Source organism: Sphingomonas sp. GW821-FHT12D09, assembly GCF_058807215.1.
In genome coordinates, this window is record NZ_JBXAQL010000001.1 from 1,119,478 (window position 1) to 1,174,610 (window position 55,133).

The window sequence follows — 55,133 nt, forward strand, 5'->3', positions numbered from 1 at the left end:
CCCACCGACGCCGCGGCTGACGGTGGAGATCGACGGTATTTATTGAGCGCGCGTTGACATCGATTGTGCTTATCCGCGCAGTTTCAGCCGGACTTCGGCAAATCCCTCAAGCTCTGCGGTTACCGAGATGAGCACATCGTCGCGGAACACGAAATTGGCTTCCAGCCGGCGCCGATTGGCACTGTCGACAAGCTCGAGCCGCAGCGATTGCCCGCAGACATTCAGCGGCCCGTCCGCATATCCCTGGGCAGCGGATAGCGATAGCTGTCCGCGTCGATCTCCTCGGCGAACGCGCGTGCACCCGCGACACCGGAAGCCGAGTGGACGACGTCGCCGGTCACAAGCGTGAATTCCGCGCTTGGATCGACCAGCGCGCGCAATCGCGGGTCCGACTGCCATCCGGACGCACGGGCGCGCTCGAAAATCTCGGCGGCGCGCCTGGCCAGCTTAGCCCTGACCTCGGCTGCATCGCCGGCCATGGGATGCGCGCAATTCGGGGGAGGGGCGGACTGCGCATGCGCATGCGGCACGAGAGCGCAGAGCAATAGCGGCAAGAGCATCTGCTTCATCGTCACCCCGTCGACGTGCATGCTGGAAATGCGGTTGCTCCTGCATAGGGCGAATCGCCGTTCCCGCCACTTCCACCGAGCAGGCCCGCTAGCCGCCCGGCGGCGCCGGCTCCGCCCCAGTCGGCTCGATCGGCAACGGCACGCGGACGCGTTCGGTACCGCGGGTGAAGAAGGCCGCGTCGATCGCCAGGCTGGCGAGGCTCCAGCCATCGGCGCTCTCCCCTACCCTGAGCGTACGCGTGGAGCCGTCGCTGCCCTTTACCAGCGCCACGGCATCGACGTTGAGCCGGCCGACGATGCCGACCAGTTGCGGGGCGTCGGACGGGCTCTCGGCGGGCTCGGCGGTACCGAACAGGGGACGCTCATAGGCGCGGGCGAGGATCGGCATCGTGCCGGCGCCGATCGGTGCGGGTTGCGGCGCAGGCGGCGGGGCCTTGTCCGCCTTGCCGGGGAGCAGCAGCGTGACCGGAAGGATCACTGCGATGGCGCCGGCCACCGCCAGCGCGGTCCATTCGGGGCGGAGCTTCATTGCCATGCCGCGACCACCTCGCCGGTCAGCCGCACGCCGCCGCCGGGGATCGGCTCGATCCGCCAGCTGCGCATGCGCATGAGCGGCTTGCCGCGCTCGAGCGCATCGGCGAGCGCCACCACCGCTTTCTCCGCTCCCGAGACGCGAATGCGCAGCGCGACGACGCCGGCGGGCGCCTGGGCGTAGCGCATCTCCTCGACGAGCACGCCGCCGGCCTGGGCAAGGGCGCGGGTGCGCAGCATGATCGCCGCCCTGCCCGCTGCCTCGTCCGCCACCCCGAGCGCGAGGCCGGGGGCGAGCATGGGTGGCAGCGCGGCGGGCCTGGCCGCCTGGGCCGCGAGCCGGGCATGGTCGGCACGGGCGGCCGCCAGGTCGCCGAGCGCGGTGCCGGTGGCGGGCGCGAGCAGCAGCGCGAGGACGAGGCCGGCGATGCCGCCGATCGCGAGGGGCGGCAGCTTCATCGCGCATCCTCGCGCATCGAGACGATCATCGCCGTTTCGGTGTGCCGCTGGCTGGTATTGCGCATGCCGGCGAATTCGGGGGCGCGGCGGACGGCGGCGCGCAGGCCGTCTGGATCGCCCCCGGTGACGTCGAGCTCGAGCCCGCCATCGGGGGTACGCTCGATCCGGGTCAGCGACGCTTCGGATGGCAGTACGCCTGCGAGTATCTCGAGCACTTCGCCCGGCGTGGCACGACCGGCTGCATTGGCGAGCGCGGTGCGGGCAGTACGCGCCGCCGCCTCCGCCTGGAGGCGCGGTGCGAGCTGGTCCTGTAACATCGCCGACGCGCGCCTTTCCTGTGCCGCGAGCAGATTGGCGCCGACCAGGCTAAGCAATGGCGCTGCGGCGATCAGCGCGCCGAACGCCGCGGCGACACCCCAGCTAGTATGTGGCAAGCGCGTGCCGCCCAGCGCGGCGGATAAGCGCTCCGACAGGCTCTCGGCCGGTTCGGGCGGCATGTCGGGATCGGGTTTGCCGGCATCCATCGCGGGCCTGCTTAAGCACTGCGGCGCCTTCAAGCAAAGCGTCATCGCGCAGACACATAAAAGTCACGGCTCCGAAACGGCAATCGCATGGCCACGTCATCTCGGCCTTCCAAGGACCGGGCAACCGGGTCGCCAGTGACTCGGGTGCTTGGGGGTTTCCATGACCAATCTCACCGAAACCGGCTTCGGCTATACCGATGGCGACGTCGATACGAATATCCACAATACGGGCCCGACGCTCGGCAGCCTGATCGAGCAGCGCTATTCGCGCCGTACCACGCTGCAGCGCGGTGGCGCAGCGATCGTCGCCGCGACCATGGGCGGCTCGGTCCTCGCCGCCTGCGACAGCAAGGTGGACGATCTGGGCACCGGCCCGACCGTCAGCGCAGGTGCGGACGCAGCGACCAATTCGGGCCGCGTCATCACCCTCACCGGCACTGCGACCGGCGGCAATGGCCTGACCACCGCCTGGAGCCAGGTCAGCGGCCCGACCGTAACGCTGACCGGCACCGGCAACACCGTCACCTTCCTCGCGCCGAGCGTGAGCGCCGCCACCGCGCTGGTGTTCCAGTTCGCTGCCGCCGACACCACCAACCCGACCGCGAAGCTGGCAACGACCACGATCACGGTCAGCCCCGCCGCGCTGGGCTTCACCGCCGTCGCCAAGAACAAGCTCGACGTGGTGAGCGTGCCGACCGGCTACACGGTGGGCGTGATCAACCGCACCGGCGATCCCATCCTTGCGGGCGTCCCCGCCTACAAGAATGACGGCACCGACACCAACTTCGCCGGCCGCATCGGCGACCATGGCGACGCGCTCTACTGGTATGGCCTGAGCGCCACCGGCACCCGCGACGCGACCAGCTCGACCCGCGGCCTGCTCGTGCAGAACCACGAGAACATCAACCAGCAGTATCTCCATGTCGCCGGCGCCACGACCGTCGGCGGCGCGCGCCCCGAGAGCGAAGCGCTGAAGGAGATCGAGTGCCACGGCGTTTCGGTGACCGAAGTCAGCGAGGGCGCCGGCCGCGTCTGGACCGTCAACCAGAACTCGACCTTCAACCGCCGCCTGACCCCGAGCACGCCGATGGTGTTCAACGGGCCGGTCAAGGGCTCGGACTTCCTCAAGACCGCCTTCTCGGCGGACGGCACCCAGGGCCGCGGCACGATCAACAACTGCGCCAACGGCACGACGCCCTGGGGCACCGCGCTGACCTGCGAAGAGAATTGGGCCGGCTATTTCCGCCGCGCCAGCACCGATGTCGCGGGCCGCACCGCCAAGGAGCTGACCGCGCTCAGCCGCTACGGCGTGACCAGCGGTTCGGGCAGCTACAGCTGGTCGAGCGTGGTCGCTTCCGATCCGACCAACACGCTGTTCCGCCGCTGGGACGCCCGCGCCTCGGGTGCGACCGCGACCGACGACTTCCGCAACGAGCCGAACCAGTTCGGCTGGGTGGTCGAGATCGATCCGTACGACAAGAGCAAGGCGCCGCGTAAGCGCACGGCGCTGGGCCGCATGGGCCATGAGGGCTGCTGGCCGGGCGCGTTCGTCGCGGGCCGCAAGCCGGCCTGGTACATGGGCGACGACGCGACGAACGAGTATCTCTACAAGTTCGTCTCGAACACCGCCTGGGTCGCCGCCGACGCGGATGCGACCGACCGCCTGTCGATCGGCGACAAGTACATGGACGCCGGCACGGTCTATGTCGCGGTGTTCAACGCCGACGGCACCGGCAGCTGGAAGGCGCTGACCTTCGGCGCGAACGGCATCGACGCGAGCTATGCGCCCTATGCCTTTGCCAGCCAGGTGGACGTGCTGGTCAACCCGCGCCTCGCCGCCGACGCGGCCGGCGCGACTCCGATGGACCGGCCGGAATGGACCGCGGTGAACCCGGTGACCGGCGACGTCTATCTGACGCTGACCAATAACTCGAACCGCGTCACCACCGCCGACACGCCCAGTGCGAGCCAGCGCCGCACCGATGCGGCCAATCCGCGCGTCTATGTCGATCTGCCCAGCACCTCGCGCGGCAACCGCAACGGCCACATCATCCGTCTCAAGGAAACCGGCAACACGACCGAGGCGACGACCTTCACCTGGGACATCTACCTCTTCGGCGCCGGCTCGGATCTCGATGCGACCAACGTCAATGTCTCGGGCCTGACTGCGGACCAGGACTTCTCCAGCCCGGACGGCCTGTACTTCAGCCGCGCGAGCAACGCGGCGGGCCAGGTCAAGCCGCTGCTGTGGTTCCAGACCGATGACGGCGCCTATACCGACGTCACCAACTGCATGATGCTGGCTGCGATGCCGGGCACCGTCGGCGATGGCGGTGCGCGCACGATCACCAACACCAATGCCGCCAGCGTCACCTCGACCCAGGCGACTCGCGTGGGCGCGGCACCGACTGCGGCAACGCTGAAGCGCTTCCTGGTCGGCCCGGTCGAGTGCGAGATCACCGGCGTGGACTCGACTCCGGACGGCCGCACGTTGTTCGTCGGCATCCAGCACCCGGGCGAAGGCGGCACCGCCGCGACCCCGACCAGCCACTGGCCGGACAGCCAGAGCGGAACGGCCGCCGCGAGCGTGCGTCCGCGTTCGGCTGTGGTGGTGATCACCAAGAACGACGGCGGCCTGGTCGGCCTCTGATCGCTTTGGTTGGTTGAAATGATGGGGAGGCTCACCGGGTGGTGGGCCTCCCTTTTCATTTGACCGGAAACACCGTCGTCCAGTCACGCTGCATGCTGACGACGCGGATGCCGTATTCGTCCGCGCGGTCGAGCGCCTCGGCGAGCGGGCTAAGGCGGAATTCGCGGTCATAGGCGAACTCGCGGGTCGCATCGTCGTGGTGGAGCAGCAGCGAGAGGCGCGGGCCGGGGCCGGTGTTCGTATAGCGCAGCATGGCCAGGTCGCCGTCCGAATTGCCGAAGGCGAAGATCGGGCGCCGGCCGATGTGCAGCGCGATGTTCTGCGGCTTCACGTCGCGATCGTCGAAGCTGCCGAGCTCGGCGAGCTTCAACAGATCGACGCGGCCATGCTCCTCGGAAAGCTGGGTGCGGACGCTCGATCCGACGACCTGGTTGCGCGCCACGCCGTATACTTCCTCGGAAAAGGCGCGGATCAGGTCGATGCCGCCGCCCGAGACGATGAAGGTCTTGAAGCCGTTCTCGCGCAGATAGGCGAGCAGCTCGAGCTGGGGCTGGTAGACGAGATCGGTGAACAGGCGCCCGAGCTTGGGGTTCTTGGCCGTCGCCAGCCAGTGGCGCGCATAGGCGTCGAACGTGTCTTCGGTCATGCCGGCATGCGTTGCCGCGGCGACTTCGAAGAAGCCGCGCTTCCCGAGATCCTTGATCGCGGTCATGTCTTGCTCGAGAAAGGCCTTGAAGGGCTGACGCTCCTGCAGGGACGGGTCCTGCTGCGCGAGCGCCTCGAGCCGCTCGCGGCCGAAGAAGAACTGGGTCTGCAGCGGCTGCTCGCACCATAGCGTGCCGTCATTGTCGAAGGTCGCGATCCGGTCCGCCGGAGCAACGAAATCCGACCCGCCGGTGCGTGTTACCTTGCCGACGAACGCGACGATCGCCGCCTTGGTATCGCCGTCATGCCATGAGGGAAGCCGATCGCCCATCCGCCGTTCTCCGAAAAGACCGGCGGCAAGGCTATGCAATCAGCTCCGTCACGCCATCGGGGTTTACCCCGGCGGAAAGCGCGGCGCCTCCCGGGTTCAGCGATCCGTCCGGCTGAGGATCTTCGCGATCCCGTTGGGCGGGATGCCGATCATGTAGTTCGTCCCGCCCTTGCAGGTGACGCGCCAGGTCGGCACGCCGTCCTGGTCGGCGATCCGGGTCGAGGCATCGACATGGTCGCAGGGGAGCGGCGCGTCCTGGAGGGCGCGGATGAAGGTGGCGCCGCGCTGGGCTTCGTTCTGGGCGAGCACCGCGGCACTGTAGTTCGTGGTGTCCGCCGCATTGGCACCGGAATCCGCCGCGTTGAGGGGCTCGGCCTGGACCGCGTCCTTGGCGGTGAGGTTGGTCTCGCTCGGGCTCCCGCAGCCCGCGAGCGCAAGCGCTGCGAGCGCCGGCACGATGATGCTCTTCATGTCGCGTCCCCTCTAATTGGTCCCGCACCTTAATGCGGGACCCTAGCCTAGGTTCCTAGCGCTGATATGCCTTGGGCAGCGCGCCTTCCTTGGGATCGAGATAGCGCTGCCTGAGGCGCGTCCAGCGGCTGTCGAGCGGCTGCTCGACGCCGTCGATGAAGACGCTGGTCGCCGAAGTGCCGATCTCGAGCGGATCGCCGTCCCAGATCACCACGTCGCCGTGGCGGCCGGGCTTGAGCGAGCCGAACTCCGCGCCAAGCCCGAGCGCCTCTGCAGGCTTGGAGCTGATCGCGGCAAAGGCCGCAGCCCAATCGAGGCCGGTGGCGCCGGGCACCTTGGTGAGCGCCACCAGATTGCCGGCGTACTGCTTTTCCCAGCGCGCCTGGCGGGCCTCGTCCTGGTTGATCGTGCCGAGCGCGACGGTGACGCCTGCTGCGGCCATACGGCCGACATTGGACTGGCTGGAGGCGAGCTGCTCGAAGCTCTCGGGCAGGTCGGTGAGTGCGGTGGCGATCACCGGCACGCCTGCGGCCGCGATCTGCGGAGCGACGGTCCAGCCTTCGGCCGCACCGACAAAGACCATCTTCAGGCCGGGCATTTCCTTCTTGAGCTGGAGCAGCACCAGCATGTCCGACGCACGCTCGACATGGACGAGTAGCGGCGTGCGGCCCTGGACCACCGGCACCAGCGCCTCGGCATCGGCGCGGGTGAGGAAGGCGTCCTTGCCGCGATCGGTGTAGCTGGCGGGTGCGCGGATATAGTCGCGGACCTCGAACAGGACGTTCTTGAGCGTGGCATAGGCCGCCGAGCGGCTGCCGCCCGCGGCACGCGCGCCGCTCTCGCCCCATTCCATGAACTGGAAGGCGCGCGGCTTGCTGACCGCATCCATATCGGAGCCAAGGTCGATGATCGCGCCCTGGCCCGCGAAGATCGAACCGCGGTTATCGGGCGCGACGACGGCGCGGGTGATGCCCTCGGCACGGTTGATCGCGATCGGGCTCGACTTGGGATTCACTGCCGGGGCGACGTCGATCGCGGCGTGGAAGGGCGCGCTGCTGGCGCCGCTGTCATTGGTCTCGTCGACGCCGTCTACTTCGATGATGCCCATCCGGGTGAAGCCGGCGAAGATGCCGGGCGAGACCCATTTGCCGCCCGCATCTATCACGCGGACACCGGCAGGCACGGCGACGCCCGGGCCGGCGGCGACGACCTTGCCGTCGCGGATCACGACGGTGCCGCCCTCGACCGGCTGCGAACCGTCGCCGATGACGAGCTTGGCGTTGGTGATTGCCACGGTCTGGGCCATGGCGGGAGCGGTGAAGGTGAGCGCGGCGGCGGCGCCAAGGAGGAGCTTCTTCGTCATCACTTCACATCCCCCTCGCCCGGCTGACCGAGCTCGAAATCGGAAACCGGGCGGCGCTTGGGATCCTTGGCATCGTACATCAGCGCGCCATCGACCCAGACCATCTGGGGCCGCGTGTAGACGCTGAACGGATTGCCGTTCCACAGCACTACGTCCGCCATCTTGCCGGGCTTGAGGCTACCGGTCTTGTCGGCGATGCCCAGCGCCTTGGCCGGGTTGATCGCCAGCCAGGTCCAGGCATGTTCCTCGCTGATGTTCATGCCCGCCTTGATGCCCGAGGCACGGGCCTTGGCGACTTCCTGGTTGAGGCGCTGGATGCCATTGGCGTCGTCCGAATGGATCATCACGCAGGCGCCTTCCTTGTCGAGGATGGCGAGGTTCTCGGGCACCGCGTCATAGGCTTCCATCTTGAAGCCGTACCAGTCCGCCCAGACGGCGGCGCAGGTGTTGTTGGCCTTGAGCAGGTCGGCGATCTTGTAGGCCTCGACCGCGTGGTGGAAGGCCGAGACGTGGTAGCCGAACTCCTTGGCCATATCCATGACGATGGCCATCTCGTCGGCGCGGTAGCAATGGTTCTGGACAAGGATCTCGCCCTCGAGCACACCGCGAAGCGTATCCATGGCAAGGTCGCGCGACGGCGGCTCGCCGCCCTTGTCCTCATAGCGATCCCAGCGGCGCTTATACTCGACCGCACGCGCCCAGGTGGCGCGATCGACCGCTATATTGCCCATGCGCGTGGAGGGCATCCGGCCCTTCGAGCCATAGACGCGCTTGGGATTCTCGCCGCACGCCATCTTGAGACCATAGGGAGCGCCGGGGAACTTCATCGCCTGCATCGTGCGGGCATAGACGTTCTTCACGACGACCGAGCGGCCGCCCATCAGGTTCGCCGAGCCGGGAAGGATCTGGAGCGTGGTGACGCCGCCATTCACGAGCGCGCGGCCGAAGCCGGGGTCCTGCGGCCAGACGCTGTGTTCGGCCCAGACATCGGCGGTGACCGGGCCGGTCATCTCGTTGCCGTCCGAATTGGCCTGGACGCCGGGCGAGGGATAATCGCCGAGATGGCTGTGGATGTCGATCACACCGGGGGTGACGTACTTGCCCTGCCCGTCGATCACTGTCGCGCCGTCGGCGGCGAGGTTCTGGCCCACCGCGACGATCTTGCCGTCGCGGAAAAGCACCTGTCCATTGTCGATTCGCCCGCCTTCGCCGTCGAACACGGTGACGTTGGTCAGCAGCGTCGGGGCGCCGGGATAGGCGTGATAGGTGGAAGGGTAAGGATCGTGGCTATAGCCCTTCCCCTTGCCCGGGCCGCTCGCGGCGGGTGCCGGATCGGAGGAGGCGCTCTGCGCGCGGCTGCCGCTCGCATCGCAGGCGGTGAGCCCGGCAAGGGCTCCCAGCATCATCAACGTCCGGATCAAATGAGTCACTCCCACTGCGTAACAATCCTGATCGCGCAGGAGCGGTTATGTTGGCAAGATGGTGAACTTCGAAAAAAGACTGAACCACTCTGGACTGTCCCCGTTTTCTCCGGTGGTTGATTGGTGTTATTGACAGTTCCCGGAAGGGGAAGGTGCATAGTTGCGCGTAGCCATTGACCCTGCCAGCCCGTCCCGCGCGACGGCGCCGGTCAATCGACGAGTTGCCGTAGCACTCGCCGGTTTTGGCTTTGCATGCAGTCTGGCCGCATTTCTGGGGTGGCTGCTCGGCCCCCCGGCGCTCCGCGGCTTCGGCTTTGCCGAATACCCGATCTGGCCCTGGACCGCCGTCGGCTATCTCGGCCTGTCGCTCGGCTTCCTCGCATCGTTCACCGGGCGGCGGCAGCTCGCGATCGGCGCGCTGGCGGTGCCTTTCACGATCGCGCTGGTCTCGCTGTTCGAGCGCTGGTCCGGCACCGATCTCGGTATCGACATGCTGCTCTTCCCGCGCGCGCTTTCGGAATATTCCTTCGCTACGCTGGGCCGCACTGGCGTTAACCCCGCCGCGGTGTTCCTGGTGCTGGGGCTGGCCGGACTCAGCCAGAGCGTACACGACCTGCTGGCCAAGGAGATGCGCAGCCTGGTCGCAACCCTGGCACTGGGGCTGGCCGCGGCGGCGGCGATCGTCATCCTGTTCTCGCGCCCCGGCGGCAACCCAGCCGCACCGCTGCTCACCACCTCGCTGCCCGGCGCGCTGATCTCGATCTCGCTCGCACTGGCGGCGATCGCCTGGAACAGCGGGTTCAGCTGGATGCAACAAATACTGCGCGACTCCGGCAGCCGCCGCGTGCTGCGCGTGCTGTTGCCCGCCGCGCTGATCCTGCCGGTGCTGCCGGCGGTGCTGGAGCTCGTGCTGGCGCGCAGGCTGCTCTTCTCCGCCCTGCCGGTGCAGTTGCTCACCGTGCTCGCCAATGTGCTGGTGGTGGGAGCGATCGCCTATTGGGCAGTCACGCGTGTCGCGCGCGAGCAATCGGCGCAAATCGAGCTGAGCGAGGCGATCGACGTCACAACCATGGCGCTCACCGCGCCGGACGGGACGATCGTCCACTGGTCCGACGGCGCCGCCACGCTGTTCGGCTGGAGCTCTGCCGAGGCGTGCGGGCAGAACAAGTACCAGCTGCTGCGCTCCCGCTGCGAAAGCGCCGAGACCAGCCTGCCCCGCCGCCCCGAGGGCGAGACGCTGGAGCTGGTGGAGACCGCACGCGATGGGCGGGAAATCGCAATCCTCGAGCGCACCCACCGCGTGCAGATCGACGGTCGCGATCCCGTGACCATCCACAAGATGACGGACGTGTCCGACCAAGCCCGTGCCGTGACGGCACTGCGCGAGAGCCAGGAGCGCTTCGCCATCGCCACGGCAACGCACGAAGTGGGCGTGTTCGAATGGGACGTTGCCTCAGGGCGGATCGAATGGGCGCCGGGCGCCGAGGAGCGGCTCGGCCTGATCCCGGGCACGATCACCGACTTCGACAGCTGGCGCGCGCAGATCCAACCCGAAGACGTGGACGCAGTGATCGATGCGATCGAGCAGGCGGTGGCCGACCGCGCGCCGCGTTTCAGCTTCCGCTATCATTTCATCGAGCCCAACGGGATGGTGCGCGCCGTGGAAGGCTCGGCGCGCGCCATCTATGATTCCGAGGGCAATTTGATCCGCACGGTGGGGGCGATGCTCGACATCACTGACCGGGAGGAACGCGAGGCCGCGCTGCGCCGACGCGAGGCGCAGCTGCGCTCGATCATTGAGACAGTGCCCGAGGCGATGCTGGTGGTGGACGAGGAAGGCACGATCCGCGTGTTCAGCGCCGCCGCGGAAGTGCTGTGGGACTATCGCGCGCACGAAGTGCTGGGGCACCATGTCTCGATGCTCACCCCCTACCCCCAAGACGAGGAAGCCGAAACGCGGCTTGCGAGCTTCCTGAGGGCCGGCGAACCGCTGGAGCGTGGCGAGACCATCGCCGCCACCGGCCTGACCCGCAATGGCGCGCGCTTCCCGATGGAGGTGCGCGCTGGCGTTGCCCAGGTGGACGGGCATTCGCTGTTCACCCTCTTCGCCCGCGATCTGACCGAGCAGTTCGAGGCCGACGAACGGCTGAGCGAGCTCAACGCCGAGATCGCCCATGTCGGCCGCCAATCGGCGATGAGCGAGCTTGCCGCGGACATGGCGCACGAACTCAACCAGCCGCTTGCCGCCACATCGAACTTCCTCGCCGCGGCACGGATGCTGCTCGACAAGGGTGAGGACTTCGAGCGGGTCGCCGAGATGCTGCGCATGGCCAATGAACAGACCCTGCGCGCGGGCGAAATCATCCGTCGGCTGCGCAGTTTTACCATGCGCGGCGATGTAGACATGCGCGTGACGCCGCTTGGACCGACTATTCGAGATGCCGCCGATCTGGTGCTTATAGGAACCAGTCAGTTCAATATACGGCTGACCTACGATCTGGACCCTGAGATCCCTTGCGTATTCGCAGATCGTGTGCAGGTGCAGCAAGTTGTAGTCAATCTTCTGCGCAATTCTATAGATGTTCTTCGTCAGCAAGGCGGCATTGATCGCCGCATCACCGTAAGTTCGTGCAAGTCCAGCGATGACATGGTTGCAATAGAAATTGCAGATAGCGGACCGGGGATTCCGGAACCAATGCTCGACCAACTCTTTTCCCGCTTCACCACAACGAAGAAGCAAGGTGGTGGAATGGGTATTGGACTTTCCATCAGCAAGCGTATCATTGACGCGCATGGTGGAATGCTGAGCGCGGAAAACCGCCCGGAGGGTGGTGCGGTCTTCCGGTTCACGCTACCCACCAGCGAACAGGGTGGAGAGTAGATGACAAAAACGATCTATATCGTGGACGACGACGACGCCGTCCGCGCATCGCTGCACAGCCTGCTGTCCTTACGTTCCGATTTGGTGATCCGGGCCTTCCGATCCGGTGATATGTTCCTGGAATCGCTGTCAGACCTCGATCCAGGTGTGCTACTGCTCGATTTCCACATGCCGGGATCGACCGGCCTGGATGTGCTCACATCCGTCGCCAACGATCCGCGTTTCGTGTCGATCATCCTCACCGGCCAGGGCAATGTCGGCCTGGCCGTCCAGGCGATGAAGGCAGGCGCGCTCGATTTCATCGAAAAGCCCTATGAAGCCGAGTTCCTGATGACGGCGATCGACCTCGCCTTCTCACGGCTCGAAGAGGGCAGCGAGGCGGCGACACGGGTCAATGCGGCCGAGAGCAAGATCGGAAAGCTGTCGCCCCGAGAAAGAGACGTGCTCAAAGGCCTGATCGAGGGGCGCTCGAACAAGATTATCGCCTATGAGCTGGATATCAGCCCGCGCACGGTGGAGATCTATCGCGCGAACCTGATGGAGAAGCTGGAAGTGCGCAGCCTGTCCGAGGCACTGCGCATTGCCTTTGCGGCCGGCATGTTCCCGAAGAACTAGCGTTCGGGATAGCCCCAGGCGGGCAGCATCGCCTCGAGGATCGCGGCCGCATCGGTGGGCGCGATCCGAGGTTCGGCGCCATCGGCCGACTGCCCGCCGATCACGGCCACAGCCCGCCAGCGCGGATCCCCGCGCAGCGCGGCCTCGCCGCCGTCGCGCGCCGCGAGAGCGCCGTCGTCGATGACCAGCACGGGAGCGTGCTCCAGCCAGCGCTCGACCCGCGGATCATCGAGATTGTCGACCGTGACGATATCGCAGCCCGCCATAGACAGGCGGGCGACCAGCGAGGTGCGAAGCCCCGCGTCTCTTGCCACGAGCACCAGCATTGGAACCGTCGGGCCCATGAGCCCTCCTGCAGTTTGCGACCCGGAGCTTATCGCTCCTTGGATGACGCCGTTTATGCGCAATCCCGCATATATCGCCATCCGGGGCTAATACCTAAGGCCCAAACTGCACGCGGAATCAGAAGGCGAACGACAGATCGGCGTGCCCGAACTTGGTGTCGGCGGTGTGCGGCGCATTGGGTGCTTCCTGCAGGAAGCGGCCCTTGGCGAGATAAGCTGCGCCAAGCTCGAGCTTCAGCTTCTGCGGCACCAGCCAGCGGCGCGCGCGCAGCTCGAACTGGGCACCGCCGAAGCTGCCCGACTTGCCGCTCTTGTCGGTAACGCTGGTGGAGGCGAAGCTGTCGATCGCCGAGGCGAGCCACGCACCGCGCACCGACGCCATCAGGTCGAGCCGCTTGGAGGGCTTGGCTTCAAAGCGCACGCCCGGCGAGACGATGTTGGCGCGGCCCAGCGGACCATAGAGCGAAAGCGGGCCGAAATCGGCGCGGCGGGCGCCGTAGAGCGTGTCGAAGCGAGTATAGGTGCCGGGGTTCGCCGTCTCGCCGCTCGCATAGTCGAACATGGCGGCGACGCGCGGCGTCCACTTGCTCTTGAAGGTGCGTCCCGCCTCGGCATGGACGAAGCCGGCGCGGACCTTGAGATCGCGCTTGTCGCTGGCCGAGGTGGTCGCACGGGCCAGTCCGCGCTGCACTGCCGCTTCGACCTCATAGTCGAAATTGCCCTTGGCCGGCGCCCGGCGCAGGCGCGCGCCGAAGGTGACCAGGCGGCGGTTGCGCGTCGGGTGGGTGGTGCGGTCATGCTCGATCAGGCGGTACCCATAGGTCTCCAGCGAGGTCTTGCCGAACAGCTTTGCGAGCGTGGCGTTGCCGCCGAAGAACTCGATATTCTCGGTCGCGCGGTCGAGCTGGACCTTGTTGTCATAGATGTCGGCCGGCGTATCGGGCAGCGCCGTGAAGGGGCGCGTCCAGAACAGGATCAGCGCGTTCTTGTTCTTGGCGACCGCTTCCAGCTTGGCGCCGAGATAGGTGGGCACGCCGTTGGGGAAATCGGTGCGGCCGACGAGGCGGCTGGCGCCGATGTCCATCGAGAACTTGCCTGCGGTAAGCTGCACGCCCTTGACCGGTCGAACCGCCAGATAGACCTGGGCCGGCTCGATATCGTTGATCTCGTTGGTGCGCACCGAGCTCTTGTCGCTCTCGCCATAGCCGCGCGCATCGACGATCTCGCCGCCCAGCGTAATCGGACCGATATCGACCTTCGCCGCCACCATCGTGCGGAACGACAGGAAACTGTCGCTCTCGGGGGTGTTCGGGCGGAACTGGCCGGTGATCGTCTCGGCACGGGCACGAACGCTGCCGGTGACGCTCAGCTTGACCTTGTCCTGCGCAAAGGCGGGGCTGGCGACGACGAAAGGCAGGATCGCCGCACAGGCGAGATTGATACGAGCAGAGGCCACGGAACACTCCGGATAATGGTTACCATGGCAATTATAGGATGTTCTGCGATTTGCAGATGTCGCTCGGCGAAATGAGGTCAAGCGCCTCCCTAAACGCCTCCAAGCAGACCGGTGATTTACGTAATTCGACAGGTAAGCAGCGCGTTAGTCCTATAATGGAGGGAATTCGTGCCCGCTCGGGCTCCCTCTCAATCGCGGTGCCGGGCTGGCGCCGGAAGCTAGTGGAAATAGAAGCATGCTCAGGACGATAAACAGCTGGCCGCTGGCCAAGAAGCTCCTCATCGCGTTTGCCCTGCTGGGCACGCTGGTGCTTGGCCTGGGCATCAATGGCTATGCTTCGAACAAGACCCTGAGCGGTGTCGCGACGCGCCATGTGGAGAATGGCATCACCGGGCTTTCGGGCCTGACCGACATCCTCGCGGACATCCGCGAGCTGCGCATCATCGTCTACAGCTACTATAACGCAGCCAGCGAGAAGGACACGACCAGCCTGGTCGAGCGCCGTGCCAAGGGCGAGGCGAAACTGCTCCAGGATATCGACGCGTATCGCAAGGTGGCAGGCGCCGATTTCAGCGGCGGCGTGGACGAGCTGCGCGCCAAGGCGACGTCGCTGATCGAAGCCAACAAGACGATCTTCGACCTGCACGACAAGGCCGATCAGGCTGGTGCATTCGCCGCGATCAAGGGCGTGGGCAAGGAAAAGTCGCACGATGCCATCGAAGCCGCCGACGACCTGCTGGCCAAGACGCGCGAGCGCTCGGCCAAGGACAATGAATATGGCCAGAGCCAGTCGACCTTCGCCTTCGTGATGACGATGCTGCTCTCGCTGATCGCCTTTGCCGGCCTGGGCGCGATCTGGCTGATCATCAACCGCACCGTCGCCCAGCCGATGGCCAAGCTCACGGAAGCCACCACCGTGCTCGCCCAGGGCGGCGAAGCCGAAGTGCCGAGCCGTGACCGTGCCGACGAGCTGGGCCAGATCGCCAACGCCGTCGAGCAGTTCCGCCTGGGCACCAAGATGCGCGCCGAGGCCGATGCCCGCTCGTCCGCAGAGCTGCAGGCCGTGATGGCGACGCTGCGCGAGACGCTGCAGGCGCTGAGCAATGGCGACCTGACCGCCGAGATCACCGCCGCCTATCCGGCAGCCTATGCCGAGCTGAAGACCAACTTCAACGAAGCCGTCACCAGCCTGCGCACGCTGATCAGCTCGGTTATGGAATCGACCCAGGCGATCCACACCGGCTCGAACGAAATCGCGTCGGCATCGGAAGACCTGGCGCGCCGCACCGAAGCCAATGCCGCGAGCCTGGAGGAGACCTCCGCCGCCGTCGCGCAGATGGACGAGCGCCTGCGTGCGATGGCCGCCTCGGCTGGCCGCACCGTGGAGCGTGCCGATGGCGCGATCTCTACCGTCTCGGGCGGCCGTGCAGTTGCCGACGAAGCCGTTCAGGCGATGACTCGCGTGAGTGACAGCGCCAAGGGCATCGATTCGGTTATCGAGGGCCTCGACAAGATCGCCTTCCAGACGCGTGTTCTCGCGATGAACGCAGCGGTGGAAGCCGGTCGCGCCGGCGAGGCGGGCCGTGGCTTCGCAGTCGTCGCCGACCTGGTCAGCGCGCTCGCGATGCGCGCCGAGGAAGAAGCCGGCCGCGCCCGCGACCAGCTGACCGCTACCCAGACCGACATCGTCGCGGCGGTGGAAATGGTCGAGAAGGTCGATGGCGCGCTCGCCAACATCTCGAGCGACGTGAGCGAAGTGCACACGCTGCTCGCCGAGATGGCGACCGACAATGCCGCCCAGTCGACGGCGATCACGCAGATCAGCACCGCGATCGGCACGATGGACCAGTCGACCCAGCAGAACGCCGCGATGGTCGAAGAGACGTCGGCCGCCGCCCGCAACCTGAGCACCGAAGTGAGCTCGCTGTCCGACCAGGCCGGCCGCTTCACCGTCGGCAATGCGACGGCTCGCCCGGCAATCCGCCAGGCCGCCCCGACGCACACCCCCTCGCGACCCGCCAAGCCGGTCGCGAAGAAGAGCGCGGGCTATGTTTCGCCGGTTAAGGCCCTGCCCCTCACCAAGCCGGTGGCGAGTGTCGCCGGAGACGACGACTGGACCTCCTTCTGAGGTCCTGGACTTTCGACCTAGTAATCGAGGAAGCGCACTCCCCCGGGGAGTGCCGCTTCTTCGCAGGAGTATCAGCATGAACCTGCTTGCGAAATTCAAGATTCCAACGAAGATCCTCGCGCTTGTGATCATGGTCGCGGCTGTGGGGCTTTCGGTGTCGCTGTTCGGTACCAATGCGCTCAACACCACGGCTTCGCAATATTCGGAGCTCGTCGAGCAGCGCATGCCCGTGGCCACCGCGATGGCGCGCGCCAATCGCCGCGGCACGGATATCGCCTATTCCGGCTATCGCGCGCTAGCTTATGACGGCGCCTCGAAGCAGGCACGCGACGCGAGCGCCATCGAGCAGAAGAATTTCGAGTCCGCCAACAAGCTCTTCGACGAGGCGGAGAAGCTGCAGCCGCAGCTGAAGCCGCAGATCGAGGAGTTCCGCGGCCGCATCATCAAGGTGCACGAACTCGCCGCGCACGCGATCCAGCTCGGCCAGCGCAACGACAATGACGGTGCACGCGCGACCCTCGCCGAGATGGATCCGCTGGTCGAGTCGCTCGCGACCGACATGATGAAGTTCAACGACGACCTGATCGCCGATGGCAAGACCCAGTCGGACGCGCTTTCCGCGACGGCTGACCGGACCTCGACCACAATGCTGGTGGTGAGCTTCGTCTCGGTCCTGCTGGCGCTCGGCATCGCTTATGTTGTTTCGCGCTCGGGTATCACCCAGCCGCTCGCCCGCCTGCAGGACGCGATGCGTGCGCTGGCCGGCGGCGACAACCGCGTCGACGTGCCCGGCACCGATCGCGGCGACGAGCTGGGCTCGATGGCGAAGACGGTGCTTGTCTTCCGCGATACCGCCCAGGCGCAGGAAAGCGCCGCGGCCGCCAAGGCAATTGCGGATGCCGAACAGAAGATGGTCGTCGATACGCTTGGCCAGAATCTGGGCGAAGTCGCCAAGGGTGACCTGACGGCCACGATCGACCGGGAATTCCCGGCCGATTATGCCGCGCTCAAGGCCAATTACAACGAAGCGCTGACCAGCCTGCGCACGCTGATCGGGTCGGTGATGGAATCGACCTCGACGATCCACACCGGATCGACCGAGATCGCCCAGGCATCGGAAGACCTGGCCCGCCGCACCGAAGCGAATGCCGCGAGCCTGGAGGAAACCTCCGCCGCCGTGGCCCAGATGGACGGTCGCCTCCGGGCGATGGCCGTCTCGGCGGGCCGCACCGTGGAGCGCGCGGACGGAGCGATCAGCACCGTCTCAGGCGGCCGTGCGATCGCCGATGAGGCCGTGCAGGCGATGACCCGCGTGGCCGACAGTGCCAAGGGTATCGACAGCGTGATCGAAGGCCTCGACAAGATCGCCTTCCAGACGCGCGTCCTCGCGATGAACGCGGCGGTGGAAGCCGGCCGTGCCGGCGAGGCGGGCCGCGGCTTCGCAGTCGTCGCCGACCTGGTCAGCGCGCTCGCGATGCGGGCGGAAGAGGAAGCCGGCCGCGCCCGCGACCAGCTGACCGCCACCCAGACCGACATCGTTGCGGCGGTGGAGATGGTCGAGAAGGTCGACGGGGCACTTGCCAACATCTCGAGCGACGTGGGCGAAGTGCACACGCTGCTCGGCGAGATGGCGACCGACAATGCCGCCCAGTCGACGGCGATCACGCAGATCAGCACCGCGATCGGCTCGATGGACCAGTCCACCCAGCAGAATGCCGCGATGGTCGAGGAAACCTCGGCCGCCGCGCGCAACCTGAACACCGAAGTGAGCGCGCTTTCGGACCAGGCTGGCCGCTTCAACGTGGGTAACACCACGATGCGCCCGGCGATGCGCGCAGCCGCGCCGCGGGCCGCCAAGCCCGCGCCGAAGGCCGGGGGCTATGTCTCGCCGGTCAAGGCACTGCCGCTTGCAGCGGTCGGCGCCGGCGGCGACGACTGGGCTTCGTTCTGAGGCCTTGTTCCGCGTGAGAACAAGGGCGTCCCGGCTTCGGCCGGGGCGCCCTTTTTTGCTAGTGCAGCCGCACGACCCGGGACAGCAAGGTCTCGGTGATTCTCACGAAGCGTGCCGGATCGTCAAAGGCACGGGCGGACAACATGGCGCCGTATATTGCCGACATGAAGGCGTCCGCCTCTTCCTCAGGCGATTCAAGGAGCGACACGCTCCCCTGCCGCACGCCCAAGGCAAGTATCCGGGCAAGCCAGCCGGTCAATTCGGCGAAATGGGCGCGGACCGTGACGGCGAGATCACCTGGCAGGCTCGGCAGCTCGGCGGCGAGCATCGCAGCGACGCAGAAGGGCGCAGAATTGTCGAGAATGCAGCGCTCCCAATAGCCCGCATAGGCACGAAGCTGTGTCGCGGCATCCGGTTCTGCCTCTGCCAGCTGCGCCACCTGCGCATGGATGATAGCGCGCGATTGCTCGACCACCGCCTTCGCAAGATCGCTCTTGGCGGCGAAATGGTGGTGGATGCTCGCCTTCCGGATGCCGACCGCGTCGGCGACGTCCGCATAGCTGAAGCCGTTATAGCCCCGGGTCATGATGAGGTGCCACGCGGTATCGACGATCTGCCCGGCCGTATTCTGAGTCATATTCCTACCTTCCAATAGGTAGATATTTGCTTGCAGCGGGATCGGCAAGTCACTACGGGCATAATCTACCTACTGATAGGTAGATTGGAGTGATGACGATGGAAGCGATGGAGCATGGCGCTAAGAGCGCAGCGCAACCGGCCGCGGCGGAGGGGGTTCGCCGGCTGAGGAACTATTATTTCCTGCGCGCCGCGGTCGCGGCCGGCTGGGTCGCCGCCGCTTTCACGATCGGGAAGGACGCACCCGTCATCGGCGCCGCGTTGCTGGTCGCCTATCCGGCCTGGGATGCAATCGCCAATCTGATCGACGCGACGAACAATGGCGGCCTGGCGCGCAACCGCACCCAAGCCTTCAACATGATCGTGAGCCTTATCACCGCGCTGGCGGTGGCGACGGTGATCGGCAACATGAATGCGGTGCTCGGCGTGTTCGGCGCCTGGGCGTTCCTCGCCGGCATCCTGCAACTCGCCACCGCGATGCGGCGCTGGAAAGCCTATGGCGCGCAGTGGGTGATGGTGCTCAGCGGCGCGCAATCGGCGCTCGCCGGCGGATTCTTCCTGCAACGAGCGCTCGGAACCGCAGTGCCGAGCATCGTCGACATCGCTCCCTATGCCGCGTTCGGCGCCTTCTACTTCCTGGTCTCGGCGCTGTGGCTCAGCTTCCGCCGAGGCGGCTAGCGGCGAGCGGGTTTACCAAAGAAAAAGGGCGCCGCGGCTTTCGCCGGGCGCCCTTTTCGTTAGCCGAAAGGAAGTTCAGGCCGCGACGCGTTGCGGAACGCGCAGGCCTTCCATGATCGTGCGATTGACGTCGATCAGCTCGCGGATCCGGTCGCGCCCCGCGATCACGTCGCTGGTGAAGCGATCGACCCACAGGCCGATGGAAACGATCTGGGCGCGCAGATCGCGCGAGAGGCCGTTGTTGGGATCGTTGCAATCGTTGGAGAAAGCGTTCCACATCTCTCGATTGCGATGCAGCGACGGCATGAGCAGCGCGCCCTTCAGGCCCCGCTCTTCCGCTTCCATCATCTCGCCGGTGATCTCGCCCAACAATCTGAGCTCCGCCGAACGCGGCGTTTCGGCCCGGGCTCGGGCCGCCTGATAGGCACTAAGGGTCATGCTGGCTCCATATGCTTGACCCTTCATTCTAGGACGATTGCGCCCGTTCGGTGTGCGCGCATCCTATAAGATTACTGCGTCCACCTGAAATGCGGGCGCGCATCCGGGGAAAATCATTGACCAACGCGATCCTTCCGCACGCGCTGCCGTCGGCGCTCGACGCTTATCCGGGCGTAACCCTGCTTTCGCTCGACTGTTTCGACACGCTGCTGTGGCGCGACGTGCATGCGCCCGTCGACCTGTTCAACGCATTGGGCGAAGCCAATCTCCTGCAGCGCGCCTGGGCCGAGCAGACCGCGCGCAGCGGCGCTGCGGTTCGCCACCGCCGCAACGAAGTCCATATCGACGAGATCTATGCCGAGCTGATGCCGAAGGCGAGCGCCGCCGAGCGCGCCGCCGCCGTGCAGGCCGAACTCGACGCCGAAGCGCGCCACTGCTTCGCATTCAAGCCCACGGTGGAGCTGATGCGCGCGGCCAAGGCGCGCGACATCGAGACGATCATCGTCTCCGACACCTATCTGGACGAAAAGCAGCTGCGCGGCCTGATCGCGGCCGCCGCCGGCGAGGAAGTCGCCGGGCTGATCGGCCGCATCTTCTGCTCGTCGCATTACGGCAAGTCGAAGAGCGAAGGCCTGTACGAGCCGGTGCTCAAGGCATTGAAGCTCGCGCCCGAAAAGATCCTGCACATCGGCGACAACAAGAAGGCCGACGTCGACGGCGTCGCCCCCTTCGGCGTCAATACGCTGCACCTGGTGCAGTTCACCGATGGCAGCGCGCAACGCATCCGCCTGGAGAGCGCGATCAGCTCGATCCTCCACGGCACCGAAGCCGGCACTGCCCTCACCCACCAGCCGCACCGCGCGACGCTCGCCGCGTTCGAGCCGGGCGTGAACGATCCGGCCGAAGTGCTGGGCTTCACCACCCTCGGGCCGCTGTTCGCCGGATTCGACCGATGGCTGACCGAGGAGGCTGCTGCACTGCAGGCCGCAAATGGCGGCAAGGTCCACGCAGTGTTCCTGATGCGCGACGGCTATCTGCCCCAGCTCGTCCACGAGGCGCGCGGCGGCATCGGCCATGCCGTCGAGATCAGCCGCTTCACCGGAACCGCTTCGTCGCTCGGCGATGCGGCGGCGGTCGATCGTTATCTCCAGCGCGAGATCCTGGGCGACTTGAACGCCGTGGCCAAGCAGCTGATGTTCCCGGCGGCCGAAGCCGCCAAGCTGGTCAAGGACCATGGCCGCCCCGCCGCCTTCCTGAAGGCAGTGCAGGAGCCGCAGCGCATGCGCCGCATCACCCAGGCCTCGCGCGCATTCGCCGAGCGGATGATCGCGCATGTTCGCAAGACGGTGAACCCGGCGCCGGGCGACACGCTGATGCTGGTCGACCTGGGCTATAACGGCTCGGTCCAGAACGACGTGGAGGGCCTGCTCGCCAGCAAGCTCGGCGTGAAGGTCGCCGGCCGCTACCTGCTGCTGCGCGAGCAGTCGCGCAGCGGGCTCGATAAGCGGGGCTTCATCGGCCACGACGATTACGACTGTGCCGCGCTCGAAGCGCTGTGCGCGAACGTCGCCGTGCTCGAGCAGCTCTGCACCGCGGCCCAAGGCTCGGTGATCGACTACGAGAAGGACGGCACTTCGATCCGCCGCGGCAGCTCGATCAAGTCGCGCCAGTCCAACGTGCGCGACCGGGTGCAGGCGGGCTGCCTGCGCTTCGTGCGGGACGAGGGCGCCGCGACGATCCGCGCCGCCGAACCGCCGCACCAGAGCGTCATGTGGCGCCGCGGCGCTACCGGCGTGCTCGGCCGGCTGATGTACGTGCCGCTGGAGGCCGAACTGAACGTGCTCGCCGAATTCGAGCACGACATCAACCTGGGCGTGGACGACACCGTCTCGCTGTTCGACACCGGCATCGCGAAGAAGGGCCTGCGCCAGCGCGGCCTGTTCTACATGAAGGGCTCGGAGCGGATGTACCTGCCGGCCGAGCTGCACGGCGAGGGCCTGTCGCTCAAGCTCAGCCTGCTCGCGCATCGCCGCTTCGCCCTGCCGCTCAAGTACCAGGATTTCGTCGACAATTCGATTTCGCTGCCGCTGATCGTCGCCGACGGCAACCAGGTCTCGACCGGTACGGTGACCGCGACGCCGACGCACGACGGCTATTATCTCGCCCCCATCCCGATCGGCGACAGCCGCTTCTCGGTGGGCGTGCAGTTCGGCCAGCTCTATGACTGGGTTCAGGTGGAAAGCGCGGTGTTCATGCCCGTCGACACCTTCCTGAGCGACAAGATCCGCCCGGGCACCGGCGAGGTCGAGGCGATGCCCTCGCTCGAAGGCATGGACCAAGTCGCCCCGCACCTCTTTCGCTGCGAGAACGAGTTCGCGTTCATGATGGTCCCGCCGCCGCCGCGCGTGGGGGATCGCCCGATGATGCTCGCGCTCGTCTTCCGCCCGATCGCCGCGCGCGAGGCCACCGCGCCCACGCCCGCCAACGCCTTGCTCCAGGGGGCCCACGCATGAGCCTGCTCATCCATTCGATGTCGGAATTCTCCGACCTGATCCTCCAGGGCCTGCACATCGCCGGCGCGCGCAACATTGCGGAGGTGGGCGCGGAGTTCGGCGGCATGTCCCAGCAGCTCGCCGCCTATGCCCGCGCGATGCAGGGCAGCCTGACCAGCATCGATCCCTGCCCCAAGCCCGAGTTCATCGCCTGGGCCGGCCAGACCCCCGAAGTGCGCCACATCGCCGAGCCGAGCCTCGATGCGATGCCGGGCCTGAAGGATGTCGATGCCTGGGTGATCGACGGCGACCATAATTACTACACCGTGCACAACGAACTGCGTATCGCCGAAGAGCTTTCGCGGCGCGACGGCAAGCACTTCCTCGCCATCCTGCACGACGTCTCCTGGCCCTGCGCCCGGCGCGATTTCTATTATGCGCCGGAACGTATCCCCGCGGGGTGTCGCCATGCGTACAGCTATGACGCCGGCGTGGTTCCGGGCGATCCGGGCTGGCGCGAGAATCGCGGCTTCCGTGGTTCCGGGCACTTCGCCTGGGCACTGCACGAAGGCGGCCCGCGCAACGGCGTGCTGACCGCGATCGAAGACTTCCGTGCGGAAGCCGGCACCGAGGCGCGTCCGCTCGCCTGGGCGCATGTGCCGGCGGTGTTCGGACTTGGCGTGCTGTTCGACAGCTCGGCGCCCTGGGCCCCTGCCCTCGCCGAGATGATCGTGCCCTGGCACAACAACAAGCTGCTCGCCGCGCTCGAGGCTAACCGCCTGCAGAACTATCTGCAGGTGATCGAATGGCAAGACCGCGCCGCAGCTTAACCCAATTTGCCGGTGCGGCGACCCCGCCCCGCAAATCCTTCCTATAATTCTGGAAACAACTGGGACACGGGCGAACAGCCATGCTCAACGGCGTAGGTTTCATCATCATTCTCGTCTGCGTGTTCGGCAGCTTCATGATGTCGGGTGGGCGGTTCGGGATCATCGCCGAAGCGCTGCCGCACGAGCTGATGGCTATCGGCGGTGCCTCTATCGGCGCGTTCATCGTGTCGAACTCGATGGCGACCGTGAAGAACGCCGGCAAGGGCATCATGCGCGCCTTCAAGGGCGGCAAGTGGAAGGCGCAGGACTATAAGGACCTGCTCACCTTGATGTTCACCGTGCTCTCCACCTTCAAGAAGGGTGGCGCCACCGCGCTCGAGCCGCATCTCGACAAGCCGGAGGAGAGCAATCTCTTCCAGCCCTATCCGCGGCTGCTGAAGGATCATCACCTGATCGAGTTCATCTGCGATTACCTGCGCATGATGACGGTCAACTTCGAGGATCCGCATCAGATCGAAGCCGCGATGGACGCGGACATCGAGAAGCATCACCACGAGGAAGCCGGCCCGCAGCACGCGCTGCAGATCATGGCCGACGGCCTGCCCGCGATCGGAATCGTCGCCGCGGTTCTGGGCGTCATCAAGACCATGGGCTCGATCGACCAGCCGACCGAAATCCTCGGGGCGATGATCGGCGGCGCACTCGTCGGCACGTTCATGGGCGTGTTGCTGAGCTACTGCGTGGTGGGTCCGCTCGCCTCGAAGCTGCTCGAGACCATCGATTCCGACCACAAGCCCTTCTTCATCGTGAAGACCGCGATCGTCGCCTACGCCCAGAACCAGCCGGTTCAGGTCGCGATCGAGATCGCCCGCCGCATGACCCCGTCGGCCTATTCGCCGACGTTCCAGCAACTCGAAACCGCACTTGACGAGGCCAAGAATGGACCAGCACCTGCAGCTGCCTGACGCCGAGGAGCGCGCACTGCGCCTCCCCGCCCATGGCACCACCGTTACGGCCGAAGACCTGCGTGTGCGCCTCGTGCTCGCCGCGGACCTCGACGATGCGATCGAGATCGACGCATCGGATGTCGAGAGCGTCGGCCAGGCCGTGCTCCAGCTCCTCGTCGCCGCGCGCGCCGAAGCTGCGAGCGGCGGCCAGGAATTCCGCATCGCCAACCCTAGCCCTGCATTCGTCGATCGCGTGAACCGCTGCCAATTGGCTGCGGCGGTCGGCCTCGAGACCGGAGACGTCCTGTGAGCAAGTTGATCCTTACCGTCGATGACTCGGCGAGCATGCGCATGCTGCTCAAGACGTCGCTGACCGCGCAGGGCTTTCGCATCGAAAGCGCCAATGACGGCGAGCACGGCCTCGAGCGCATGCACGAAGTGAAGCCGGACCTGCTGATCACCGACATCAACATGCCCAAGATGGACGGCTTCGAGCTGATCGAGGCGGTGCGTGCGCTGGGCGAGTTCCGCGGCACGCCGATCCTGGTGCTCTCGACCGAATTCTCCGACGAGAAGAAGGCCCGCGCGCGCTCTGCGGGGGCGACCGGCTGGATCACCAAGCCCTTCGAAGCCACCAAGCTGGGGGCGGCTATCCGTCGCGTGTGCCCGTGAGCGACGAATTCGACGATATCCAGGCAATCTTCTTCGAAGAGTGCACCGAGGGTCTGACGACCGCCGAGCAGGGCCTTTCGGCCATGCAGGGCGGCGACGTCTCGGCCGAAGTGATCGCCGGCGTGTTCCGTGCGGTCCATTCGATCAAGGGCGGCGCCGGCGCGTTCGGCCATGCTGACCTGACTGCCTTCGCGCACAAGTTCGAGAATGTCCTCGACGAAGTGCGCGGCGGCAAGATCCCGCCGAGCCCCGGCGTGGTCAAGGTCATGCTGAGTGCCTTCGACGTGCTGTCGGACCATGTCGAGTCGGCAAAGGGCAATGCCCCGCGCCCAGCCGACCAGGCAGCACTCGATGCATTGGAGAAGGTGCTCGCGAACAAGGGCGCCGATGACGGCGCTCCCGTGGCCAACTCTGCCGCTGCCGTTGCTCCGGCGGCGGCGGAGACCCCCGCACCCGCCGGAGAGGCCGACGAGTTCGGCTTCGTGCCGATGGCCGTATCGCTCGACGATTTCGATGCGCCTGCCGCCCCCGCGGCTGCGGACGCGGAGTGGATCGTCACCTTCAAGCCTTCGCGCGCCGCGCTTTCCAATGCCGGCGAGCCGCTGCTCATCATCCGCGAGCTGGAAGGCCTGGGCGCCCAGATCGTCAACGTCGATACCTCGACGGTGCCGTCGCTGCGCGACCTCGATCCCGAGGACGCCTATTTCACCTGGACGCTGCGCCTGCCGGCGGAGCTCGCCGAGAGCGACATCGCCGACTGCTTCGATTTCGTCGCACCGGATTCGCTCGTCGAGTTCCGTCGTGACGAAGCCGATGCTCCCTTCGCCGAGATCCTGGTCGAGGCACCTGCCGCCGCCGCATCCGGCGCTGATGAGTTCGGCTTCGTGCCAGTGAGCGCTCCGATCGAGGATTTCGCCGCCGAGATGAAGCGCGTGGTCGAGACGATCGCCGCGGCCTCGCCGCCGGTCGGCTTCGAGACGCCTGCCATCGCTCCCAAGTCGGGCAGCGCCGACGCGCAGCAGACGATCCGCGTCGACCTAGGCAAGCTCGACCTGCTGCTCAACCTGGTCGGCGAGTTGGTGATCCGCAACTCGATCCTGGCCGACCGGCTCTCGCCGGCCGATCGCCAGCGCGTCGAGCTCCCGGAGCTGGCGCGCCTGACGCGCCAGATCCAGGACAACGTCATGTCGCTGCGCGCGCAGCCGATCAAGCAGGCCTTCAGCCGCGTGCCGCGCATGCTGCGCGACCTCTCGGTCGAGACCGGCAAGCAGATCAACCTCGAAACGATCGGTGAGACGACCGAAGTCGACAAGGGCGTGATCGAGAAGATCGGTGATCCGCTGACCCACATGATCCGCAACGCAGCGGACCATGGCCTGGAAAGCGCCGAGGAGCGGGTCGCCGCGGGCAAGTCGCCCGAGGGCACGATCAAGCTTTCGGCTGAGCAGCGCGGCGCCCGCATCTTCGTGCGCGTGCAGGACAATGGCCGCGGCATCAACCGCGAGAAGGTTCGCGGCAAGGCCATCGAAAAGGGCATCATCAGCGCCGATGCGCAGCTGTCGAATGAAGAGATCGACCAGCTGATCTGCGCGCCGGGCTTCTCGACCGCCGACACGATCTCGAACATCTCGGGCCGTGGCGTGGGCATGGACGTGGTCCGCTCCAACGTGGAAGCCCTGGGCGGCCGCGTGGAGATCCACTCGGTGCCGGGCGAGGGCACGACCTTCACGATGATCCTGCCGCTTACCCTGGCGATCCTGGACGGCATGATCGTCCGCCTCGCCGGCCAGCGCTTCGTGCTGCCGCTCGCGCATGTGCTCGAGACGGTCCAGCCCGAAGTCGGCCAGGTCAAGCGCACCTCGCCCGACAGCGAAGTGATCGACATGCGCGGCGAGTATGTTCCCGTGAAGCGTGCGACCGAGATCTTCGGCCTGAACGACGACCGCCCGATCGAGGACAGCCTCGTGGTGATCGTCGAGAGCGAAGGCTCGGGCAAGGTCGGCCTGGTGGTCGATACCATCGACGACCGCCGCGAAGTGGTGATCAAGAGCCTCGACCAGAACCTCCACCCGATCCGCGGCCTGGGCGGCGCCACCATCCTTGGTGACGGCTCGATCGCACTCATCCTCGACATCGAGGCGCTCGTCGCCTCGACCAACCGCTACACCCCGAAAGGACTGGCAGCATGACGACCACCAACGACAACGCCGGTGCCGACCGCAAGATCGTCACCTTCTCGCTCGCGCAGCAGACCTTCGGGATCGACATGAGCGCGCTGATCGAAATCCGTGAATGGGACGAGCCGACTCCGCTCCCGAATGTTCCGGGCTTCATCAAGGGCGTGACCAACCTGCGCGGCAACGTGATCCCGGTGGTCGGTCTGGCCGAGCGCCTGGGCTGGGAGCCCAGCGCGATCCATGCCCGCTCGTGCGTGCTGGTCGTCAACATCGCGGGCAAGCAGGCCGGCTTCCTGGTCGACGAGGTCAACGACATCGTCGCGATCGGCGAGACCGAGATCCAGCCGGCCCCCGAGGTCGAGACGATCGAGCCGAGCGTGATCGCGGGCCTGGTGCGCATCGCGACGCGCCAGAAGGACGGCACGCGGGACGAGAAGGGCACCATGGTGCTCCTCCTCGATCTCGACGCGCTGAGCCTGACCAAGCACCTGGATCTCGCAGCGTGACCGCCGCCGGGGGCGCCCTGGCGCCTGCCGGCGTCGCCTCGGCCATCGCGAGCGGAAATGTGGAGCTGACGCCCCGCGATTTCGCCGCGATCGCCGCGATCATGCACGACGATGCGCGCATCGCGCTGAGCGAGGCGAAGACCACGCTTGTCCAGTCGCGCCTTGGGCGCCGGCTGCGCGAGCATGGCCTGGCCCGGTTCTCGGACTATGTGGCGCTCGTGCAGAGCGATCCGGTGGAACGCCATGCGATGGTGGTGGCGCTGACCACGAACCACACGCATTTCTTCCGCGAGCCGCATCACTTCGACCATTTCCGCGAGCATGTGCTCCCGGTGCTCAAGCGCAAGCAGGGCCCGATCCGAATCTGGTCGGCGGGATGCTCTTCGGGCGAGGAGGTCTATACGATCGCCATGTGCCTGCTTGGACCGGACCGCACGTCCGCATCCTGGCTGCGCAGCGCCGACGTCCGCCTGCTCGCGACCGACATCGCGCCGCACGTGGTGGAATCGGTGCGTCGCGGCTTTTATGCCGACAATGTCGCCGAAGCCGTTCCCGAACCGTATCGCAGTACCTGGATGAAGCCCGTGCAGGGCGGCTTCCAGATGGCCGAAGAGGCGCGTTCGATGGTGACGGCCAAGGTGCTCAACCTGTTCGAGCCCTGGCCGCTCAAGGCCGCCTATGACGTGATCTTCTGCCGCAACGTGATGATCTATTTCGCAGATCCCGCGAAGGAAGAGCTGGAGGCGGGCTTCGTCAACCAGCTGGCACCTGGCGGGCACCTGTACATCGGTCATTCCGAGCGGCTGATCGGACCGGCGGCGCGCCACATGCGTTCGTGCGGCCATACCATCTATCAGAAGCCGGAGGTGCACTGATGGCACCGGTACGCACTTTGATCGTCGACGATAGCGCCTCGATGCGCGCGACGCTCAACCGCATGCTCTCCGCCGACCCCGCGATCGAGGTCGTCGGCATGGCACCCGAGCCGTTCGCGGCGCGGGAAATGATCAAGACGCTCAACCCCGACGTGCTGACGCTCGACGTCGAGATGCCGGGGATGGACGGCCTGTCGTTCCTCGAGCGCATCATGCGCCTCCGGCCAATGCCGGTGGTGATGTGCTCGACGCTGACCGCCCGCGGCGCGGAAGTGACGATCGAGGCGCTTCGCCTGGGCGCGGTGGACTATGTCACCAAGCCCAGCGGCACGCCCGAGGATATCGAGCGCGACGCTGTGCTGCTCTGCGAGAAGGTGAAGGCCGCCGCCCGTTCGGTTGCCCGCGCCGGTCCGCAGCGCCTGCCCGCCCAGCCTGCCCTGGTGGCAGGCGCGGCTGGCGAGCGGATCATTGCGATCGGCTCGTCCACGGGCGGCGTCGAGGCGCTGTTCTCGTTGCTGCCGGCCCTGCCGGAGAATTGCCCGCCGGTGCTCATCGTGCAGCACATGCCGGCCGCGTTCACGCGCAGCTTTGCCGACCGGCTGAACGGCGAATGCCGGGTGCAGGTCGTGGAAGCTACGGATGGCGCGCCGGTGCTGCCGGGAACCGTCTATATTGCTCCTGGGGGCTCCACGCATATGGAGCTCCAGGGCGGTGTCCGCGGCCGGATCAAGCTGCGCGACGGCGACCCGGTCTCGGGCCACCGTCCCTCGGTGGACATGCTGTTCCGCTCGGTTGCGCCGCTTGGCGCCGCCGCGGTGGGCGTGATCCTGACCGGCATGGGATCGGACGGTGCGCAGGGCCTGCTGGCCATGCGTCAGGCCGGTGCCCGCACGCTGGGCCAGAGCCGGGAAACCTGCGTGGTCTGGGGAATGCCGCGCTCGGCCAAGGAGCTGGGTGCGGTGGAACATGAAGTTGGATTGTCGGGCATGCCGGGAGAAATCCTCAAGGCATGCCGAGAGAAAGTTGGGAGCGTCTGATGCCTGCTGCTGCAGCAATCAAGGTGATGGTCGTGGACGACCAGACCAGCATGCGCGCGATGATCCGCCGCGCACTGCAGGACCTGGGTTTCAAGGACGTGCGTGACAAGCCGAGTGCGCCCGAGGCGCTCGCGGCGGTCAAGAGCGACCGAGTCCACCTGATCATCTCCGACTATAACATGCCCGAGATGGACGGCCTCCAGTTCCTGGAAGCGGTCCGCACCGACGCGGTGATCGGCAAGACGGTGTTCATCATGCTCACCGGCTCGTCGGACAAGGAGATCGTCCAGAAGGCTGCGGCCCTCGGCGTGAACAACTATGTCGTGAAGCCCTTCGCGCCGGCGGCGCTCAAGGAGAAGATCGAGCGCGTTTTCGGCGAGCTGACCTGATGCGCCGGCTCGCCATCGTCCAGGGCGAGCATGCCGTGGTCGCCGATCCCGGGGTGGTCGTCACCACCCTGCTCGGCAGCTGCGTCGCCGCATGCCTTTTCGATCCGGTCGCCCGGGTCGGGGGCATGAATCATTTCCTGCTCGGCGAGCCCAGCGCAGACCAGCGCGTGGGTGCCTCGGAAATGGCACGCTACGGCGTGCACGCGATGGAAGTCGTGATCAACGAGATGATGAAGAAGGGTGCGGTCCGCGGCCGTCTGATGGCGCACCTTTATGGCGGCGCCAACATCGTCTCGGGTCTCGGCGCGATCGGCTCCTCGAACGCTGCGTTCGCGCGGCGTTTCATGGAGACGGAAGGTATCACGGTCGCCCATGCCGACCTGGGCGGCACCAGTGCGCGCAAGATCGAGTTCTTGCCGCACGAGGGCCGCAGCCGCTGCGTCAAGGTTACGGACCGCGTGCCCGAGCGCGCGCCGGTCCCCGTACAGGCCCCGGTTTCCGGTGGCGAATTGGAGCTGTTCTGATGTCCTGCATGCCCGCCCCGTCGCAGCTCAACGCCGCGCAGGCCCTTCCCGGCTTCGACCCATTCTCGGGTGCGCTGCACAGCGTCATTGCCGGCGAGATCCGCGAGATGCGCATGAAGCTGGAAGCGCTTGCCGAAGTGCTCGTCTGCGACGAGCACTTCGCGGCCTCCTATCTCGAGCAGCTGCAGGATTTCGACTATCTGATCCAGCATGCCGACGAGTGCGTGAACCTGCTCGAGCGGATCGCGGGCGGCGAGGATTCGCTGTCGGCGATCAGCCATATCCGCCTGGGCGCGGTGCAGCAGCGCATGCGCGACGCGCTCCGAGGCGACTGACATGGCAGCCTATGGCGGCAATGATCGCCCGATCGTCATCATCAAGAAGGTCAAGAAGGTCGCCGGGGGACACCATGGCGGCGCCTGGAAAGTCGCATATGCCGACTTCGTGACCGCGATGATGGCGTTCTTCATGCTGCTGTGGCTGATCGCCAATCCGGACAAGCAGCGGCTGAAGGGCCTTGCCGCCTATTTCTCGCCGAGTGTCTCGGACACCGCGCCCTCGACGCCCGTGATGGGAACGTCGGAAGGCGCAGGCGGCCAGGCGCGCAAGTCGTCGAACGACAGCAGCCGCGCCAACGGCACGCCGACCACGCAGGCCGCGACCGCCGGCGCCTCGCGCGGCGGCACCGCCAACGTGCCCGACACCTCGATGCGCGTACTGGCCAGTGAGTTGCAGGTCGCGCTCGATTCCACGCCGCAGGACCAGTCGCGCAAGAACGTGGCGATCGAACCCGATCCCCAAGGCATGCGCATCACGCTGATGGACACCGACAAGCAATCGATGTTCCGCGCCAACACCGCCGAGCTCAACCCCTTCGCCAAGTCGCTGCTCGCCAAGGCGGCGGCCAAGCTTGCCCAGTCGGGCGGCCAGATCGCGATCGAAGGGCACACCGATGCCTCCGGTGGCGGTCAGAGCGATGCCAATTGGCAGCTGTCGAGCCAGCGCGCGCTTGCCGCACGCCAGGCGATGATCGCCTCGGGCATGACGCCGGACCGGTTCGCGCAGATCATCGGCATGGGCGGCACGAGGCCGGTCTTCCCGGATCAGCCCGACCGCCCGGAGAACCGGCGCATCACCATCGTGCTGAAGGCGGAAGCCTCGTCGCTTCCGAGCGACAGCAGCTTCAAGTTCTGACCCAGTTTCGAGTAACCGCGTCATGAAGAAGATCCTGTTCTCGCTCATCGTGCTGCTCGCCGGGCTCGGCCTGGGCGGCGGTGCCGCGCTCGGCACCCTGATGATCCTCGGCCCGCGCCCGGCGCATGCCGAGACCAAGGCGGCCGAAGCCGCGGACGCGGCGATGACCTTCGTGCCGGTGGACAAGCTGCTCGCGCCGCTGGTCACCGCCGATGGCCGGCTGACCGGCTATGTCCAGTTCCAGTTCAACCTGGAAGTGGCCGAGGACAAGGCGGACGAAGTGACCAAGCGCCTGCCGCTGCTGCTGCACGCGATCAACATGCGCACCTTCAAGACGCCGATGTCGGCCGGCCCGGACGGGCTGCTCCCCAGCCTCGACCAGTTCCGCAAGGTCGTCGAGACCGCGGCGCCCGAAGCGTTCGGTGCCGGCGTGGTCCGCAAGGTCGCGATCACCCAGGCGACCCCTGCGTAATAGTACGTATTTTGCACGTTTAGGAACAGGCCGGGCCGCCGAGCGCTCTATAAAATACGGGTACGCAACTACACCGAGGACATCGTGGAACTCATCCCCGCCAGTGCATTCGAGGACCGCGAAGAGTGGACCGAACGCGCACCGCGCGCGGTAGCCACGCTCCTGGTCGCCAAGCTGAGCCATGAGGGAAATCCCGGCCAGCTCTGCCGTGTTCGCAACATCTCCGAGATGGGCATGCAGATCGACACGGTCGCATCGCTGCTGCCGGGCATGCACATCACTGTCGAAACCCGCGGCGGCGCGCTGCTGAGCGGCACAGTCGCCTGGACACAGGCCAAGCGTGCCGGCGTGCGCTTCGACGGGCCGGTCGACATGGACGCGATCCTGGGCAAGCCCCAGGCGGTGGCCACGGCTCCCAAGCCCCGCTCGCCGCGCTTCGTGGCCGAGATCCCGGTGAAGATCAGCTCCTATGGCCGCTCGATCGACGTGGTGCTGGCCGATCTTTCGCAGGGGGGCGCCTGCCTGCGCCTGCAGCGCTCGCTGCGCGTCGATACCGATGTGATCCTGATGATCCCGGGCCTGCCGACGCGCCGCTGCACGACGCGCTGGAGCGACGACGAATTCGCTGGCGTCTCCTTCCACGACCCCATTTCGTATCTCGAGCTCTCGACCTGGCTGGACAGTCCTCACGCGCGCGGCTGACCGGTTCGACGAGACACGAACGCGCTCGTGCTACGGCACGGGCGCCTTTTTATTGGCGGCGAGCCGTCCCAGCCTGTTCCCCTGAACTGTTCCCCGGCGAAGGCCGAGGCCCAGTTGCGATATCGTCGAGAGGATCCCGCGCCTGGCCACATGCGCCGAGGCTGGGCCCGGCGCTCGCCGGACCGAAGAAGAGAATGTACTACAACGCGCGCCCGATCCGCCCGCGGAAAGTCACAAAAGTCTCGACACCCATGGCCCGGAGGAAATGTAGGATCGGTGCCGTCGCGCGCAGACATCTCGGCACATGCAGCTTCCCGACAAATCCGCTATGGCTTTCCGGGTCTTGTGATATTGTATCACGATGTTTAGGCCGCTGCCTCGACCCGTGACGCTATCGTTATCGTTATCGTTGCTGACCCTCTTGTGCGGGTGCGAGGACCGGCGGGAAGAAGAGGCGTTGCCCGCAGCCCCAACCGTGCGAGAAGAGGAAGTCTTGAACGTCGTCCTCGCGGACATAGAGGAGATCGACGACTCCTCCTGCCTTGAGCGCATCGTAAGCCCGGCAAGCAACTTGTTTTGGCCCGGAGCCCTATCGTTTGGTGACGGCAAGCTCACCCACGCGGGCGATGCGCGGTTTGATGAGATCGCTCCGCTACGGACTCGCGCCAAAGCGGTGCGGCCCGTGTCGCTCCGTATGCCCGATCAAGCCGAGCGCCGCGGCTTTCGTGTGGTTGAGAACGCAAGCACCGTTCCGTCGTGTCGCGTGCGCATTACGCTGCACCCGCCGCTCTTCGACGACAATTTCGCGGTAGTGGCTAACGATGTGCAAGTTGTGGGCATGGCTGGTGGCAACACGTACATCCGAGTTCTTCGCTTTCACGGCGGGCGCTGGCGGAGCTATGCGTTCGGCGTCTCCAGCTGGGGACGTGCGATCATCTAGATCTTCGAAGCGCAGTCGTCGCATGCCCGCAACTGGCGCGAAAGCGGTTACAGCGACCTGTAGAAGGCACCCCCAAACAAAAAGGGGCGAGCGCATCGGCGCCCGCCCCTTCCCTGAACCCTTGGCGGCTTCGCCTTATGTGGCGAAGCTCTTGACCAGCGACCCGGCGACCAGCGCCCAGCCATCCACCAGCACGAAGAAGATGATCTTCATCGGCAGGGATATCGTAGGTGGCGGGAGCATCATCATGCCCATCGCCATCAGCACCGCCGACACCGCCAGGTCGATGACCAGGAACGGCAGCAGCAGCAGGAATCCGATCTCGAAGGCGCGGCGCAGCTCCGAGATCATGAAGGCCGGCGCCAGCGTGGTGAGCGGCGTCTCGGCGCGGCTCTGGACCTTGGTGTTGCCGAGATCGGCGAACAGCTTGAGGTCGCTGTCGCGCACCTGGCCCAGCATGAATTTCTTGAACGGTTCGGCAGTACGCTCGAACGCGACCTGCTCGGTTATCTTGCCCTTGGTATAGGGATCGACGCCCTGCTCCCACGCCTTGTTGAAGGTGGGGGCCATCACGAAGAAGCTGAGGAACAGCGCCAGGCTGATGATCACCGGGTTCGGCGGCACGCCCTGTGCGCCGATGCCGGTACGCAGCAGCGAGAGCGCCACCACCATGCGCGTGAAGCTGGTGACGGTCATCAGCAGGCCCGGGGCCAGGCTGAGCACGGTCAGCATCAGCACCAGCTGGATGGCCTTGGCCGACAGCGCGCCATCCGCGCCGGTGGCGCCCCCGAGGTTGATCGAGGTCCCCTTCGACTGGGCGAACGCCTCAGCCGGTGCGAGGATCAGGGCGGCGACCAGCACCGCGAGAAGCTTACGCATCGAGCGCGGCCCGGACCGCTGCACGGTTCCACCGCGTGGTGTTGCGCTGTTCGCGGATACGCTTGGCCGGGCGCTGTGCCGGCTGGGCACAGGCAGCGACGACCGTGGTGGCGCGGGCGTTGGTAGAAGCGGACTTCTGAGGCTGCGCGACCTTCTTGGCCGGCTCGGCCTTCTCAGCCTTCCCGGGGAGCGCGACTGCCTTGGGCAGCTCGATCAGCTTGGAGATTTCGGGCAGCTTGGGCAGCTCGACCTTGTCGACCAGCTTGGCGAAATTGCCGCGCAACGCGGCCAGATCGACGGCGAGGTTGGCGACGGGCGCCGGCTCGGCTTCGGGCTCAGGCTCGACCGGAACGGGAGCGGCGATGCCGGTCTCGATGGTCGACTGGCCTTCGGGACCGAACATCACAAGATGCTCCATGCCGTCGCGGCGGATCAGTGCGACCGAGCGCTTGGCATCGACCGACAGCCGCTCGACGATCTCGATCCGCTTGCGACGCGAACTGGTCACGCGGCCGGGCAGCTTCACGTCATAGCGCTTCACGAACCAGAGTGCGCCGGCGAGCATACCGAGCACCATTCCGAGCGCACCCAAGGTGCGCAGCATCGACAGGATATCCATCAGTGGCGCAGCTTCTTCACGAGCTCGGTGATTTCGAGCGACATCACTTCGCCATCGACGAGCACGACGCCCTTCGCGACCAGTTCATCGTTCACATACACGAGCGAGGGATCGTCCTGGCTGCTTTCGAGGGGGATCATTGCCCCACGGCTCATCTGCAGGACCTGCCGGATCGGCACATCCGCCGAGCCCAGCACGATCGAGAGATCGACCATAATACCTTCGAGAACCGACATGCGTGTTCCTTTCTGGATTAGTTATAGGAACCTTTTTTCCGCGTCCGGCGCCGACCCCGGCAATTTTTGCCTACAATGGAGGAAACGGCCCGACGGGGCCCGACTGGAAGGACGATCATGGACCTCAAGACTTCGCTCGGCATCTCCGCCTCGGGCCTGCGCGCGCAATCGCTGCGCATGCGCGTGATCGCGGAAAACCTGGCGAACCAGGACTCGGTGTCGGACACACCGGGCGGCAATCCTTATCGCCGCCGGGTGGCCAGCTTCGCCGCGGAGGTCGATCGCTCGACCGGCGGCCAGGGCGTCAAGGTCAAGTCGATCGAGGCCGACAAGTCCGACTTCCTCAAGGTCTACCAGCCCGGCCACCCGGCCGCGGACAAGGACGGCTATGTCCTCAAGCCCAACGTCAACGGCTTGATCGAGACGGCCGACATGAAGGCCGCGCAACGCAGCTACGAAGCCAATCTCAATGCCATCGAGGCCGCGAAAAGCCTGACGATGCGTACCATCGACCTCCTCAAGTAAAGGAACCAGGGAATGTCCATCGGAGCACTTGATGCGATGTCGGCCTATGGCCGCGTCTCGGGCCTTGGCAGCAACAGCAAGACCGACCCAATCAAGACCGGCGGCAGCGCCGGCGGGTTCGGCGCCATGGTCGAGAACATGGTCACCGGTACCGCCGACCAGATGCGCACGGCCGAGAAGGCATCGGCGATGCAGGTTGCCGGCAAGGGCGACCTGATCGACGTCGTCACTGCGATCGGCGCCGCCGAGACTGCACTCGAGACGATGGTTGCGGTGCGCGACCGCGTGGTGAACGCCTATTCCGACATCATGCGGATGCAGATCTGACCGCGATCTCGCTTTCTTCGTTCCCCGGCGAATACCGGGGCCCAGTATCGAGCTGGTTGGATGGTGCAGTGAACCTCTCAGATTGTATTGCAACTGGGCCCCGGCCTTTGCCGGGGAACATCTCCTTCCTCTCCTCGAACAGCTTTCGGGACTGATCGCATGCTGCCGTCGCAGGTCATGGCGCTGGCGCAGAGCGCGCTGATGCTGGTGCTCACCGTCGCGGGTCCGCTGCTGCTGACCTCGCTGATCGTGGGCACCGTCATCGGCCTGCTCCAGGCGCTCACCCAGATCCAGGAAAGCACGCTCACCTTCGTCCCCAAGCTGCTGGCGATGGGATTGGTGTTCCTGCTGATGCTGCCCACCATGGGCACCGCGCTCAGCGACTTCATGACCAAGATCAGCAGCCTGATCGTGACCGGCGGATGATCCAGCTGCCGCCCGACCTCGCGCTGCAGGTCTCCGCCTTCTTCATCGTCTTCGCCCGCGTCGGCGCAGTGCTCATGCTGCTGCCGGTGTTCGGCGAGGAAGCGATCCCCGGCCGCATCCGGCTGATGATCTCCTTCGCGATGTCGGCGGCGATCTATGCGCTGGTCGGCGCCCCTGCCCGCGCGCTCGTCGAGAGCGGCGCGATGTTGCCCATGGTTCTGGTCACCGAGCTGATGACCGGGCTGGCGATGGGCATGATCGTCAAGATCCTGTTCTTCGCCATTTCGATGGCGGGATCGATAATCTCGACGCAGGTCGGCCTTTCCTCCGCGGTGATCTTCGATCCCGCACAGAGCAGCAGCACCCCCCTGCTTGCCAAGTTCGTCACCATGGCGGCGACCCTGGTGTGCATGGGGATGCAGGTCCACCATCTGTGGCTGGGCGCGGTGGTGCATAGCTATCAGAGCTTCCCGATCGGCGGCATGCCGCCCGCGCATGACTTCGCGATGCTGGCGGTCGAGGCGATCACGCGCTCGATGACGCTTGGGCTCAGCCTGTCCGCGCCGCTCCTCATCTACGGGATCGTCTTCAACGTCGTGCTCGGCCTCTCGGCCCGCGTTGCACCCGCGATCCAGGTCTTCTTCATCGCCCAGCCGCTCAACCTGCTGCTCGGCATCAGCCTGGCAGCCGCCACACTCGGCACCATGCTCACCTTCTTCGCGACCGCCATGGGCGATGCGATGCAGGGAGGCTGGTGATGTCGGGCGATACGGACCAGGACGACAAGACACACGACCCAACAGACAAGAAGCTGGAGGACGCCCGCGAGAAGGGCGATGTACCGATGGCACCCGAGATGAAGCAGGCCGCGATGTTCATCGGGATGCTCGTCGTGATGGGTGGCCTGGGCACCTACACGATGCAGCTGATGGGCAATCTGTTCGTGCGGCTATGGGGCAGCGCCGACGATTTCCGGATCGAGCCGACAGGCGCCGAGGGCTTCGCGACCGGCGTGATGAGCGCGGTCGCCACCGCGCTACTGCCGATCCTGGGAACCCTGTTCGGCATCGCGCTGCTCGGCGGCATCCTGCAAGGGCGGCCGATGATGAGCTGGAGCCGCGTGAAGCCGAAATGGTCGAAGCTCAATCCGGCCAGCGGCGCCAAGCGCATGTTCGGCAAGCAGGCGATGGTGGAGTTCGGCAAGACGCTCGCCAAGCTCTGCCTGGTCGGCAGCGTGGCGTCATATCTCGCATGGCCCCATGCCGCCACGATCGATTCCATGGTGGGCGCCGACCTGCAGCAGGTGGGCAGCGCGGCACACGGCATCGTCTATTCGATGCTGCGCCCGATCGCGATGCTGGTGGGGGCGCTGGCCCTGTTCGACTTCGTCTGGCAGCGCCGCGCGTTCCTGAAAAAGATGCGCATGAGCCTCCAGGAGATCAAGGACGAGCACAAGCAGAGCGAAGGCGATCCGCACATCAAGGGCAAGATCCGCCAGCTCCAGATGCAGCGCTCGCGCAATCGCATGATGCAGAATGTGCCCAAGGCCAGCGTGGTGATCACCAACCCGACCCACTATGCGATCGCGCTGCAATATGATCATGGCGCGATGGCCGCGCCGGTGGTGGTGGCCAAGGGCGTGGATGCGGTGGCGCTCAAGATCCGCGAGATCGCCGGCGAGCACGGCATCCCGATGGTCGAGAACCGGCCCCTGGCCCGCGCGCTTTATGCCAGCGCCGAACTCGATCACCCGATCCCGGTGGAGCATTATGCCGCGGTGGCCGAGGTGATCAGCTACGTCCTGAAGATCGCGGGCAAGAAGCGCTAGCGCCTGCGCCCCGCCCTGCTAGTCTCGGCTGGCAGAGGGAGACGCAATCCATGTGGACACGCAGGGCACTGCTGGGCGCCGGCGCCGCCGGTATCGTCGCACTGAACGCGCGAGCGGAAAATGCCGCGGCCGTGCCGGTGATCGACCGGCTGCGCCTCACCATCCTCGCCGACAGCAATGTCTCGAGCTTCGCGCCGAGTGTCGAGCGCCCGGGCCTGCGCATCGCGCCCCCTGCCCGCGCGGCATCCTCCTACCGGCTGACGCTGCGCGGCGAATGGGGCTATTCGGTGTTCGCCGAAGCCTTTGCCGGCGAGACGCGCCACCGCATCCTGATCGATTTCGGCTACACGCCCGAAGGGCTGGCCAACAACATGGCGATCCTGGGCGTCGATCCCGCGACGATCGACGCGATGGTGCTGAGCCACGGCCATTATGATCATTTCGGCGGGTTCCCCGCAGTGGCCGGACGGGTGCGCAAGGGCACGCCACTGTATGTCGGCGGCGAGGAGGCGTTCTGCGCAAGGCTGCGCGGCACCGAGCCGGGTAATCCTAGCTTCGGCACCTTCGAAAAAGCGGAGCTGAAGAGCGCAGGCGTCGACCTGCACATCGCCGCGACGCCGCAGACTATTGCAGAGTCCGGCTTCACTACCGGGCGCGTTCCTTTGGTTTCACCCGAAAAGCCCAGGGTGCCGACCGCGATGATCCCCGGCCAGGGCTGCACCCGGGCGGATCTGGATGCCGACCGGCGCGACCTGGATTTTTTCGTAGACGATGGCGTGCACGAGCTCGGCACAGCGTTTCACCTGAAGGGCAAGGGCCTGGTGGTGATCGGATCGTGCAGCCACCGCGGGATCATCAACACGGTGCTCGCCGCCAAGGCGGCTTCCGGTGTGGACAAGGTCCATGCGATTGCCGGCGGCTTCCATCTCGTCCAGCCGCAGACACCGGCCCAAGCACTGCAGACGCTGGACCTGATGACGGCGCTCGACCCCGCCTTCGTCTTCCCCGGCCATTGCACCGGCGAGGCGTTCATCGCGCCGGCGATCGCGAGGATGCCGGATCGGGTGTTCCGCACCGTAGTGGGCAGCCAGATAGAATTGGGTTGAGGGCGGAGGCACAAAGCCCCCGCCCCCATCCGGTCAGAACTTCAGGCGCGCGCCGGCCGAGAGCACCACGGCGTGCGCATCCTGCAGCTCGCCATTGGTGATGATCGGCGTCTGTGCCGCGGTGCCGGCATAGGCTGCGGTCACGCGATCGATCGGCGCATCGGCGAAGGTGACATAGTTGGCCGCGATGTCGAAGCTGAGCTTCCTGCTCGCATTCAGGCTGCCGCCCAGGCCGAAGTTCCAGCGGTTGGAGTCCGGCACGCGGGCATCACGCTCGCCGTCCTGGGTCGGCGTGATCGCGCGCTGGACGCCGGCACGCAGCGTCACCTTGGGCGACACGGCATAATCCACGCCGCCGGCATAGCTCCAGCTGGTGCGATAGTTCTCGGGGATCGCCGCGTTCACGGGCGCGCCGATGCGGATCGCGTCGAACTTGTCCCAGCCATAGCGGATCACCTGCGCGTTCAGGGTCAGCTTGTCGGTCGCCGCGAAACGGGCGCCGGCAATCGCCTGCGACGGGGTGTAGAACTTCGCCTCGATACCCGAGAGCGCCATGTTCGACGTGGCGAGCGGGCCGACGAGGCCGGAAACGGTGAGGTCACCCTTCAGCGTGTGCTCGATTGCCGACTTGTAGCTGAGGCCCAGGGTGAAGCGGCTGCTATGCAGCTGCACGCCGGCGGTCCAGCCGAAATCCCAACCATCGCCCTTCAGCTCCTGGCGGCCATCGGCAAGCGCGGCCGAGAGGTTCGGCAGTGCGTTGCTGAGGCTGGCATCGGTGTACTCGACGTTGAGGCCCGCGCCGACACGCAGCCAGTCGGTCACGGCAACCCCGATGCTCGGCTGGATGTCGATCGTGCGCAGCTTGGTCTTGTCGGCGCTGTAGCGCGCCCAGCTGTCCGCCGGATAATCGGTGGTGAAGCTGAACGGCGAAGTGACCGACAGGCCGAGCGCGATGCGGTCGTTCAGCGGCACGGCAATGGCGCCCGAGGGCAGCACGCCGTTGTTGATCGGGTTGCGGGTGACGCCGTTGCCACCAACCGGCGCAGCTGCCTGGCCCGGACGAACGATCAGCGTGCCATTGTCGGCGACTTCACCGCTCGGCAGGATCGCCGAGACACCTATCGTGGCGTCACCATCCTCGAGGCCGCCGATCGAGGCGGGGTTCCACCAGATCGAAGCCGAGCCGGTGTCGGCCGCCTCACCCGAAAAGGCGCGGCCGGCGCCGCGGGCGGACTGTTCCTGGAGGTAGAAGGCCTGGGCGTTGGCGGCCTGAGCGAAGCCGACGAGCGTGAACAGCGCACTGCCGGCGGCAAGCGAGATCTTGAACGGGGACATGTCTGTATTCCTTGTACGCGGTACTGAATTGGGAAGATGGAAAGCGCGGCGGCTTAGCGCACGCGGGTCCAGGTCTGGGTGCGGCAGAACGGCTTGAACACGCAGCCGCGCAGGTTGAGCTGGTTCGCACCGGTCATGGTGATCTCGGCGCTATAGGTCTTGCCGTCTTCGGCATTGTAGATCTTGCCGCCATACCAGCCGCCGCTCTGCCAGTTGAAGCCAGACAGGATCTGGAGGCCCTGGATCTTGCGACTGCGCAGCGACTTGTCGCTGTTCTTCACATCGGTGGTGTTCGGATTGGCGCGCAGCCCGTCCGACGTGACCACCTTGCCGCAGATCGACGTGCCGCAGCGCTGGATCTCGACGATGCCGTTCTTCACGGGGGTCTTCCAGCGGCCGACGACGATATCAGAGGCGGGCTGGGGTGCCGGGGCTGCAGCGAAGGCCAGCCCGATCAGCAAAGCAAACATACGCGATACTCTCCTCGAGGGGTATCCATGCCGCGCTCTGCCGGTCGGTCATGGGGCACGGCCACGCGCCTTTCGAACGCGAAACCGGTATCGCCTCCCTAGGTTCCAAAGAACCGGTATGCAATTGCGTTCGTTTTTGAAACTGAAAAGCCGCGGATGCCGTAGCGGAAGCCCGGGTGCGGATCAGGCCTGCATATCGAGCTTGGCCAGCTCGACTCGGACACGCACGTCGATGTCCGCCAGGATCGAGGCCAGCGCGGGGTCGTCGGAGGCTTCGAAACTCTCGGACCATTCGACGATCGCCTCCAGCCGCGCCGGGCTGACGATGCCGGCGACCAGATCGCGGTGCAGGCTGTCGAGCTGGTCGATCCCCTTTTGCGCATCGACCGACTGCTTGCGGCGGCGCTCGATCGCGGGATCGGCGGCGGCGAGCGTGACGAGCATCGCGACCGAGGGGTTGAGCGGCTGGGCGGCATTGGTGTTCTGGGCCAGCGGCGCGCGGGCGGCGGGCCCTTCGCCCTCGGCCACCGAGAAGCTGGACGCGACCTTGGGCAGCGCAGCCATCAGGCTCCGCAGCAAGGGCGCTTGCAGGTTCTCGATACGCACGAAATTCATTCCCCGGGCACTTTTTGCCTACCTCTATCCTATAAGAGAATTATCGGAAATTTTCCACTTCAAAGGGTTATATGCTGCGCTTTGCCGCTCCCATGATCGCCCTGCTGCTGAGCCTGGGCATCGCACCGGCCGCAACGGCCCAGACGCGCATCAAGGATGTCGTCAACGTCGAGAACGTTCGCGACAACCAGCTCGTCGGCTATGGCCTCGTCGTCGGCCTGGCCGGCACGGGCGACCGCCTGCGCAATTCGCCGTTCACCGAGGAATCGATGCAGGCCATGCTCGAGCGCATGGGCGTCAACATCCGCGGCACCGAGATGAAGACGCAGAATGTTGCGGCCGTCTCGATCACCGCGACGATGCCGCCCTTCTCGCGCAACGGCTCGCGGATCGACGTGCAGGTCTCCGCACTCGGCGACGCCAGCAGCCTGCAGGGCGGGACGCTGATCGTCTCCTCCCTTCGCGGTCTAGACGGCGAGATCTATGCCGTCGCGCAGGGCAATGTCGCCGTCTCCGGCTTCAAGGGCCAGGGCGCCGCCGCCAGCGTGAGCCGCGGCGTGACCACTTCCGCCCGCATCGCCGGCGGCGCGATCATCGAGCGCGAAGTGCCCTATTCGCTGCAGTCGGCCACCGGCCTGAAGCTGGCGCTCAAGAACCCCGATTTCGCCACTGCGGACCGCATCGCCGGCGCGATCAACGCGAAGTATCCGGGCAGCGCCACCGTGCTCGACCCGGCGACCGTGCAGCTTACGCCGGGACCGAACTTCGTCGGCAACGTGATCGACCTGGTCACGCGCATCGGCGACCTGTCGATCAAGGTCGACCAGCCCGCCCGCGTGGTGATCAACGAAGCTTCGGGCACCGTGGTGATGAACGCCGATGTACGGATCACGCCGGTCGCGATCGCCCAGGGCGGCCTGACCATCACCGTCACCGAGAGCCCGCAGGTCTCGCAGCCTGCTCCGCTCTCCAACGGCCAGACCACCGTCGTCCCGCGCACCAACGTGCAGGTCAATGACGGCAATGGCGCCAGCCTGGCGATGGTCGACGGCGCCAGCCTGCAGGCGCTGGTGAGCGGGCTCAACACGCTGGGCGTCTCCCCGCGCGATCTGATCACAATCCTTCAGGCGATCAAGAGCGCCGGCGCCCTCCAGGCCGATATCGAGGTACAGTGATGCGCGACGTGACTTCCACTACCGCCCCCCAGGTCCAGGCGCCCGCCGCCAATCCCAAGCTCGACGCTAAGAACAAGGCGACCGCGAAGAATTTCGAGGCCGTGTTCCTGGGCCAGATGACCAGCATGATGATGTCGACCGTAGACCAGGGCGAAGGCGAATTCTCCGGCGGGCACGGCGAGGACATGTTCCGCGGTATCCTGACCGAGAAGCTCGGCAACGCGATCGCCGACCGTGGCGGCATCGGCCTGGCGCCGATCGTGCTCGACCAGATCATCAAGCTCCAGCAGGGTAACAAGTAATATGTCCGCGCAGCTCATCGACGCGATGGTTTCCCTCACCCAGATCATGGAAGAGGAGAGCGAGAAGCTCGCCCGCGTACCTTTCTTCCCCGAGCTTCCCGAGTTCGCCGCGGTCAAGATGCGGCTGACCGGCCGGATCGAGGCCGAAGTGGCGCGGATGAAGCGCGAGGCGCCCGACGACTGGGCCGAGAAGCTGGCGCCCGAGGAGCGCGACCAGCTGGCCGACGCCAGCCGCGGCCTGCGCGACGCCTCGACCGTCAACGCCCAGATCCTGGCGCGCCAGATCGAGCTTTCGGTCGACATGATGGGCGCGATCGCAGCCGAGGCGCAGCGCCTGACCGGCAGCCGCAGCACCACCTATGCCGCATGCGGCGGGCTGGCGGGGACGGATGCCCCGGCACCGATCTCGCTCAACGCGCGGCTGTAAGCGCACCCAAAGTACACGAAATTCACGCCAAGCGCGGATTCGCGCGGCGTGGACTTCGTCCTATCGCACGGGCTGCCGACTCAAGCGAAACTTAACGAACCTCGTGCGGGGCGGGAAGAAAATCGCGTGAGGTTTGCAGCAATGCTGCACGGACGCCGGCTTGCGCTTTTCCTATTTTTCCTACGGATCAAAGAGCGGCCGGGCGATACGCCCCGCTGCGTGAGCCAAGCAGGCGAAATCCTACATTGCAAGCCTCTCTCCCCGGCGAGGGCCGGTGCCAGCCTTGACGTCTTGAACGCTGAGTCCGGGCCGGGAAGGTCTACGCGCGCACTGGCCCCTGAAACAAGTTCAGGGTGACGGAAAACGGATCGGGCGCCTGCCGCCTGAGATCCCGGCTCTCGCGGGGATGACGAAGGGTGGTTCGCCCGACTTGGCCAGACGAAAAAGGCCCGCGATCGCTCGCGGGCCTTTCGTCTTCCGAAGAAGCGCGGTGCCTTAGCTCTTGCCCACCGCGGTCTTAAGCATGCTGATCTGCTTGCGGTACAGGTTGGTCATCGCGGTGAAGTCGGCCTGGACCTGGCCCAGCTTCAGGAGCTGATCTTCGAGCGTGACGTTGTTGCCGTCGGGCTTGGTCTCGCTGACGTCCTTGTCGAGCACGATGCCGGCGCCGGCCGGCTGGATCGCGCCGAGGCCCTTCATGCCCGCGGTCAGCTGGACACGCGGCTTGGCGATGGTGATGCCGCCGGCGCTGCCGACCAGCTCGGAGAAATCGGCATCCTCGACGGTGCGCGCCTTGAAGCCCGGCGTCTCGCTGTTGGCGATGTTCTGCGAGATCACGCGCTGCTTGTCGGAGAGATTCTCCATCTGGCGGCGGATGCCGGAAAGGATCGGAGGTACATCCATGATCAGAATCCGTAGGTGGAAGAGGAAGTGGAGCTGGTCAGGCGATCGAGCGCCGCCTGGTAGTTGGCGAGCTGCGCGTTCACGATCGTCGTGCTTTCAGTGCCGGTCGCCGAGTTCTTCTTGGAGCCGTTGACCAGGTTGGTCTTGGCATCGTCCCAATAAAGCGAGCGATAGGCGGTCTGCGACATCGACATCGCATCCTTGATCTTGGCGAGCGCCGCCTTGGCATTGTCCGCATTGGCGAGGCTGAGCCCCTCGCTCAGATCGAGTCCGTAATTGCCGCCTGGGCGAACCTTGGGCGCGTTGCTCGAGACCGGCGCGGGGCTGGCGATGCGCATGGGCGCCATGCCGAGCTTGGCGAGCGCATCGCTCTCGCCGGTGCCGGCAAGGAGATCGAGCGTGTGGCCCGACTTCATCGTGATGCGCAGCTGCTGGACACCGTCCACCGCAGTGGCGGTAACGGTGGCCTTGGAGGCGCCGAGCATGCCCTGCATGCGCGTGGCGATCGACGAGAGCGTATCGTCGGCAAGCACGGTGAGCTTGCGCGTGCTGCCGTCATCGGCCTTGAACGAGAAATAGTCGCCGGCCTTGAGCGCGGTCTGCGTCGTCACCTTGGACGAGGCGACGGCATTGATCGTGCCGCGGCCGAAGCCGAGTGCCGACACGCCGCTGGCGCCGCCGGCATCGGCCGAGATGCGGACCGGCTCGGTGCGCTGCAGCGCCTGGCCGAACTGGGTGGTGTTCTCGATCGCGCCGGTCGCGGCATCGATGCGCGAGACGAAACCATCCGTGGAGCCACGACGCGTGGCCGCCAGGTCGCCGGTCGTGCGACCGCCGGCATAGAGCGCGTCGCCCATGAAGGCGATGCTGTCGATCTGATCGTCCGCAGAGGAGCCGACATAGGTGGTGCTCGCGCCCGACAGGCTCGCGTCGATGCGCGTGACGAACCCGTCGCGGCCGCCGCTGGCCGAATTGACCTGCGTGCCCGAGATCGCTGCCGAGGTGGCACCGCCCACCGCAATCGTGCCGTCGTCGGCGACGGCAATCACGCGGGCGTCCGCGGTGCCAAGGCTGATGCTGCACAGGTTGGTGGCGAGCGACGAGCCCTGGAGCTTCTGCAGCTCCGCGGTGCCGTCATGCGAGACGAGTGCTAGGACGTTGCCGTCATTATCGACCTTGAGCGCGTTAACGCTGTCGATGCCCGTTCCGGCGATGGTGGTGCGCTCTGCGACCTTGCCGGTGGTGCCGTCGATCTTCGCCACGAAGCCGTCATTGCCGGTGGCGATGCGCCCGCCGACATAGATCGAGCCGTCATTGCCGACAGCGACCGCCTTGGCGACATCGGTGCCGCCCGAACGGATGACGGTCGAGAATTTCTCGTCGCCGTTGGCCGCATATTTGGCGACGACCATGTCGCCATCGGTCGAGGCGCCCCCGAAGCTGCCGGTGACCGTACCTGCGACGACGATGCTGCCATCGGGTGCGAGGCTGACCGCCGCGCCGGTGGACGAGCCGGTGGCGCCCAGGCTGCGCTGCCACACGACATTGCCCGCGCCGTCCACCTTGGTGAGGAACAGGTTGTTGTCGCCGTCGGACAGGTTCGCGCCAAGGTCGCCCTTGGTGGTGCCGACGACATAGCTGTTGCCCTGGGCATCGGTGATCACCGACGAAGCATCGGTGTTCGAATAGACGTTGCTGGTCGTGGTCTTGTTGGTGATGACCTTGCCGTCGAGATTGGTCGAGGTCGTGGTGACCGAAGTCGTCTTGCCAGCCAGCACGTTCTGGGCGGTGGCGATGCGATCGAGCGCCTGGATCGTACCCATCGAGACGCGGGTGTTGTCGCCCGCGGGGTCATCGAGGCGGAAAAGCTGGGTGGAGCTCGGCGAATCCAGCGCGGTCTGGCCGGTGGCGACGACCAGCGCGTCCTTGGCGTTGGTCTGATCGAGCGTCACCTGCTCGATGCCCGTCGGGTTCGACAGGGTGAAGCCCCATTTGCCGCCCTCGTTGGTGACCTTGAAGCTCGACTTCCAGCGCGGCACGGCATCGCCATTGGCGTCGAGCTGCGGCGTGCCGTCGGCCTTGAGATTGGGGATCGAGGCCATCGCGGCGTTGAGCATCGCCGCGACGCTGTCGAGCGTAGGCGGCTGGGTGCCCTGCGACAGATCGACCGAGACCGTCTGCGCGGAAACGCCGGGCTTGCTCAGCGTGACCGAGAATTGCTCGGTGCCGGTCAGTCCCGGGATCGCTTCGCTACGTGTCTTGACCAGGCCCTTGCCCTCGGTCGTGTAGACGTCGGTGGCGGCGAGCTTGGTCGACGTGGCCGAGGAAGAGGGCTTGCCATAGGCAAGGCGCACCAGGTCCGACGGCGCCGTGGACAGATAAGACTGGAGATCGCCCAGACCCTTGAGGAAGGTCTTCTGGAGCGTGGCGCGCTGGGCATCCGACGTGGTCTTGGCGTTTGCGGTCTCGGCGAGCACGCGCAGCTTGTCGAGCGCCTTGTAGGTGGTGAAGCTCGTCTGGATATCGTCGGGCAGGTAGGTGCCGTTGGCATCGGTTACCGACTTGTCGATGATCGTGCGCAGCGCGCTGATCGAGGCGACCTGGCTGGCATTGACCGGCAGCGCGTCCTCGCTCTTCCACGGCGCGAGCGTGGTCGCGGTGGTGAACGCCGCCTTGGCGGTGCGCACGGCCTTGCTGTCATAGGTGACCGCCGACACTGCCGAGGTCATCGTCGAACTCGACCCCGTCAGGATGCTCAACCCGATCAGACTGCCTGATAAATTAACCGTCATCGCGATCCGCACCGCCTTCCTCGATCCTATAATAGAGGGAAAGCCGCCCCCACCTTCGTGTGCGGGTGCAATTTTTTCGCGAGGGAAACGAAAAAAATGACCGTGATGGCGCCGATTGCCGAACCGCCCGAACTGAAGCGCTTCAGTGGCTCGCAGCGGGCCGCTGCCCTGATGCTGGCGCTGGGCAAGGAACATGGCGCCCCGATCTGGGAGCAGCTCTCCACCGACGAAGTGAAGGAGCTGTCGTCGAGCATCGCCGGGCTGGGCCGGATTCCGGCGCCGGTGGTCGAGCATCTGCTCGTCCAGTTCACCAGCGAGATCGCCTCGATGTCGTCGATGCACGGCAGCTACGAGACCACCGAGCGCCTGCTCGCCGGCATCCTGCCGAGCGACAAGGTCAAGGAGATCATGGAAGACATCCGTGGCCCCTCGGGCCGCACGATGTGGGACAAGCTCTCCAATGTCAGCGAAAGCGTGCTCGCCGGCGCGCTGAAGCATGAATATCCGCAGACCGTGGCGGTGATCCTTTCCAAGCTGCGCCCCGACCATTCGGCGCGCGTGCTCGCCGAGCTGCCGCGGGACTTCTCGGTCGACGTCGTGATGCGCATGCTGCGCATGGAGACGGTGCAGAAGGACGTGATCAACCAGGTCGAACAGACGCTGAAGAGCGAGTTCATGACCAATTTGTCGCGCTCGCAGAAGCGCGACCCGCACGAGGCGATGGCCGAGCTGTTCAACTCGCTCGACCGCTCGACCGAGGAAGCGATGCTCAATGCGCTCGACAACAAGGCGCCGGAAAGCGCCGAGCGGATCCGCGCGCTGATGTTCACCTTCGAGGACCTGGGCAATCTGCTGCCGCCGGCGATCGCCGCGATCGTCCGCAGTGCCGACAAGCGGCAGATGGCGCTGGCGCTGAAGGGTGCGCCGGAGAGCCTGAAGACTCTGTTCTTCGGGGCGATGACCGAGCGTGCCGCCAAGCTGCTGCGCGAGGACATGTCGGGCATGGGCCCGGTGCGCGCCCGCGATTGCGAAGAGGCCCAGTCGGCGCTGGTGCGCCTGGCGAAGGACCTGGCGGATCGCGGCGAGATCCTGCTCGTCGATCCCAAGTCCGACGACGCGATGATCATCTAAGGAGCCGGAGCGATGAGCATGCACGCCCATGTCGAGCGCTTCGGCTTCGACCGCGTCTTCCAGGTGCCGCCGAGCCGCGGCGCGCCGATCGGTCCCGACGCCGCGCTCGAAGTCGCGACGCTGCGCGCCGAGCTGGCGCTGCTGCGCAACGAGCAGGAGTCGGCGCTCGCGCTGGCCCGGGCGCAGGGCTATGAGGCCGGGCTCGCCCAGGCGCGCGCCGAGCGTGAGGTCGCCCTGCTGAGCGCAGTCGACGCGCTCCAGGCCGGCATCGAAGGCATCGACGCGCAGTTCGGCCAGGTTTCCGAGCGAGTGACCGGCGAGGCGACCGAAGTCGCGCTCGCCGCCGCCGAGCTGATCGCCGGCCACGCGCTGGAAGTGGCGCCGGGCATGGCGATCGACGAAGCGCTGGGCCGCGTGCTCGGCCAGGTCGCGCGTGGTACCGAGCTGCAGATCCGGGTCCATCCCGACCTGATGGAAGATATCGAGGGGCGCATCGCCGACCGCCAGTCGCGCGACCGCCGCAAGCTCAACCTCACCGTCGTCCCCGACGAAACGATTGCCGTGGGCGATGCGCGGATCGGCTGGGAAGAAGGCGGGCTCGCGCTGGACGCCGAGGCGCGGCGCCAGGCCGTGGTCGAAGAGCTCGAGACCCTGTTGAAGGCGGCCTGATCCTCCGCATCTTCAAGACGCCCCGGCCTGCAACGCCGGGGCGTTTTTGATTCCGGGAAAAGCCAGCCCGTAAAAGTCACTAGGCAAAAATTTCCCCCGGCAAAAACTGCCGCCTTCCCCACCCCTCTATAATGTCTGCAAGGGGCATCCTCGCCCCGCCAGTTCCATCGAACGGGGCGACATTGGAAGCGATCAAAAATCTCGTAGGCCAGATCGGCCCCAAGCGGCTGATGATCATGGGAGGCGTGGCGCTAGCGCTGCTCGCTGCCCTGGCCTTTGTCGCCACCCGCGGGTCGAACTCGACCATGGGGTTCCTCTACACCGACCTCGACCCCTCGGCCGCCGCGGCGATCACCGAGAAGCTCAAGGCGCAGAATGTCGAGTTCCAGCTCTCGGCCGACGGCACTTCGGTGATGGCGCCGCAGGACAAGCTCGCGGAGCTCCGCATGAGCCTCGCCGGCGAGAAGCTGGGCGGCAAGATCGGCTATGAGGTGCTCGACGAGGAGCAGCCCTTCGGCGTCTCCGCCAGCCGCGCTAAGATGAACGAGACGCGCGCCATCGAAGGCGAGCTCTCCAAGTCGATCCAGACCATCCAGAACGTCACCGCCGCACGCGTCCATATCGTGATGCCGGAGCGCGCCATGTTCGCCGAGGAGAGCCGCAAGGCTACCGCCGCGGTTACCGTGAAGACGCGCGGCCGCATCCCGAGCGAGACCGTCGCCTCCATCCGCTACCTCGTCTCCTCCTCGGTCCCCGAGCTTTCGCCCGATGCCGTCTCGGTCGTCGACCAGACCGGCGCGCTGCTCGCGCGTGCCGGGGACTCCAGCACGGCCAGCGCCGGCGACGCCGATGAGCGCCAGCAGGCCGTCGAAGGCAAGCTGCGCGACGAGATCGAGTCGCTGCTCGAGCCGATCGTCGGCCAGGGCAAGGTCCGCGCCGAAGTCTCGGCCCAGATCGACCGCGACCAGTCGCGCGAGGAATCGAACGTCTTCGATCCGGACAAGCAGGTCATCTCGCACCAGGTGAGCGTGGAGACCGGCGACCAGAACCGCGAGAACGACGCCGGCTCGCAGACCGCTTCGGTGGGCAACCAGCTTCCCGCAGCCCAGATGGGCAGCGCCGCCGGCCCGGGCAATTCGCGCCAGTCGAACAGCAACCAGACGTCGGAAGACACGACCTACGACAACAGCTCGACCAAGACGGTCACCGTCCGCACCCCGGGCAAGGTGAACCGGCTGAGCGTCGCGGTGATGGTCGATGGCGGCGACAAGGGCCTGCCCCAGGCGCAGATCGACCGGCTCCAGCGCCTGGTGGAGAACGCCGTGGGCGCCGACACCCAGCGCGGTGACAGCGTCGTCGTCGAGAGCATGAAGTTCAACACCGGGGACGCCCCCGCGGACGCTACCGCCAGCTTCCTGTCGGCGCTGCCGATGGACCGGATCTGGAGCCTGCTCCAGCTGGTGGTGATCGGCGTGGTCGGCCTGGTGGCGCTCCGCATGCTCAAGCCCAAGCCCGTACCGGGTGCAGCGGTGGCCGAAGCCCCCGCCCAGCTGGCCCCGACCCATTCGCCCGAGATGCTCGCGCTCGCCGAGCGCGCCGCGGACGGCGATGTGGAGGCGATGGCCCAGCTCGAAAACATGACCCCGCCCGACGTGCCGCAGCTCGATCAGGAGATCGCGCTCGCCCAGGTCGACGGCCGTATCAAGCTCTCCGCGCTCAAGCGCATCGGGGATGCGATCTCCGCGAGCCCGCCCGAAGCGGCCTCGGTGATCCGCCAGTGGATGAACGCATAGGACCATGACCATGGATATCGAACCCCACGACATCATCCCGTCCGAACCGGCGGCTGACCAGGCCCCCGTGTTCGAGGATTTCGACCTCAACCTCGGCGGTGACACGCATCACGTCGGCAGCGAAGGCCTGGAGGCCGTCCATGACGTGCCGGTCAAGGTGCAAGCCGTGCTGGGCCGTGCCCGCATGCCGATCGGTGAGCTGCTCCAGCTCGGTTCGGGCACGGTGGTCGAGCTCGACCGCCGCGTCGGCGAACCGGTGGACATCTTCGTCAACGACCGGCTGATCGCCCGCGGCGAAGTCGTCCTGATCGACAATGCGCTGGGCGTCACGCTCACCGAGATCGTGCGGGCCGAGCATTGAGCATGGCCCCCATCCGGATGCTGCTGATCGGCGCCCCGGGCAGCGAGTTTCGCCGCGCGGCGGAGCTGGCGCAGAGCGCAGGCGCGGAGGTCACCATGGCCGACACGCCCGGCGCCGCGCTGGAAACGCTGCGCGCGCAAGGCGCCGACCTGGTGATGATCGACGTGCTGGAAGACGTTGCACGCTTCCTGGGCGACCTGCGTAGCGAGCGTTTCGTCGTACCCGTGCTGGCCTGTGGCATCTCCGCCCCGGCCGAGCGCGCGGTGGCGGCGATCCGTGCCGGCGCGCGGGACTATGTGCCCCTGCCCCCGCAGCGCGAGCTGATCGCGGCGGCCATCGCTTCAGTGGTCGAGCGTCAGACGCAGGTGCGCATCGGCGGCAACCCCGTGCTCGACCGTGCCATGGCGCTCGCCGCCGCGGTCGCCCCGAGCGGCGCCCCCGTGCTCGTCTCCGGCGGCAAGGGCAGCGGCAAGGAAATGATGGCGCGCGAGATCCACAAGCTCTCGGCCCGCCCGGATCCGATCGTCTCGGTCGAATGCGCCGGCGTTGGCGCGGACGTGCTCGAATCCGAGCTGTTCGGGCACGAGGCCGGTGCCTTTCCGGGCGCCGCCGCCCGCCGCGTCGGCCGCCTCGAAAGCGCCCGCAGCGGCACGATCTTCCTGCGCGAAGTGGGCGCGCTTGCCCCCGCGACCCAGGCCCGGCTGCTCGCCGCGCTGATCGAGAAGCGCTTCAAGCGCCTTGGCGGCGAAGAGAGCGTGCCGATCGAGGCGCGGCTGATCGCATCGACCAGCATGGACCTGGAGCTGGCGGTGGAAGCCGGCAGCTTCCGCGAGGACCTGCTGGTGCGCCTGAGCCTGGCGCGCATCGAAGTGCCGCCGCTCGCCGAGCATGGCGACGACATCGCCGCGCTGGCGAACCTGTTCATCGAGCAGTTCGCCGTGGCCGACGGCCTGCCAGCCCGCCCGCTGGCGGACGGCGCGATCGCCGTGCTGCGCGCCTATGGCTGGCCGGGCAATATCCGCGAGCTGAAGGAATGCATCCACCGCGCCACGCTGCTGGCGCACGGGACCCGCATCGAGGCCGAGGACCTGACCCGCTCGGACGGTTCGCCGCTCGAGGCGCTGGTGCAGCTGCCCGCGGCCGATGGCCGGATCGAAGTGAACAGCCTGATCGGGCGCACCGTGGAAGAGGTGGAGCGCGAGCTGATCCTCGGAACGCTGGAGCGCTGCCACGGCAACCGCACTTCGGCATCGAGCATCCTGGGTATCTCGGTGCGCACGATGCGCAACAAGCTGCGCACCTTCATCGAGGGCGGCATCGCCGTGCCGCCCGCGGCCTGAGCCGCCCCTCGACCCCTATTTGAGTGAGTGAGAGCAGAATGCCTCCAGTGATCGCCAATTTCATGCACAAGATCGGCGCGAACCGCGACATGGCGCTCGCGGGCGGCGTGGTCGCGATCATCGCGATGCTGATCCTGCCGATTCCGGGCTGGCTGCTCGACCTGGGCCTGGCCCTGTCGATCACCGTCTCGGTGATGATCCTGATGACGGCGCTGTTCATCGAGAAGCCGCTGGAGCTCAGCGCCTTCCCGACGATCCTGCTGGTCGCGACGATGCTGCGGCTGGGCCTCAACCTCGCTTCCACCCGACTGATCCTCACCCACGGGCATGAGGGCCATAACGCGGCGGGCGGTGTCATCGGCGCGTTCGGCGAGTTCCTGATGGGCGGCGAGGTCATCATCGGCCTCACCATCTTCATGATCCTGATCGTCATCAACTTCGTCGTGATCACCAAGGGTGCGGGCCGCATCGCCGAAGTCGCGGCGCGTTTCAGCCTCGACTCGATGCCCGGCAAGCAGATGGCGATCGACGCCGACCTGTCGGCCGGCATGATCAACGAGGATCAGGCCAAGGAGCGCCGCGCCGAAGTGGAAGCCGAGAGCGGCTTCTACGGCTCGATGGACGGTGCCTCCAAGTTCGTGAAGGGCGATGCGATCGCCGGCCTGCTGATCACCGCGGTCAACATCGTCGTCGGCCTGACCATCGGCGTCGTCTCGCACGGCGTGCCGATCGGCGAGGCGTTCCACACCTATACCGTGCTGACCGCAGGCGACGGCCTGGTCAGCCAGATCCCGGCGCTGATCATCTCTATCGCCGCAGGCCTGCTCGTCTCCAAGGGCGGCGTGAAGGGCAAGACCGGCGCGGCGCTGGGCGACCAGCTCGGCCGCTATCCCAAGGCCTTCGGCATGGTCTCGTTCCTGATGGGCGCGCTGGCGCTCATGCCGGGCCTGCCGTTCATCCCCTTCGCGATCTTCTCGGCCGGCTCGGGCTATGCCGCGTGGAGGATGAGCAAGAACGCCGCCAACAAGGTTGCGCTGGAAAAGGCCGTCGCCGCGCAGGAAAAGGCCGCCGAGGCGATCGTCGAGCAGCCGATCTCGCAGACGCTGGCGATCGACGCGGTGCGCATCGAGATCGGCTATGCCCTGCTGCCGATGATCAACGACGAGCAGCGCGAGCCGCGCCTCGACGACCAGGTACGCGCGCTGCGCCGCCAGATGGCGACCGATTTCGGCTTCGTCCTCCCCTCGGTCCGGATCATCGACAATATGGGCCTCAAGCCCAGCGAATATGTCATCACGATCAAGGAGACCGAGGCGGCACGCGGCGAGATCCGCGTCGACAAGCTGCTGATGATCAATCCGGGCGGCGGCCCGGCCGGCCTGCCCGGCGAGCCGACCAAGGAGCCGGTGTTCGGCCTCCCTGCGCTGTGGATCGATCGCGAGCTGCGCGACGAGGCGGGCTTCCGCGGCCTGACCGTGGTCGAGTGCGGCACGATCATCACCACGCACCTGACCGAGCTGGTGAAGGAGAACATCGCCGACCTGCTCTCCTATTCGGAGACGCAGAAGCTGCTGACCGAAGTCCACAAGGACTCGGAGAAGCTGGTCGCCGATATCGTGCCGAGCAAGGTCTCGATCTCGAGCGTGCAGCGCATTCTGCAGAACCTGCTGAGCGAAGGCATCTCGATCCGCGACGTGCCGACGATCCTGGAAGGCATTGCCGAAGCGGCGCCGCTGACCAGCAACCTGACCCAGATGACCGAGCATGTCCGCTCGCGCCTGGCCCGGCAGATCAGCGCGGCACAGGTGCGCGGGGAGGCGATCCCGGTGGTGACGCTGTCGCCCGAATGGGACCAGGAGTTCGCCGAAAGCATCCTGGGCAATGGCGACGACCGCCAGCTGGCAATGGCGCCAAGCTCGCTGCACAAGTTCATCGCGCACGTCCGCGAGACCTATGACCGGCTGGCGCAGGACGGCGAGATCCCGTGCATGCTGACCAGCCCGGCGATCCGCCCGTTCGTCCGCTC

Annotated in this window: 58 protein-coding genes (2 of these 58 only partly in view); 38 read left to right on the plus strand and 20 right to left on the minus strand. The window is 66.4% G+C overall.

Translation table 11 applies throughout. The features are described 5' to 3' along the window. Positions 1-46: the end of a type II secretion system secretin GspD gene (gene gspD, locus AC1RPL_RS05050; protein ID WP_493068159.1), read on the plus strand. 2,036 nt of this gene lie to the left of the window's left edge; the window shows 46 of its 2,082 coding nt (coding positions 2,037-2,082); the start codon falls outside the window, past its left edge; it ends in the stop codon at positions 44-46. Positions 47-221: 175 nt separating this feature from the next. Here the strand turns inward: gspD and AC1RPL_RS05055 are convergent, their stop codons facing one another. The 4 genes from AC1RPL_RS05055 to AC1RPL_RS05070 form a co-directional block, all read right to left on the minus strand. After that, positions 222-569, minus strand: coding sequence for a hypothetical protein (locus tag AC1RPL_RS05055; RefSeq protein ID WP_493068160.1), 348 nt, complete (start codon positions 567-569; stop codon positions 222-224). Between the two features lie 88 nt (positions 570-657). After that, a complete protein-coding gene (locus tag AC1RPL_RS05060; protein ID WP_493068161.1) occupies positions 658-1,104 on the minus strand; it encodes a hypothetical protein in 447 nt (148 codons plus the stop codon). Then, positions 1,095-1,559 (minus strand): hypothetical protein, encoded by a 465-nt coding sequence (locus AC1RPL_RS05065; protein ID WP_493068162.1) that lies wholly within the window; start codon positions 1,557-1,559, stop codon positions 1,095-1,097. The genes AC1RPL_RS05060 and AC1RPL_RS05065 overlap by 10 nt, the downstream gene beginning before the upstream one ends. Then, on the minus strand, positions 1,556-2,083 hold the full coding sequence (locus AC1RPL_RS05070) for a hypothetical protein (protein ID WP_493068163.1): 528 nt from the start codon (positions 2,081-2,083) through the stop codon (positions 1,556-1,558). Before AC1RPL_RS05070 ends, AC1RPL_RS05065 begins: the two co-directional genes overlap by 4 nt. 160 nt (positions 2,084-2,243) lie before the next feature. Here AC1RPL_RS05070 and AC1RPL_RS05075 point away from each other — a divergent pair, with 160 nt between their 5' ends. Then, on the plus strand, positions 2,244-4,733 hold the full coding sequence (locus tag AC1RPL_RS05075; protein WP_493068164.1) for a PhoX family protein: 2,490 nt from the start codon (positions 2,244-2,246) through the stop codon (positions 4,731-4,733). A 55-nt stretch (positions 4,734-4,788) separates the two neighbouring features. Here the strand turns inward: AC1RPL_RS05075 and AC1RPL_RS05080 are convergent, their stop codons facing one another. The 4 genes from AC1RPL_RS05080 to AC1RPL_RS05095 all read right to left on the minus strand — a co-directional run bounded on the left by AC1RPL_RS05080 (position 4,789) and on the right by AC1RPL_RS05095 (position 8,946). Then, entirely contained in the window at positions 4,789-5,709 is a 921-nt protein-coding gene (locus tag AC1RPL_RS05080) for an HAD family hydrolase (RefSeq protein WP_493068165.1), read from the minus strand. A 96-nt stretch (positions 5,710-5,805) separates the two neighbouring features. Continuing rightward, positions 5,806-6,180 (minus strand): hypothetical protein, encoded by a 375-nt coding sequence (locus AC1RPL_RS05085; RefSeq protein WP_493068166.1) that lies wholly within the window; start codon positions 6,178-6,180, stop codon positions 5,806-5,808. A 55-nt stretch (positions 6,181-6,235) separates the two neighbouring features. Further along, positions 6,236-7,543 (minus strand): amidohydrolase family protein, encoded by a 1,308-nt coding sequence (locus AC1RPL_RS05090; RefSeq protein ID WP_493068167.1) that lies wholly within the window; start codon positions 7,541-7,543, stop codon positions 6,236-6,238. Then, entirely contained in the window at positions 7,543-8,946 is a 1,404-nt protein-coding gene (locus AC1RPL_RS05095; protein WP_493069083.1) for an amidohydrolase, read from the minus strand. The genes AC1RPL_RS05090 and AC1RPL_RS05095 overlap by 1 nt, the downstream gene beginning before the upstream one ends. Positions 8,947-9,124: 178 nt before the next feature. Here AC1RPL_RS05095 and AC1RPL_RS05100 point away from each other — a divergent pair, with 178 nt between their 5' ends. Beyond that, positions 9,125-11,845, plus strand: a complete 2,721-nt coding sequence (locus AC1RPL_RS05100) for a PAS domain-containing sensor histidine kinase (RefSeq protein ID WP_493068168.1) — start codon at positions 9,125-9,127, stop codon at positions 11,843-11,845. Next, positions 11,846-12,460 (plus strand): response regulator transcription factor, encoded by a 615-nt coding sequence (locus tag AC1RPL_RS05105; protein ID WP_493068169.1) that lies wholly within the window; start codon positions 11,846-11,848, stop codon positions 12,458-12,460. Here the strand turns inward: AC1RPL_RS05105 and AC1RPL_RS05110 are convergent. Beyond that, positions 12,457-12,804, minus strand: coding sequence for a hypothetical protein (locus AC1RPL_RS05110; RefSeq protein ID WP_493068170.1), 348 nt, complete (start codon positions 12,802-12,804; stop codon positions 12,457-12,459). The two genes, AC1RPL_RS05105 and AC1RPL_RS05110, sit on opposite strands and share 4 nt — an antisense overlap. Positions 12,805-12,922: 118 nt before the next feature. After that, on the minus strand, positions 12,923-14,260 hold the full coding sequence (locus tag AC1RPL_RS05115; protein ID WP_493068171.1) for an alginate export family protein: 1,338 nt from the start codon (positions 14,258-14,260) through the stop codon (positions 12,923-12,925). 235 nt (positions 14,261-14,495) lie between these two features. Between AC1RPL_RS05115 and AC1RPL_RS05120 the strand changes: the two genes are divergently transcribed. Beyond that, positions 14,496-16,388: a methyl-accepting chemotaxis protein gene (locus AC1RPL_RS05120; protein ID WP_493068172.1), complete on the plus strand. Its 1,893-nt coding sequence runs from the start codon at positions 14,496-14,498 to the stop codon at positions 16,386-16,388. Positions 16,389-16,464: 76 nt separating this feature from the next. Continuing rightward, positions 16,465-18,339 carry a methyl-accepting chemotaxis protein gene (locus tag AC1RPL_RS05125; RefSeq protein WP_493068173.1) on the plus strand — a complete coding sequence of 625 codons (1,875 nt, stop codon included), beginning with the start codon at positions 16,465-16,467 and terminating at the stop codon, positions 18,337-18,339. 58 nt (positions 18,340-18,397) lie between these two features. Here the strand turns inward: AC1RPL_RS05125 and AC1RPL_RS05130 are convergent, their stop codons facing one another. Beyond that, on the minus strand, positions 18,398-18,976 hold the full coding sequence (locus AC1RPL_RS05130) for a TetR/AcrR family transcriptional regulator (RefSeq protein WP_493068174.1): 579 nt from the start codon (positions 18,974-18,976) through the stop codon (positions 18,398-18,400). A gap of 92 nt (positions 18,977-19,068) precedes the next feature. On the opposite strand from AC1RPL_RS05130, the gene AC1RPL_RS05135 reads away from it, so the two are divergent. Next, the gene (locus AC1RPL_RS05135) at positions 19,069-19,653 is read left to right on the plus strand and encodes a DUF308 domain-containing protein (RefSeq protein WP_493068175.1); all 585 of its coding nucleotides are present in this window, start codon (positions 19,069-19,071) and stop codon (positions 19,651-19,653) included. A 75-nt stretch (positions 19,654-19,728) separates the two neighbouring features. Here AC1RPL_RS05135 and flaF read toward each other — a convergent pair whose 3' ends face one another. Then, on the minus strand, positions 19,729-20,091 hold the full coding sequence (flaF, locus tag AC1RPL_RS05140; RefSeq protein WP_493068176.1) for a flagellar biosynthesis regulator FlaF: 363 nt from the start codon (positions 20,089-20,091) through the stop codon (positions 19,729-19,731). A gap of 116 nt (positions 20,092-20,207) precedes the next feature. Here flaF and AC1RPL_RS05145 point away from each other — a divergent pair, with 116 nt between their 5' ends. The 16 genes from AC1RPL_RS05145 (at position 20,208) to AC1RPL_RS05220 (ending at position 33,848) form a co-directional block, all read left to right on the plus strand. Continuing rightward, positions 20,208-22,604, plus strand: a complete 2,397-nt coding sequence (locus AC1RPL_RS05145; RefSeq protein ID WP_493068177.1) for an HAD family hydrolase — start codon at positions 20,208-20,210, stop codon at positions 22,602-22,604. After that, positions 22,601-23,413 (plus strand): class I SAM-dependent methyltransferase, encoded by an 813-nt coding sequence (locus AC1RPL_RS05150; protein ID WP_493068178.1) that lies wholly within the window; start codon positions 22,601-22,603, stop codon positions 23,411-23,413. The genes AC1RPL_RS05145 and AC1RPL_RS05150 overlap by 4 nt, the downstream gene beginning before the upstream one ends. Before the next feature lie 80 nt (positions 23,414-23,493). After that, a complete protein-coding gene (gene motA / locus AC1RPL_RS05155; RefSeq protein ID WP_493068179.1) occupies positions 23,494-24,378 on the plus strand; it encodes a flagellar motor stator protein MotA in 885 nt (294 codons plus the stop codon). Next, positions 24,353-24,670 (plus strand): STAS domain-containing protein, encoded by a 318-nt coding sequence (locus AC1RPL_RS05160; protein WP_493068180.1) that lies wholly within the window; start codon positions 24,353-24,355, stop codon positions 24,668-24,670. The genes motA and AC1RPL_RS05160 overlap by 26 nt, the downstream gene beginning before the upstream one ends. Then, positions 24,667-25,032 (plus strand): response regulator, encoded by a 366-nt coding sequence (locus AC1RPL_RS05165; RefSeq protein ID WP_180145381.1) that lies wholly within the window; start codon positions 24,667-24,669, stop codon positions 25,030-25,032. The genes AC1RPL_RS05160 and AC1RPL_RS05165 overlap by 4 nt, the downstream gene beginning before the upstream one ends. Then, entirely contained in the window at positions 25,029-27,221 is a 2,193-nt protein-coding gene (locus AC1RPL_RS05170) for a chemotaxis protein CheA (RefSeq protein WP_493068181.1), read from the plus strand. The genes AC1RPL_RS05165 and AC1RPL_RS05170 overlap by 4 nt, the downstream gene beginning before the upstream one ends. Continuing rightward, positions 27,218-27,715, plus strand: a complete 498-nt coding sequence (locus AC1RPL_RS05175; protein WP_493068182.1) for a chemotaxis protein CheW — start codon at positions 27,218-27,220, stop codon at positions 27,713-27,715. Before AC1RPL_RS05170 ends, AC1RPL_RS05175 begins: the two co-directional genes overlap by 4 nt. Continuing rightward, positions 27,712-28,590, plus strand: a complete 879-nt coding sequence (locus AC1RPL_RS05180; RefSeq protein WP_493068183.1) for a CheR family methyltransferase — start codon at positions 27,712-27,714, stop codon at positions 28,588-28,590. The genes AC1RPL_RS05175 and AC1RPL_RS05180 overlap by 4 nt, the downstream gene beginning before the upstream one ends. Next, on the plus strand, positions 28,590-29,627 hold the full coding sequence (locus AC1RPL_RS05185) for a protein-glutamate methylesterase/protein-glutamine glutaminase (protein ID WP_493068184.1): 1,038 nt from the start codon (positions 28,590-28,592) through the stop codon (positions 29,625-29,627). The genes AC1RPL_RS05180 and AC1RPL_RS05185 overlap by 1 nt, the downstream gene beginning before the upstream one ends. Then, entirely contained in the window at positions 29,627-30,016 is a 390-nt protein-coding gene (locus AC1RPL_RS05190) for a response regulator (RefSeq protein ID WP_180145397.1), read from the plus strand. The genes AC1RPL_RS05185 and AC1RPL_RS05190 overlap by 1 nt, the downstream gene beginning before the upstream one ends. Next, positions 30,016-30,540, plus strand: coding sequence for a chemotaxis protein CheD (locus AC1RPL_RS05195; RefSeq protein ID WP_493068185.1), 525 nt, complete (start codon positions 30,016-30,018; stop codon positions 30,538-30,540). The genes AC1RPL_RS05190 and AC1RPL_RS05195 overlap by 1 nt, the downstream gene beginning before the upstream one ends. An 8-nt stretch (positions 30,541-30,548) precedes the next feature. Further along, positions 30,549-30,875, plus strand: a complete 327-nt coding sequence (locus AC1RPL_RS05200; RefSeq protein ID WP_493068186.1) for a hypothetical protein — start codon at positions 30,549-30,551, stop codon at positions 30,873-30,875. Between the two features lies 1 nt (position 30,876). After that, complete coding sequence (locus tag AC1RPL_RS05205; RefSeq protein ID WP_493068187.1) at positions 30,877-31,734, plus strand: flagellar motor protein MotB; 858 nt, start codon at positions 30,877-30,879, stop codon at positions 31,732-31,734. Between the two features lie 22 nt (positions 31,735-31,756). After that, positions 31,757-32,206, plus strand: a complete 450-nt coding sequence (locus tag AC1RPL_RS05210; RefSeq protein ID WP_493068188.1) for a hypothetical protein — start codon at positions 31,757-31,759, stop codon at positions 32,204-32,206. Positions 32,207-32,290: 84 nt separating this feature from the next. Then, entirely contained in the window at positions 32,291-32,908 is a 618-nt protein-coding gene (locus AC1RPL_RS05215; RefSeq protein WP_493068189.1) for a PilZ domain-containing protein, read from the plus strand. Between the two features lie 493 nt (positions 32,909-33,401). Further along, a complete protein-coding gene (locus AC1RPL_RS05220; RefSeq protein WP_493068190.1) occupies positions 33,402-33,848 on the plus strand; it encodes a hypothetical protein in 447 nt (148 codons plus the stop codon). Between the two features lie 135 nt (positions 33,849-33,983). Here the strand turns inward: AC1RPL_RS05220 and fliP are convergent, their stop codons facing one another. The 3 genes from fliP to AC1RPL_RS05235 are packed head-to-tail and all read right to left on the minus strand — an operon-like array spanning position 33,984 to position 35,582. After that, complete coding sequence (gene fliP / locus AC1RPL_RS05225) at positions 33,984-34,727, minus strand: flagellar type III secretion system pore protein FliP (protein ID WP_493068191.1); 744 nt, start codon at positions 34,725-34,727, stop codon at positions 33,984-33,986. Beyond that, positions 34,720-35,346: a flagellar biosynthetic protein FliO gene (locus tag AC1RPL_RS05230; RefSeq protein ID WP_493068192.1), complete on the minus strand. Its 627-nt coding sequence runs from the start codon at positions 35,344-35,346 to the stop codon at positions 34,720-34,722. Before AC1RPL_RS05230 ends, fliP begins: the two co-directional genes overlap by 8 nt. Further along, positions 35,346-35,582, minus strand: a complete 237-nt coding sequence (locus AC1RPL_RS05235; protein WP_493068193.1) for a FliM/FliN family flagellar motor switch protein — start codon at positions 35,580-35,582, stop codon at positions 35,346-35,348. The genes AC1RPL_RS05230 and AC1RPL_RS05235 overlap by 1 nt, the downstream gene beginning before the upstream one ends. A 117-nt stretch (positions 35,583-35,699) precedes the next feature. On the opposite strand from AC1RPL_RS05235, the gene flgC reads away from it, so the two are divergent. The 6 genes from flgC to AC1RPL_RS05265 all read left to right on the plus strand — a co-directional run bounded on the left by flgC (position 35,700) and on the right by AC1RPL_RS05265 (position 39,794). Continuing rightward, the gene (gene flgC / locus AC1RPL_RS05240; RefSeq protein WP_493068194.1) at positions 35,700-36,107 is read left to right on the plus strand and encodes a flagellar basal body rod protein FlgC; all 408 of its coding nucleotides are present in this window, start codon (positions 35,700-35,702) and stop codon (positions 36,105-36,107) included. 12 nt (positions 36,108-36,119) lie between these two features. After that, positions 36,120-36,434, plus strand: coding sequence for a flagellar hook-basal body complex protein FliE (gene fliE, locus AC1RPL_RS05245; RefSeq protein WP_493068195.1), 315 nt, complete (start codon positions 36,120-36,122; stop codon positions 36,432-36,434). 159 nt (positions 36,435-36,593) lie between these two features. Next, on the plus strand, positions 36,594-36,860 hold the full coding sequence (locus AC1RPL_RS05250) for a flagellar biosynthetic protein FliQ (RefSeq protein ID WP_493068196.1): 267 nt from the start codon (positions 36,594-36,596) through the stop codon (positions 36,858-36,860). Then, positions 36,857-37,618, plus strand: coding sequence for a flagellar biosynthetic protein FliR (gene fliR / locus AC1RPL_RS05255; RefSeq protein WP_493068197.1), 762 nt, complete (start codon positions 36,857-36,859; stop codon positions 37,616-37,618). Before AC1RPL_RS05250 ends, fliR begins: the two co-directional genes overlap by 4 nt. Further along, on the plus strand, positions 37,618-38,688 hold the full coding sequence (gene flhB / locus AC1RPL_RS05260) for a flagellar biosynthesis protein FlhB (RefSeq protein WP_493068198.1): 1,071 nt from the start codon (positions 37,618-37,620) through the stop codon (positions 38,686-38,688). Before fliR ends, flhB begins: the two co-directional genes overlap by 1 nt. A 50-nt stretch (positions 38,689-38,738) precedes the next feature. After that, positions 38,739-39,794 (plus strand): MBL fold metallo-hydrolase, encoded by a 1,056-nt coding sequence (locus AC1RPL_RS05265; protein WP_493068199.1) that lies wholly within the window; start codon positions 38,739-38,741, stop codon positions 39,792-39,794. 33 nt (positions 39,795-39,827) lie between these two features. On the opposite strand, the gene AC1RPL_RS05270 is transcribed toward AC1RPL_RS05265, so the two are convergent. The 3 genes from AC1RPL_RS05270 to AC1RPL_RS05280 all read right to left on the minus strand — a co-directional run bounded on the left by AC1RPL_RS05270 (position 39,828) and on the right by AC1RPL_RS05280 (position 42,205). After that, complete coding sequence (locus tag AC1RPL_RS05270) at positions 39,828-41,129, minus strand: OmpP1/FadL family transporter (RefSeq protein WP_493068200.1); 1,302 nt, start codon at positions 41,127-41,129, stop codon at positions 39,828-39,830. Positions 41,130-41,182: 53 nt separating this feature from the next. Then, positions 41,183-41,599, minus strand: coding sequence for a DUF2147 domain-containing protein (locus AC1RPL_RS05275; protein WP_493068201.1), 417 nt, complete (start codon positions 41,597-41,599; stop codon positions 41,183-41,185). A gap of 183 nt (positions 41,600-41,782) precedes the next feature. Next, entirely contained in the window at positions 41,783-42,205 is a 423-nt protein-coding gene (locus tag AC1RPL_RS05280; RefSeq protein WP_493068202.1) for a flagellar assembly protein FliX, read from the minus strand. Between the two features lie 101 nt (positions 42,206-42,306). Between AC1RPL_RS05280 and AC1RPL_RS05285 the strand changes: the two genes are divergently transcribed. The 3 genes from AC1RPL_RS05285 to AC1RPL_RS05295 are packed head-to-tail and all read left to right on the plus strand — an operon-like array spanning position 42,307 to position 44,118. Continuing rightward, positions 42,307-43,389 carry a flagellar basal body P-ring protein FlgI gene (locus AC1RPL_RS05285; protein WP_493068203.1) on the plus strand — a complete coding sequence of 361 codons (1,083 nt, stop codon included), beginning with the start codon at positions 42,307-42,309 and terminating at the stop codon, positions 43,387-43,389. Beyond that, positions 43,389-43,691, plus strand: coding sequence for a rod-binding protein (locus AC1RPL_RS05290; protein ID WP_493068204.1), 303 nt, complete (start codon positions 43,389-43,391; stop codon positions 43,689-43,691). Before AC1RPL_RS05285 ends, AC1RPL_RS05290 begins: the two co-directional genes overlap by 1 nt. 1 nt (position 43,692) lies before the next feature. Further along, on the plus strand, positions 43,693-44,118 hold the full coding sequence (locus AC1RPL_RS05295) for a flagellar protein FlgN (protein WP_493068205.1): 426 nt from the start codon (positions 43,693-43,695) through the stop codon (positions 44,116-44,118). A 495-nt stretch (positions 44,119-44,613) separates the two neighbouring features. On the opposite strand, the gene AC1RPL_RS05300 is transcribed toward AC1RPL_RS05295, so the two are convergent. Together AC1RPL_RS05300 and AC1RPL_RS05305 are read right to left on the minus strand one after the other, a co-directional pair. Further along, positions 44,614-45,021, minus strand: a complete 408-nt coding sequence (locus tag AC1RPL_RS05300; protein ID WP_493068206.1) for a flagellar basal body protein — start codon at positions 45,019-45,021, stop codon at positions 44,614-44,616. Positions 45,022-45,023: 2 nt separating this feature from the next. Further along, positions 45,024-47,780: a hypothetical protein gene (locus tag AC1RPL_RS05305; protein ID WP_493068207.1), complete on the minus strand. Its 2,757-nt coding sequence runs from the start codon at positions 47,778-47,780 to the stop codon at positions 45,024-45,026. Positions 47,781-47,909: 129 nt separating this feature from the next. On the opposite strand from AC1RPL_RS05305, the gene AC1RPL_RS05310 reads away from it, so the two are divergent. The 6 genes from AC1RPL_RS05310 to flhA all read left to right on the plus strand — a co-directional run. Next, the gene (locus AC1RPL_RS05310) at positions 47,910-48,944 is read left to right on the plus strand and encodes a flagellar motor switch protein FliG (protein ID WP_493068208.1); all 1,035 of its coding nucleotides are present in this window, start codon (positions 47,910-47,912) and stop codon (positions 48,942-48,944) included. Between the two features lie 12 nt (positions 48,945-48,956). Then, a complete protein-coding gene (locus AC1RPL_RS05315; protein WP_493068209.1) occupies positions 48,957-49,613 on the plus strand; it encodes a FliH/SctL family protein in 657 nt (218 codons plus the stop codon). Between the two features lie 182 nt (positions 49,614-49,795). Next, entirely contained in the window at positions 49,796-51,406 is a 1,611-nt protein-coding gene (gene fliF, locus AC1RPL_RS05320; RefSeq protein WP_493068210.1) for a flagellar basal-body MS-ring/collar protein FliF, read from the plus strand. Between the two features lie 10 nt (positions 51,407-51,416). Further along, positions 51,417-51,767, plus strand: coding sequence for a flagellar motor switch protein FliN (gene fliN / locus AC1RPL_RS05325; protein WP_493068211.1), 351 nt, complete (start codon positions 51,417-51,419; stop codon positions 51,765-51,767). Between the two features lie 2 nt (positions 51,768-51,769). Continuing rightward, positions 51,770-53,107: a sigma-54-dependent transcriptional regulator gene (locus AC1RPL_RS05330; RefSeq protein WP_493068212.1), complete on the plus strand. Its 1,338-nt coding sequence runs from the start codon at positions 51,770-51,772 to the stop codon at positions 53,105-53,107. 38 nt (positions 53,108-53,145) lie between these two features. Further along, a protein-coding gene (flhA, locus tag AC1RPL_RS05335; RefSeq protein WP_493068213.1) for a flagellar biosynthesis protein FlhA crosses the window boundary here: on the plus strand, positions 53,146-55,133 show its 5' portion. The gene runs 94 nt beyond the window's last position; 1,988 of the gene's 2,082 nt are visible here — the first part of the coding sequence; the start codon lies at positions 53,146-53,148; its stop codon lies off the right edge, out of view.

Bases quoted from the DNA above. Each gene is read 5' to 3' on its own strand.
- AC1RPL_RS05060 (WP_493068161.1), bottom strand. From the start codon at position 1,104: ATGGCAATGAAGCTCCGCCCCGAATGGACCGCGCTGGCGGTGGCCGGC.
- AC1RPL_RS05085 (WP_493068166.1), bottom strand. From the start codon at position 6,180: ATGAAGAGCATCATCGTGCCGGCGCTCGCAGCGCTTGCGCTCGCGGGC.
- fliN (WP_493068211.1), top strand. From the start codon at position 51,417: ATGGATATCGAACCCCACGACATCATCCCGTCCGAACCGGCGGCTGAC.
- AC1RPL_RS05205 (WP_493068187.1), top strand. From the start codon at position 30,877: ATGGCAGCCTATGGCGGCAATGATCGCCCGATCGTCATCATCAAGAAG.
- AC1RPL_RS05290 (WP_493068204.1), top strand. From the start codon at position 43,389: ATGCGCGACGTGACTTCCACTACCGCCCCCCAGGTCCAGGCGCCCGCC.
- AC1RPL_RS05195 (WP_493068185.1), top strand. From the start codon at position 30,016: ATGCGCCGGCTCGCCATCGTCCAGGGCGAGCATGCCGTGGTCGCCGAT.
- AC1RPL_RS05175 (WP_493068182.1), top strand. From the start codon at position 27,218: ATGACGACCACCAACGACAACGCCGGTGCCGACCGCAAGATCGTCACC.
- fliP (WP_493068191.1), bottom strand. From the start codon at position 34,727: ATGCGTAAGCTTCTCGCGGTGCTGGTCGCCGCCCTGATCCTCGCACCG.
- AC1RPL_RS05190 (WP_180145397.1), top strand. From the start codon at position 29,627: ATGCCTGCTGCTGCAGCAATCAAGGTGATGGTCGTGGACGACCAGACC.
- AC1RPL_RS05250 (WP_493068196.1), top strand. From the start codon at position 36,594: ATGCTGCCGTCGCAGGTCATGGCGCTGGCGCAGAGCGCGCTGATGCTG.
- AC1RPL_RS05105 (WP_493068169.1), top strand. From the start codon at position 11,846: ATGACAAAAACGATCTATATCGTGGACGACGACGACGCCGTCCGCGCA.
- AC1RPL_RS05230 (WP_493068192.1), bottom strand. From the start codon at position 35,346: ATGGATATCCTGTCGATGCTGCGCACCTTGGGTGCGCTCGGAATGGTG.
- AC1RPL_RS05055 (WP_493068160.1), bottom strand. From the start codon at position 569: ATGAAGCAGATGCTCTTGCCGCTATTGCTCTGCGCTCTCGTGCCGCAT.
- AC1RPL_RS05295 (WP_493068205.1), top strand. From the start codon at position 43,693: ATGTCCGCGCAGCTCATCGACGCGATGGTTTCCCTCACCCAGATCATG.
- AC1RPL_RS05330 (WP_493068212.1), top strand. From the start codon at position 51,770: ATGGCCCCCATCCGGATGCTGCTGATCGGCGCCCCGGGCAGCGAGTTT.
- AC1RPL_RS05185 (WP_493068184.1), top strand. From the start codon at position 28,590: ATGGCACCGGTACGCACTTTGATCGTCGACGATAGCGCCTCGATGCGC.
- motA (WP_493068179.1), top strand. From the start codon at position 23,494: ATGCTCAACGGCGTAGGTTTCATCATCATTCTCGTCTGCGTGTTCGGC.
- AC1RPL_RS05275 (WP_493068201.1), bottom strand. From the start codon at position 41,599: ATGTTTGCTTTGCTGATCGGGCTGGCCTTCGCTGCAGCCCCGGCACCC.
- AC1RPL_RS05200 (WP_493068186.1), top strand. From the start codon at position 30,549: ATGCCCGCCCCGTCGCAGCTCAACGCCGCGCAGGCCCTTCCCGGCTTC.
- AC1RPL_RS05210 (WP_493068188.1), top strand. From the start codon at position 31,757: ATGAAGAAGATCCTGTTCTCGCTCATCGTGCTGCTCGCCGGGCTCGGC.
- flaF (WP_493068176.1), bottom strand. From the start codon at position 20,091: ATGACCCTTAGTGCCTATCAGGCGGCCCGAGCCCGGGCCGAAACGCCG.
- AC1RPL_RS05110 (WP_493068170.1), bottom strand. From the start codon at position 12,804: ATGGGCCCGACGGTTCCAATGCTGGTGCTCGTGGCAAGAGACGCGGGG.
- AC1RPL_RS05160 (WP_493068180.1), top strand. From the start codon at position 24,353: ATGGACCAGCACCTGCAGCTGCCTGACGCCGAGGAGCGCGCACTGCGC.
- AC1RPL_RS05270 (WP_493068200.1), bottom strand. From the start codon at position 41,129: ATGTCCCCGTTCAAGATCTCGCTTGCCGCCGGCAGTGCGCTGTTCACG.
- fliR (WP_493068197.1), top strand. From the start codon at position 36,857: ATGATCCAGCTGCCGCCCGACCTCGCGCTGCAGGTCTCCGCCTTCTTC.
- AC1RPL_RS05310 (WP_493068208.1), top strand. From the start codon at position 47,910: ATGACCGTGATGGCGCCGATTGCCGAACCGCCCGAACTGAAGCGCTTC.
- flgC (WP_493068194.1), top strand. From the start codon at position 35,700: ATGGACCTCAAGACTTCGCTCGGCATCTCCGCCTCGGGCCTGCGCGCG.
- AC1RPL_RS05070 (WP_493068163.1), bottom strand. From the start codon at position 2,083: ATGGATGCCGGCAAACCCGATCCCGACATGCCGCCCGAACCGGCCGAG.
- flhB (WP_493068198.1), top strand. From the start codon at position 37,618: ATGTCGGGCGATACGGACCAGGACGACAAGACACACGACCCAACAGAC.
- AC1RPL_RS05300 (WP_493068206.1), bottom strand. From the start codon at position 45,021: ATGGATGTACCTCCGATCCTTTCCGGCATCCGCCGCCAGATGGAGAAT.
- AC1RPL_RS05075 (WP_493068164.1), top strand. From the start codon at position 2,244: ATGACCAATCTCACCGAAACCGGCTTCGGCTATACCGATGGCGACGTC.
- AC1RPL_RS05065 (WP_493068162.1), bottom strand. From the start codon at position 1,559: ATGAAGCTGCCGCCCCTCGCGATCGGCGGCATCGCCGGCCTCGTCCTC.
- AC1RPL_RS05265 (WP_493068199.1), top strand. From the start codon at position 38,739: ATGTGGACACGCAGGGCACTGCTGGGCGCCGGCGCCGCCGGTATCGTC.
- AC1RPL_RS05125 (WP_493068173.1), top strand. From the start codon at position 16,465: ATGAACCTGCTTGCGAAATTCAAGATTCCAACGAAGATCCTCGCGCTT.
- AC1RPL_RS05080 (WP_493068165.1), bottom strand. From the start codon at position 5,709: ATGGGCGATCGGCTTCCCTCATGGCATGACGGCGATACCAAGGCGGCG.
- AC1RPL_RS05120 (WP_493068172.1), top strand. From the start codon at position 14,496: ATGCTCAGGACGATAAACAGCTGGCCGCTGGCCAAGAAGCTCCTCATC.
- AC1RPL_RS05090 (WP_493068167.1), bottom strand. From the start codon at position 7,543: ATGACGAAGAAGCTCCTCCTTGGCGCCGCCGCCGCGCTCACCTTCACC.
- AC1RPL_RS05150 (WP_493068178.1), top strand. From the start codon at position 22,601: ATGAGCCTGCTCATCCATTCGATGTCGGAATTCTCCGACCTGATCCTC.
- fliE (WP_493068195.1), top strand. From the start codon at position 36,120: ATGTCCATCGGAGCACTTGATGCGATGTCGGCCTATGGCCGCGTCTCG.
- AC1RPL_RS05315 (WP_493068209.1), top strand. From the start codon at position 48,957: ATGAGCATGCACGCCCATGTCGAGCGCTTCGGCTTCGACCGCGTCTTC.
- AC1RPL_RS05285 (WP_493068203.1), top strand. From the start codon at position 42,307: ATGATCGCCCTGCTGCTGAGCCTGGGCATCGCACCGGCCGCAACGGCC.
- AC1RPL_RS05235 (WP_493068193.1), bottom strand. From the start codon at position 35,582: ATGTCGGTTCTCGAAGGTATTATGGTCGATCTCTCGATCGTGCTGGGC.
- AC1RPL_RS05135 (WP_493068175.1), top strand. From the start codon at position 19,069: ATGACGATGGAAGCGATGGAGCATGGCGCTAAGAGCGCAGCGCAACCG.
- AC1RPL_RS05095 (WP_493069083.1), bottom strand. From the start codon at position 8,946: ATGCTGGGAGCCCTTGCCGGGCTCACCGCCTGCGATGCGAGCGGCAGC.
- AC1RPL_RS05130 (WP_493068174.1), bottom strand. From the start codon at position 18,976: ATGACTCAGAATACGGCCGGGCAGATCGTCGATACCGCGTGGCACCTC.